A 43,634-nucleotide genomic window follows, 5' to 3' on the forward strand; every position below is an offset into this window, starting at 1 on the left:
CCTGCTCGACGACGTGCCCGACACCCACGTGCCCGCCGGCTGGCTCGACGACCCCGACCAGCTGGCCGAGGGGCTCCGCGACCACCTCGCGCGCGTCGCCGACGACGTACGCCGCCTCGACGCGGGCGCGGTCGCCCGACAGCGGGCCGAGCGGTTCCTCACCAGTCGCGGCACCCGGCTCTCGGGCGGGCTCCGTGACACGCTCGCGGTCCGCGACCTCACCGACACCACCCCGCTGGCCCGCCGGCCCGGCCACCCCTGCGTGCTGGTCGATGCCGAGGGCGCCGAGGGCCCGGTGCTGCGGGTGCTGCTCGGCGACCGCCACCTCGACGTCCCGCCCCGGCTCCGCCCGGCCCTCGAGGCGGTGCAGCGGCAGGACCGGCTCACTCCGGCCGACCTCGCCGACCACCTCGACCCCGAGAGCCGGCTCGTGCTCTGCCGCAGGCTGGTGCGGGAGGGACTGCTCCGGGTGCTCGCGTGATCATGCGATGAGCGAGACCTTCCGCTGCTCGACCGCGGGCGACCTCCGGGGCGACGAGCTGGCCGGGACCGCCTCGACGGTGCGGGCCTTCCTCCTGGTCGAGAACCCCGGCCCCTGGGGCCTCGACGCGCTGCGCGACAACCGGCTCCCGCCTGACGTCAAGAGCGGCCTCGCCGCCGCCGCCCGGGCGGCCCGGGTCCGGGTCAACCTCGTCCGCAAGCACCACCGCCCGGCCCCGCGCACCGGGTTCCGGGTGTACGCCGCCTGGGCCGGTCCCGCCGCTCCCTGGCTCGAGACGGCCGTCCTCGACTCCGCCGAGCAGCTGCTCGACCTCGACCTCGCCGGCTTGGGCGCCGGCCGCTCGCCCGGCCTGGAGCCCACCGCCGAGCAGCTGCTCTGCGTGTGCACCCACGGCCGGCACGACGCCTGCTGCGCCGAGCGCGGCCGCCCGGTCGCGGCGGCCCTCGCCGCCGCCCACCCCGACGAGGCGTGGGAGATCTCCCACATCGGGGGCGACCGGTTCGCCGGCAACGCGCTCTTCCTCCCGCACGGGCTCTACTACGGCCGGCTGGACGCGGTCACCGCCGTGGCGGTGGCCGGCAGCCACCTCACCGGTCACCTCGACCTCGACCACCTGCGCGGCCGGTCGTCCTACGCGACCCCGGTGCAGGCGGCCGAGGTCGCGCTCCGACGGCGGCTGGGCGAGACCCGGCTCGACGCCCTGCGCCTGCTCGGACAGCGGCGCGACGGTGACACCCGCGAGGTGTCCTTCGACGTCGGCGGCACGGCGTGGCAGGTCACGGTGCGCACGGTCCCGGGCGACGAGCGCCACCGGCTCACCTGCCGGGCGCTGCGCGACAACCCGGTCCCGGGGCACGACGTGCTCACGGTGAGCCGGGCCGGCGCCACGTCCTAGAGTCGCCCGCATGGACGACCAGCCCGACGCCGGGAGGCCCGCGCCGACCCCGGACACGAAGCCCGAGCCGATCGACCAGCTGGTCGAGACCCATCACTCGCTGGTCGGGCCCGGGCACGACCTGGCCTACACGGCCCGTACGGGGCGCGTCGTGCTCCGCGAGGAGGCCTACGAGGACGACGTCTTCACCGGCTGGAAGCCACGCGCCGAGATGGCGGTCACCGCCTACACCCTCAACGACGCCGACGTCGCCGAGCGTCCGGTGTGCTTCGTGTTCAACGGCGGACCCGGGTCGGCGTCGGTGTGGTTGCACCTCGGCCTGCTCGGTCCCCGGCGGGTCGACATGGGTGACGTGGGCGACCTCGCGCCCCCGCCGTACGGGCTGGTCGACAACGCCGAGACGCTGCTGCACGAGGCCGACCTGGTCTTCATCGACCCGATGTCGACCGGCCACACCCGGGCGGTCGAGGGCGGCAAGGCCAAGGAGTTCCACGGGTTCGGCAAGGACGTCGAACAGGTGGCCGAGCTCGTCCGGCTCTGGTGCACGCGCGAGGACCGCTGGATGTCGCCCAAGTACCTCATCGGCGAGTCCTACGGCACCGTACGGGCGGTCGCCGTGGCGGAGCGGCTCTGGAGCACGCACATGATGGCCTTCAACGGCCTGGTCCTCGTCTCCAGCGTGCTCGACTTCGGCTCCCAGGACTTCAGCTACCACCGCTCCGACGAGGCGTGCCAGAACTTCCTCCCGACGTACGCCGCGATCGCGCACTACCACGGTCGGCACGAGGGCCGGACGCTCGAGGAGGTGGTGGCGGAGGCCGAGGCGTTCGCGGGCGACCGCTACCGCTGGGCCCTCGGTCGCGGGTCACGGCTCGACCCCGAGGAGCGGCAGGAGGTCGTCGCGACCGTCGCCCGCCTCGCCGGGCTGTCCGAGGACTACGTCGACCGCGCGGACCTGCGGGTCGAGCACGTCCGGTTCTGCACCGAGCTGCTGCGCGACCGGGGGCTGGCGCTCGGCCGGATCGACGGCCGGTTCACCGGCCCGCTGCACTTCGGCAACGCCGAGAAGTGGGACGCCGACCCGTCGATGGACGCGATCGTCGGTCCCTATGCCGCGGCGATACACCACTACCTGCGATCGGAGCTGCGCAGCGACCTCGACCTGCCCTACGAGGTCTTCGCCAACCAGGTGAAGAAGTGGTCCTACCAGGAGTTCGAGGGCCGCCCCATCAACGTCTCCGACAAGCTCGAGCGGCTGATGCGGGCCAACCCCCACCTGCGGGTCCGGGTCGAGTACGGCTACTACGACCTCGCCACGCCGTTCGCGGCCGCGGCCGACACGGTGGCCCACCTGCGGCTCACGCCCGAGCAGCGGGCACGGGTCGAGCACGACTGGTTCGAGACCGGCCACATGCCCTACCTGCACGAGGAGTCCCGGGTCCGGGAGGCCGCCGGGATCGCCGCCTTCGTCCGCGGCTGACCGCTCGCGGGAGGGGTTGCAGCCTCTTCACATACTCGTAGTATGTCCAGATGGCGCTGGACGAGCAGGTGGACGGGCGGGTCAGCGAGCTGGCCGGTCGGATGACCGAACGACGGTTCGCCCGGATGCGGCCGTTCGGGGGTGACAGCCCGCCGCCGGTCGACGAGTCGGGCCTCCCACCGGGGCCGCGCTGGCCGCTGATCCTGCAGAGCGCCGCCCTGCTCCGGTTCCGCCACCAGTTCGTCCCGTGGGCGCACCGGAGGTACGGCGACGTGTTCACCGTCCGGATCCTCCCGAAGGGCCGGCCGCTGGTGCTGTTCACGCGGCCGGAGCACGCCAAGGAGATCTTCGCCGGCGACCCCGAGGTGTTCCACGCCGGCAAGGGCAACGCCATCCTCGGGCCGATCATGGGCGAGCACTCGCTGCTGCTCCAGGACTCCGTCGAGCACAAGCGGGCCCGCAAGCTGCTGATGCCGGCGTTCAACGGGCAGGCGCTGCGCGCCTACACCGGCCTGGTCACCGAGGTCGCGCGGGCCGAGGTGGCGACCTGGACCGACGGCGAGACGTTCCGCTCGCTGGACCGGATGAACCGCCTCACGCTCGAGGTCATCCTCCGCGTGGTCTTCGGCGTCACCGACGAGGCCCGGCTGGCCGCGCTGCGACCCCGCGTCAACCGGACCGTCGACGTCGGGCCGAGCGTGCTGCTCGGCTGGGGCTACCCGTTCCTCCAGCGGTTCGGGCGGTGGAGGAGGACGGTCGACAACGCCTACGAGCTCGACCGGCTGATGCTGGCCGAGATCCGCGAGCGGCGGGAGGCACCCGACCTCGGCGAGCGCACCGACGTGCTCTCCCAGCTGATCACGATCGAGGATCGTGGCGACGCCCAGGTCGACCGGCTGGGCGACGAGGAGCTGCGCGACCAGCTGGTGACGCTGCTGCTCGCCGGCCACGAGACCACGGCGTCCGCCCTCGCCTGGACCCTGGTCGAGCTGGGCCAGGACCCGGCCCAGCTGGAGCGCGCGAGGTCGGCCGCGCGCGACGGCGACGACGCCTGGCTGGAGGCGCTGCTCAAGGAGTCGATGCGGCTGCACCCGGTGATCCCGATGGTGGTGCGCACCCTCCAGCGCCCGGCCACGATCGGCGGCGTAGACCTGCCGGCCGGCGTCACCGTCGGGCCCTCGATCCTGATCGCCCACAGCCGCCCCGACAACCACCCGGACCCCGAGGTGTTCCGGCCCGAGCGGTTCCTCGGCCAGAACCCGCCCACCAACACCTGGATCCCCTTCGGCGGCGGGGTGCGGCGGTGCATCGGGGCCGGCTTCTCGCTGATGGAGGGCGTCGCCGTGCTGCGGGAGGTGTTGACGTCGTACGGCGTGGAGACCGTGCAGCGCGACGTCCCCAAGGTCCGCAACATCACCAGCGTCCCGCGCCACGGAGCCCGGGTGCGCGTCACGCGCTGATCCCGATGCGCGCCGGCGGATCCGGTGCCACCATCGGGAACCGTGACCTGGGGGGACCGGCTGCGCGCCGTGCGGATGGACGTCTCGCCGCTGCGCGACTCCCGCGACTTCCGGCTGCTCTTCGCCGCCGGGACCGTCTTCTACCTCGGCGGCATGGTCTCCTACGTCGCCATCCCCTTCCAGGTCTACCGGCTGACCGGCTCCAACCTCGCGGTCGGCGCGATCGGCATCGCGGAGCTGGTGCCGATCGTGGTGTTCGGGCTCTGGGGCGGGGCGCTGGCCGACCACGTGGACCGGCGTCGGCTGCTCGTCGGCTGCGGGGTGGCCCAGGTGCTGCTGACGGCCGTGCTGGCCGGGAACGCCTTCCGGGACCGGCCGAGCCTGCCGGTCGTCTTCGGGGTCGCCGTGCTGCTCGCGGCCGCCTCGGCGCTGCAGCGGCCCAGCCGCGAGGCGTTGATGCCGCGCACGGTCCGGATCGACCAGATCACCGCGGCCAACGCGCTGACCGGGTTCGGGATGCAGCTCGGGGTGCTGGTCGGGCCGATGGTCGGCGGCCTGCTGATCGCGTACGTCGGCATCGGCTGGTGCTTCGTGGTCGACGTGGTGGGGCTGGTCGTGGCCACCCTGCTGTACGTCGCGATGCGGCCCTACCCGCACCGCGAGGTGACGACGCCGCCCAGCCTGCGGGCGATCCGCGCCAGCATCGGCTACGCCGTCCGCCGGCGCGACCTGCTCGGCACCTACCTGGTCGACATCGCCGCCGTGTTGCTCGCGATGCCGATCGTGGTGTTCCCGGCGCTGGCCGAGCAGGTCTTCGCGCGGTCGGAGCTGCTCGGCCTGCTCTACTCCGCCGAGACGGTCGGCGCGATGCTGGCGACCGCCACCAGCGGCTGGACCAGCCGGGTGCACCACCACGGCCGGGCGATCGTGCTGGCCGCAGCTGCGTACGGCGCCGCGATCGCGGTCGCCGGGCTGATGCCGGACATCTGGCTGGTGGCGCTCTTCCTGATGCTCTCCGGGGTGGCCGACATGATCTCGGGGATCTTCCGGATGACCGTATGGAACCAGACGATCCCCGAGGCGATGCGCGGCCGGCTGGCCGGCATCGAGATGCTGTCCTACTCGGTCGGTCCGCTCGCGGGTCAGGTCCGGGCGGGCGTGGTGGCCGACGTCTGGTCGGTCCGCGGTTCGCTGGTCAGTGGGGGCGTCGCGTGCGTCCTGGGGGTCGCCGCGACCGCGGTGGCGCTGCGTGACTTCTGGGGGTACGACGCCCGCACCGACGAGCACGCCGTGGCCGAGCGGGAGGTACGCCGGGCGGCAGGGGAGGCGGTCGACTGACGGTCCCCGTTTGGGCTGGTGGGCGCCGTCCGTGACAATGGGCCGCGTGACGGACCGACTCGGACGCGAGGAGCGCGACGACCACCCCGTGGCCTTCGGCCTGCTGGCGCTGATCGGCGTCGCCGTCGTCGTCGGCATCGTCGCGGGTGTGGTCGCTCTGGCGGGTGCCCGGGTGGCCGGGCTCGACAGCAACGGCGGCCCCACCGGCGGCAGCGAGGAGCAGGCGTCGCTCTTCCTGCCGAAGCCGGAGTCCACCCGTCCCGACGACGGACCGCTGATCACGCTCGACCCCGGTCGGTCGTCGCCCGAGGAGAAGGACCAGCCGTCGGACCAGAAGTCCGCGTCGGACAAGAAGTCCGACAAGCCCGACAAGGGCATCACCCTCCAGGCGGCGGCGCCGTCGGTGAGCCCGATGGACAACATCGACCTCACCGGCGTCTACCCCGGCGGCGAGGGCGCCATCCTCCAGGTGCAGCGGTTCGAGGGCGGCGCCTGGCGCGACTTCCCCGTGACCGTCTCGGTGAGCGACGAGACGTACACGACGTACGTCCAGACCGGGCAGACGGGCGTCAACCGGTTCCGCGTCGTCGACACCGACACCGGCAAGGCCTCCAACGAGGTCAAGGTCACGATCCGCGGCTGAGCGGCGTCGCCCGCCGCCGGTCCCGGTCCAGCCGGACCGTCCAGTAGCCCACCCACGCGGTGCCGGCCAGCGCCAGCACGCCCACCAGGACCGACGCGGTGGCCAGGGGAGCGGCGGCCGCGACGGCGCTCACCAGCAGCGGCCCGCCCGACACCCCCAGGTCGCCGCACAGGCGCCACCCGCCGAGGTACTGCGAGCGTCCGCGCAGGGGGGCGGTGTCGGCGCCGATGGTCATCACGATCCCCGACCCGAGGCCGTTGCCGAGCGCGATCAGCACCATCACGGCCGCCACGCCGACGACGCCCGTGGTCAGTGGCAGCAGGAGGCAGGCGACCGCCACCGAGAGCACCACCGGCACGGCGACGACCGCCCGGCCGTAGCGGTCCATCACCCAGCCGCCCGGGTAGAACATCAGCATGTCGACCGCCGCGGCGAGGGCGAAGACCAGCGAGGTGGTGGAGGCCGAGAGGCCGACCTGCTCGGCCCACAGCGGCAGCAGCACGTTGCGGACCGAGCGGGAGGCGCCGAGGACGACCACGGCAAGGCCGAGGGTGAGGTAGGTCCGCCGGTGCCGGAGCAGCACCGACCGCACCGACGCGTGCCCGGCCGCCTGCTCGCGGGCCCGACCCTCGGCCCCGAGGTCGGGCATCAGCCGCGCCATCGCGGCCGCCACCAGGGCCAGGGCCGAGGCCAGCCAGAAGACGCCGGGCAGCCCCGCGACGCGGATCACGCCGGCGCCGATGAGCGGACCGACGAACACCCCGATCCGGAACGAGCCGCCCATGGCCGACAGCGCCCGGGCGCGGAACCCCTCGGGCACGGCGTCGATCATGAAGCCCTGCCGCGAGATCAGGAAGAGCGTGTACGCCGACCCGCTGACCGCGACGGCCACCGCCAGCCCGGCGACCGACCCGGTGAGTGCGCCCGCGGCCATCGCGGCCGCGTCGAGCAGGCCCGCGAGCAGCAGCGCCGTACGCTCCCCGACCCGCGCGACCGCGGCGCCGGCGGGCAGGGAGGTGAGGAGCATGCCGACGCCGAGCATCGCCACGACGAGCGCCGCGGTCCCGACGTCGGCGCCGAGCTCGCGCGCCCGCAGCGCCGCCACCGGCATCACGGCGCCGTGGCCGACCGACACCACGAGCGTCGGCCCGTAGGCCACCAGCGCGATGTCGCGCAGCCTGAACCGCTCGGAGGTGGGGGGCACCGGCGTCATCCCCGCGCCTCGCCTGACGGCGCCGTGACCCGAGGCGTCACGTGGCTCAGTCGGGGATCCTGTCGAAGGTGTCCGGGTGCGGACCGCATCGGCCGTCCTCGCCCCGGTCGAGCCCGTCGAGCGCGGCCATCTGCTGGTCGCTGAGCTCGACCTCCAGCGCGCCGAGGTTCTCGCGCATCCGCTCGGCCCGCACCGATTTGGGGAACACGATGTCACCGCGCTGCAGGTGCCAGCGGAGGGTCACCTGGGACGGTGTCGCGCCGACCTCGTCGGCCACCCGGACGACGGTCGGGTCGTCGAGCACGGCACCCCGCGCGATCGGCGACCACGCCTCCGTCGCGATCTCGTAGCCGGCGTTGGCCGCCCGCACCGTCTCGTTGCGGAAGTAGGGGTGCACCTCGACCTGGTTGACGACCGGCACGACGCCGGTCTCCTGCACGATCCGGTCGAGGTGGTCGGGCTGGAAGTTGGAGACCCCGACCGAGGTGGCGCGTCCCTCCTTGGCGAGCTCGGCGAGGGTCTGCCAGGTCGAGACGAAGTCACCGTCGTAGCGGGTCGGCAGCGGCCAGTGGATCAGGAACAGGTCGATCCGGTCGAGCCGCAGCCGCTCCAGGGTCTCCTCGAAGCTGCGGCGGGCGTCGTCGGGGCGGTGGGAGGCGTTGCTGAGCTTGGAGGTCACGTAGACCTCCTCGCGCGGCAGCCCGGCCGCCGCGAGCGCCTCGCCGACGCCGGCCTCGTTGCCGTACATCTGCGCGGTGTCGATGTGCCGGTATCCGGCCTCGAGGGCCTCCGACACGGCACGAGCGGTGTCGGCGGGCGGCACCTGGAAGACGCCGAACCCGAGCTGGGGGATGGTGGTCTGGTCGTGGAGGGTGATCGTCGGAACGGTCGCACCAGTCATACCGGGTGCATCACGACACGCCGGGCGAGTATTCCCGACCGGTCAGCCGCAGCGGGCGATCTGGCCGGGGCGCAGCACGGTCTGCTGGAGGGCGGTGCCCACCCCCGAGCCCCGGTCGCCAGCCTCCTGCCAGAGGTGGACCCGGACGCCGGCCCGGTGGCGGGTCCGCACCCAGCCGCGCGCGAGTCCCCGGTCGTCGAGCCACCCGGAGGACCAGTGCTGGCGGCGGTCGCCCCGCACGTGGATCGCCACACCGGCGCGCGCGTCCTCGGTACGGGCCGGCTTGCGGGCGCGGGTCTGGAAGGTCCAGCCCGCACCGCCGAGCCGTGGCTCCTTGCACACCCGGTGGTCGATCGTCGTGCTCGCCTCGGTCCAGCGGGCCTGCGCAGGCGCGCCGGCGAGGAGGACGCCCGCCACCGCTGTCGCGAGCGCGAGCAGCACGGCACCCAGCCGTGATCGCACGTACCCCATGTCGAACCCCCCTGACAGGCACTACCCGTCGCGCCGGACGGCCCCCACGGCCGTCGCTGTCATGGTACGGCCTCCCCGGGGCGGTGGCGAGGCCCGGCACCGGGGTGTGTCCGTGCTGTGGATGGGACGGGTCCCTCGGACACGGGCCCCGGGAACAAGCAGCCACCATCCCTTCGTTACGCTGGCACACATAAGTTGAGCCAGCAGGACTCAACTCCCGCGAACACCAGTCGACAGGACCCGGAACCGGGTCCTGCAGCATCGGAAGGACGAACAACCATGGCTCGTGCGGTCGGTATCGACCTCGGGACGACGAACTCCGTCGTCGCCGTCCTCGAAGGTGGCGAACCCACCGTCATCGCGAACGCGGAGGGCGCCCGGACCACCCCGTCGGTGGTGGCCTTCGCCAAGTCCGGCGAGGTGCTCGTCGGCGAGGTGGCCAAGCGCCAGGCGGTCACCAACGTCGACCGCACCATCCGGTCGGTCAAGCGCCACATGGGCACCGACTGGGAGGTGAAGATCGACGACAAGGACTTCACCGCCCAGCAGATCAGCGCCTTCGTGCTGCAGAAGCTCAAGCGCGACGCCGAGGCCTACCTCGGCGAGACGGTCACCGACGCGGTCATCACCGTGCCGGCGTACTTCTCCGACGCGCAGCGCCAGGCCACCAAGGAGGCCGGGGAGATCGCGGGTCTCACCGTCTCCCGCATCGTCAACGAGCCGACCGCAGCCGCGCTGGCCTACGGGCTCGACAAGGGCGACGACCAGACCATCCTCGTCTTCGACCTCGGCGGCGGCACCTTCGACGTGTCGCTGCTCGAGATCGGCGAGGGCGTCGTCGAGGTCAAGGCGACCTCCGGTGACAACCACCTCGGCGGTGACGACTGGGACGCCCGGATCGTCGACTGGATGGTCGACAAGTTCAAGATGGGCAACGGCGTCGACCTGAGCAACGACAAGATCGCCAAGCAGCGGCTCCAGGAGGCCGCCGAGAAGGCGAAGATCGAGCTGTCGAGCTCCAGCGAGACCACGGTCCACCTGCCCTACATCACCCACGGCGAGTCCGGTCCGCTGCACTTCGAGGAGAAGCTGACGCGCGCCGAGTTCCAGAAGATGACCAGCGACCTGCTCGACCGGACCAAGGCACCGTTCAAGTCGGTGCTCAAGGACGCCGGCGTCGCGATCGCCGACATCCACCACGTCGTGATGGTCGGCGGCTCCACCCGGATGCCCGCGGTCACCGAGGTGGTCAAGGAGCTGCTCAACGGCAAGGAGCCCAACAAGGGCGTCAACCCCGACGAGGTCGTCGCCGTCGGCGCCGCGCTGCAGGCCGGCGTCCTCAAGGGCGAGGTCAAGGACGTGCTGCTGCTCGACGTCACCCCGCTGTCCCTCGGCATCGAGACCAAGGGCGGCGTGATGACCAACCTGATCGAGCGCAACACCACGATCCCGACCAAGCGCTCGGAGATCTTCACCACCGCCGACGACAACCAGCCGTCGGTCGAGATCAAGGTCGCCCAGGGCGAGCGCCAGATGTGGGCCCAGAACCAGCCCCTCGGCAACTTCGACCTGACCGGCCTCCCCCCGGCTCCGCGTGGCGTGCCCAAGATCGAGGTCACCTTCGACATCGACGCCAACGGCATCGTCCACGTCTCCGCCAAGGACCAGGCGTCGGGCCGCGAGCAGTCGATGACCATCTCCGGCGGCTCGGCGCTGTCCAAGGACGAGATCGACCGGATGGTCAAGGAGGCCGAGCAGTACGCCGAGGAGGACGCCCAGCGTCGCGACGCGGTCGAGACCCGCAACCTCGCCGACTCCAAGGTCTACTCGACCGAGAAGTTCCTCGAGGAGAACTCCGAGAAGATCCCCGACGACGTCCGCACCGAGGTGCAGGCCGACATCGACGCCCTCAAGAAGACCCTCGAGCAGGAGGACGCCTCCGCCGACGAGCTCCGCGCCGGTGTCACCAAGCTCGACGAGTCCAGCCAGAAGATGGGCGCGGCGATGTACGCCGCCGCGGAGGCCGAGCAGGCCGCCGCCGGAGGCACCAGCGAGGCGACCGGCGAGGCCGACGACGACGTCGTCGACGCCGAGATCGTCGACGAGGAGACCGACGAGCCCGCCTCCGGTGAAGGCTCGGAGGGTGAGAACAAGTGACCCAGCCCGACGACGAGCGGGACGTCGTCCAGGACGGCGACTCCTTCGAGAAGGGCGCAGAGCGCCCTCCTCGGGAACCGGCCGCCGAGCCTGCCGACGAGGCAGCGCCGGAGGGTGCGGCCCCCGGGCCGCACTCCTTCGGCGCCGCCGCCGGCGAGGTGGCAGGCGACACCGAGGTCGAGGGTGACGACCTGGCCGCCGCCGACGAGGTGGCGGTCGCGCAGATGGAGGCGGCCGAGCGGCTCGCCGACCTGCAGCGGCTCCAGGCCGAGTTCGTCAACTACAAGCGGCGGGTCGAGCGGGATCGGGAGAAGCTGGCCGAGAACGCCCGCTACCAGGTGCTGGTGCCGATCATCGACGTCCTCGACACCGTCGACCGGGCGCGCGAGCACGGCGACCTCGACGAGGGCTTCCAGGCCGTGGCCGAGCAGCTCGAGCGGGTCGTCACCGGCCTCGGGCTGACCAAGTTCGGCGCGCCCGGCGAGCCCTTCGACCCGAACCTCCACGAGGCCCTCTCCCACATCGGGGAGGATCCGGAGGTGGAGGTCACGACGTGCAAGGTCGTCGCCAAGGCGGGCTACCGGATCGGCGAGCGGGTCGTGCGGGCCGCGCAGGTGCTGGTGGTCGACCCGGTCGCCGGGTGACGGGCCAGCCTGACCAGGAGTGAGGGGGTGAGCGGGTGAGCGCGGACGAGGGCGTACGCGCTGACTGGGCGACCAAGGACTTCTACCAGGTCCTCGGCGTCGCCAAGGACGCGGGCGCGGCCGAGATCAAGAAGGCCTACCGGACCCTGGCGCGCCAGAACCACCCCGACTCCAACCCCGGCGACTCCCCTGAGAGCAGAGCCAAGCACGCCAGGTTCAAGGAGGTCGCCGAGGCCTACGACGTCGTGGGCGACCCCGACAAGCGGAAGAAGTACGACGAGCTGCGCGCGGCGTACTCCTCCGGCGGATTCGGCTTCCCGCAGGGCGGCACCGGCGGCTTCGACGTCAGCGACCTCTTCGGCGACCGGGTCCGGGCCGGGGGTGGTGGCGGCCTGGGCGACATGTTCGGCGACCTGTTCGGCAGCCGCGCCCGGACCACCACGACGCAGCCGCGGCCCCGCCGCGGCAGCGACGTCGAGACCAGCGCCACGATCGGGTTCACCGACGCCCTCGAGGGCGTCACCATCTCGCTGCGGCTCACCTCGGACTCGCCGTGCCCCGCCTGCTCCGGCACCGGCGGCAAGCCCGGCACCCGGCCCCACATCTGCACTGAGTGCGAGGGTGCCGGCTTCGTCGTCGCCTCGACGGGCGGCGGGTTCACGATGAACGAGACCTGCCCCGCCTGCGGCGGCCGGCAGCTCGTCTACGACGAGCCGTGCCCCACCTGCCACGGCTCCGGTCGCGGGATGTCGGCGCGCACCATCCAGGCCCGGATCCCGGCCGGCGTCAAGGACGGTCAGAGGATCCGGCTCAAGGGCAAGGGCGGCGCCGGCGAGAACGGCGGGCCCGCGGGCGACCTGTTCGTGAGCGTCAAGGTGCGGCCGCACCGCGTGTTCGGCCGCGCGGGCGACAACCTCACGCTCACGGTCCCGGTCTCCTTCGACGAGGCCGCGCTCGGGGCCGAGGTGAAGGTCCCGACCCTCGCCGGGTCGTCGGTCACCCTCAAGCTGCCGCCGGGCACCCCCAACGGCCGCACCTTCCGGATCCGCGGCAAGGGCGCCCGCCGCAAGGACGGCACGGTCGGTGACCTGCTGGCCACCGTCGAGGTGCAGGTGCCGGCGGTGCTCGACCAGGCGACCCGCGAGGCCGTCGAGGCCTACCGCGCCGCCCACGGCGGGCAGACCTTGCGCGCCGGCCTCTTCGAGGCCGGCACATGACGACCGGTCCCGGGGAGGAGACGCTCGTGCAGCCTCCCGCCCCCGAGGTCGCGGTGTACGTCATCTCCGTCGCCGCGGAGCTCTCGGGCCTGCACCCGCAGACGCTGCGGGCCTACGAGCGGATGGGCCTGATCACGCCCGGCCGCACGGGAGGCGGCGGCCGGCGCTACTCCCACCGCGACATCGAGAGGCTGCGCTCCATCGCAGCACTCACCTCCGCCGGCGTCGGCGTCGAGGGGGTCCGGCGGCTGCTGGACCTCGAGAACCAGATCGAGGCGCTGCAGCACCGCAACGCCGAGCTGGTCGCCGAGCTCGAGGCGACCCGCGAGGCGCTGCGGATGTCCCTGCGGACCCGACCCCCCGCCGACCGGCTCCCGGTCCTCCGGCCGCCCGACCCCGGCCAGTCCGTGGTCGTCTGGCGGCGCGGCTTCTGAGGCCGACCGCACCCGGGGTCCAGGAGCGAGGCGCGCCAGCGCCGGGGCTCGAACCCCGGGAGCACGGGCTGCGCCGGCAGGCTGTGGATGAGCAGGTGTGAGCCCGGCCGAACCGATGTAGGACTGAGGCCGTGCTCGCCCTCGACCCCCAGGTTCTCGACGACGCCGCCGCCCGGATCGACTCGGTGGCGGCGTCGCTGTCGTGCCTCGACGTCGCCGGGCCGTTCCGGGTCGCGAGCGACGCGCTGCCCGGGTCGGCGACCGCGGAGGCCTGCTGGTGGGTCGCGACCGAGCTCGACGCCGCGGTCGACGCGTGGGCCGACGGCCTGGTCGCGCTGTGCGAGACCGCACGACGGGTCGCGCACGACCTGGCGGCCACCGACGCATCGGTGGCGAGCGGGTTCCGGGCAGGCCCGTCGTGACCACCCTGACGGTGTCGACGGTGACCGGGTGGCGGCCGGGCGGGCTCCTGGCCGCGGCCGACCGGCTCGCGGCCGCGGCCTCCTCGGTCGACGACGACGCCCACGCCGTACGACGCCACCTCGCTGACGCGGTCGACGACGCCGGCGGCGTCTGGGCGACCACGGCCGCGAGCCGGGCCGACCTGGAGGCCCGGCGGGGTGAGGCGCTGGGCGACGCGCTGACCACGGCGGCCTCCGAGCTGCGGTCCGGCGCGGGGGAGGTGACGGCGGCCCGCGCGGCGCTGCTCGCGACGGTCGAGCGGGTCCGGGCCGCCGGGTTCGAGGTGACCGACGACGGAGGGGTGGTCGCGCCGCCCGCGCCACAACCGCCCGACGACGTACCCCCGGCCGAGCGGCTGGGCTGGGGCGTGGCCCCCGAGCAGCTCGAGCAGGCCCGCCGCACCGAGGCCGAGCGCAGCGCCCACGGGGCCGCGGTCGGCGCCGCGCTGGCGGCCGTGGTCGAGGCCGACGAGGCCCTTGCCGCCACGGTCAGGCGGCTCGACGCCCCCCGGACCCTGCCCTCGCTGCTGGCGGCCCACGGCGCGCGCGCCGACCTGCTCGGGGGCGACCACGTCGCTGCGCTCGGCACCGCCGGGGGCGCCCTCGTGGTCGCCCGCAGCGTCAACGACGCCGTGTCGCTGGCCAGGAGCAGCCGCCGGCTCCACGACTACGCTGCGCTGGCCCGGCAACAGGCGCCGCCGGACGAGCTCGAGAAGGCCCGCCGGGTGTTCGCCCACGGCACCGCCCGCAACCCGCTCCTGAAGCTCGCGGGACGGGCGTCGCTGCCGATCACCGCCGTCTCGGGCGTCCACGACGCGGTCACCGGCGGCGGCTACGACGGGGCCCGCGGCTGGGCGACCCGCGGCTTCGGCGCCGCCGGTGCGGCCGGCGCGGTGCTGGTCGCGACCACGGCGCCCGGCCTGGTCGTCGTGGGAGGCGCCGCGGTCCTCGCCTACGGGGCCTGGACCGCGGGCAACTACCTCGTCGACCACTGGGACCAGGTCGAGGACGCCGCCTCGGAGGCGGGCGACTGGGTGGTCGACCAGGTCGCCGACGAGGCCGCTGCGGCCGCCGATGCCGTCGGCTGGGCCGGCGACCGGCTCGCGGCCGCGGGGTCGGGCGCCCTCGACGCGCTCGGGGAGGTGTTCTGAGGTGCCCGCTGCTGACGCGGTCCCGGTCGGGTCGCTCAGCGATGCCGAGCTCGCGGTCCTGGCGCGACCCCGCAGCCGGGTCGGACCCCGGCCGGTGATGCCGGTCTGGTCCCGGCTCGACGGTGACGGGCGCGCGTCGGCCGCGCGCGACGCCCGGGCGTCGCTGGCGGCCCGGCGGTTGCTCGACCCCGGGGCCCGCTCCCGCGACGAGCTGCGGCGCGACCTGCGGTCCGTGGTCGTGCTGCGGGAGACCGCGACCGCGGTCGTCGCCGTCGCGCGTTCCACGCCTCACGGGCGAGACCACTGGTACGCCCACGTCACCGGTGGGGTCGTCCTGCTGGAGCAGGTCTCCCTCGACGGCCGCCACCGCTTCGCGCTCACCGCCGCGGCCACGCTCCCCACCCTCGTGGTCGCGGCGGTGCTCCATCCAGCGGCCGTCGCGGCGACCACGCCCACGCCCGACCAGCAGACCGAGTGGCTGCGGGCCGACGTCGAGCTGCGGCACGGGCGCCGGTCCCGGCGCTCGTCGTGGCTGTCCGGCCCCGGAGGCACCTGGCAGGGCCCCGACGGCGGGCAGCCTGCCCGGGCGGTGCCTCCCGACCAGGCTGCCGGACTGCTGACATCCCTGCTGACATCCCTGCTGACATCCGTGGTCACGCCCCTCGGGGAGGCCGGGGTCGACGGTGGCGGGTGAGCGGGTGCCGCTGCCGGCGTTGCCACCGGGTCGGGGCCGGGCCGAGCGCACCTTCCGACTGACCGTCGCGGCCATGGCGGGCGGATGCCTCTGGGCGGCCGCCGACGCGGTCGCCGACGACCCCGGGGCCCTGCCGTGGGCGGTCGGCCTCCTCGCGCTCCTGGCGCTGGTCCCGCTCGGCTTCTGGCTCGACGAGGCGTGGCTCGACACGAGCAGCGGCCGACTGTGCCGACGCCGGGGCGGAGTGGTGCCGGTCGAGATCCCGTGGGACGAGGTCGAGGAGCTCGGGCTCCACGACCCGGGGTTCGGCATCGTGGTGCTGCGGATCCGGGGGCGCCACCGCCGGTGGTCGACCCTCCTGCCGGTGGTCGCCTGCGACCGGCGCGGGCTGCGCAGCCTGCCGGTGCCGGTCCTCTGGCAGCTCGCCGACGAGATCCGTCGCTGGGCCCCGCCGCGCCACCACCCGGTGGCCGACCAGCTCGACGCCCAGGCCGACCACCTGCAGCACACCGGCCGGATCGGCGACTCGCCGGTGCTGCGCGACTACTGCGTGCGGCTCCCGCCGTCCTGAGCGGGAGCGTCACGCCAGTGGCCGGGCCGCGTGAGGTGGGCCGGGACGGTCGTGGCGGCGTCTCCCCGGGCGGTGTTGAGCTGGGCCTGGCTGAGGAACCACGCGTCGGCCAGCCGCGCCGACCGCACATCGGCGTCGCGCAGGTCGGCCCCGAGCAGGTCTGCGTGCGAGAGGTCGCACCCCCGCAGGTCGGCGCCGATCAGCAGCGCCCCGCGGAGGTCGGCGCGCAACAGGTCCTGGTCGCGCAGGTCGGCGCCGGCGAGGTCGTCCGGCATCGGACGGCCGGGTCCGTGCAGCCGGACCGTGGCCTCGCGCAGCGCCGGACTCACCCGACGGCGGACCTCGTCGAGGTCGGCCCGGAGCAGTGAGTGCGGGTCGGCGTGGGTCAGCGCCACGATCTCCGCGCGCATCTCGGCGGCGTCCTCGGCCGGTGAGCGTCGTAGCACCTCGGTGAGGTGGGCCAGCATCTCGTGGAGCTGCCGCATGACCGACAGCACGGCCGCCATCTCGCCGAGGTCGTCGTGGTCGCGCCACGAGACCCCGCCGTAGGTCACCTGCGAGACCTGCTGCCCCGCGCCGAAGCAGTCGAACGCCGCGCATCCCGGCCACCCCTCCTCGCGCAGCGAGTCGTGGATCTCGCACCGGTCCCGGGGACTCAGGTGGTGGCAGGGCTCGCCGCCCTGCTTGCTGACCGCGAACCCGCTGTCCCGGTGGAACGGGAGCAGCACGCAGCACAGGCCGAAGCATCGGTCGCAGTCGGCGACCAGCTCGAGCTCACGCACCGATCCATGGTCCCACCCGCGGCGCTACCCTCGGGTAGCCCCGCGCGGGGTCGACGGTCAAGGAGGTGAGGGCGTCGAGCGAGTGGCTCGCCGAGGTCGACTGGCTCGTCTTCTGGTCGATCCCCGTCTTCACCGCCGTCGTGGGCTGGCTGATCAACTGGACGGGCCTGGTCATGCTCTTCCGCCCGGTCCGCTTCCACGGCGTCACCGTCCCGGGCCTGCGCGAGCTGTCCTCGGTGCTCCCGCGCAAGGTCCAGGAGGTGCCGGGCGTGATGCAGGGCGGGCTGGGGTGGCAGGGCATCATCCCGGCCCGCGCCGCCAAGATGGGCTCGATCGCGGTCGACAAGGCGATCTCCAAGCTCGGCACGCCAGCGGAGTTCTACCGGGAGCTGGAGCCGGACCGGATCGCCGAGCACATCGTCGAACTGTTCAGCCCCGAGCTGCCCGACCTGATCGACCAGGTGATGGTCGCCGAGCACCCAACGCTGTGGCGCGACCTCCCACCCGCGGGCCGGCGCGCCGTCGTCGCCCGGGTCCGCGAGCAGCTCCCGGGCGTCGTCCGCAGCATCACCACCGAGATCGGGCGCCACATCGACCAGCTGCTCGACCCCAAGATCATGGTGATCGAGCACTTCCGCGAGAACCCCGCCCTGGTGGTCCGGATCTTCCGCGACTTCGGGCAGCGCGAGCTCAACCTGATGGTGTGGTTCGGCGCGATCTTCGGCTTCCTGCTCGGCATCCCGGTCGCGGTCCTCGACGTGACCTTCCACCAGGCGTGGCTGCTCCCGGTGCTCGGCGTGGTCGTCGGCTGGCTCACCAACGCGCTCGGGATGTGGCTGATCTTCGAGCCGCCCGAGCCGCGCCGGATCTGGGGCGTCCGGGTGCACGGGCTGTTCCCGCGTCGCCAGCGCGAGGCCGCCGAGGTGTACGCCGACATCATCGCCGACGACGTGATCACGCTCGAGAACATCGGCGAGTTCCTGCTCAACGGGCCGCGCGGCGACCGCACCCGGCAGATGCTGGCCGTCGCGCTCGAACCCGCCATCGACCAGGCCGCCGGGGTCGCCCGCCCGGCCGTGCGGGCCGCGCTCGGTCCCCGGCGGTACGACGCGATCCGGGCCGCCATCGCGCGGGAGGGCGTCGAGCACACGATGACCCCGTTCCGGGACCGCGACTTCAGCCGCGAGCAGGCCGACAGGATCCGGGTCCTGGTCAGCACCCGCACCCAGGAGCTCCCCCCGCGCGACTTCGTCGAGATGATGCGGGCGGCGATCAAGGAGGACGAGTGGATGCTCTACGCACACGGCGCGATCATGGGCTTCGGCGGTGGAGTGCTGCACCTGTGGATCTTCGGAGTGGGGAGCTGATGAATCAGCCCACGACGTCCCACCCTCCGGTCGCTGCGCTTCCTCCGTGCACGACGACGCGGGGACCGCGACCATGAACGCACTGGTGGACCCGACCCCCGGCGAGCCCGACGACGACGCACCCGGTCTGCCGGGGCCGGGCGCGGCGCTGTCCGCGGTGCCGGGTCTCGCCCGGATCGCGGCCGCCACCTGGCTGCACGCGACCCGGTGGGGCGTGCTGGCCTCGTGGCGCCTGAGCCGCCGCCTGGCGGCCGCGGTCCGCGACCCGCAGCAGGCCGCCTCGCTCGCCCGCGAGCTCGGGGTCACCGTCACCACGGTCACCGACCTCGGCCGCGCCGTCGCCGCCGGCGTACCGCTGCAGCAGGCGGTCGCCGACGCGCTCACCACCGAGCAGGAGCAGCGGGCCGAGCCGGACCCCGTCCGCTCCGAGCAGGCGTCGCTGCGCGAGCAGGGAACGGCCCTGCTCGACCGGTCCCGCGACGTGTGGCACGAGCAGGACCAGCACCCGGCGTACGCCCGCATCCTCGGCGACCTCGCGCCCGACGAGGCGCGGGTGCTGCTGCTCCTGGTGCGCTCCGGGCCGCAGCCCAGCGTCGACGTCCGCTCCGGCGGACCGGTGGGCCGGGTGCACAGCCAGCTGATCGCGCCGGGCCTGACCATGATCGGGGCCCGCGCGGGGTGCCGCTACGTCGACCGGGTCCCGGCCTACCTGGACAACCTGCACCGCCTCGGGCTGGTGTGGTTCTCCCGCGAGCAGCTCACCGACCCCGAGGAGTACCAGGTGCTGGAGGCGCAGCCCGACGTGCTCGAGGCGCTGCACTCGCAGCGGTTCACCAAGGTGGTACGCCGCAGCATCCACCTCACGCCGTTCGGCGAGGGGTTCTGTCGTGCGGTGCTACTGCCGGCCGACGACGCGTCCGCCCACCCGTCCCACGTCGCGCCGGACGACGGTGAGGGCGAGGGTCACGGGTACTCGCCGGTGAGCGGGTAGGGCCGCACCACCCGGACCGCGCCGGCGCGGGCGACCTTGTGCAGGTGGAGGTTGACGCTGCGCGGCGAGACACCCTTCTCGATGAAGCCGATCGCCCCGGCCCCGATCGCGGCCTCGGTCATGTGGGTGGAGTTGATGGCCGAGACGACCACGAACTTCGCCGGGCGGTGCGCCTCGCGCAGCTGCGGCAGCAGCTCGATGCCGCCGATGTCGGGCATGTGCAGGTCGAGCAGCACCACGTCGGGCTGGCCGGTGCGCACCGCCTCGACCGCGGACGGGCCGTCACCACCCTCGCCCACGATGTCGAAGCCGCCGACCTCGAGGCCCATCCGCAGGAAGTCGCGGGCGTCCGGGTCGTCGTCGACGATCACCACGCGCACCGGGACGGGGGTCTCGGTCGGCTCCTCGGGCTCGGGCTCGGGGAGGACCTCCTCGGGAGCCGGTGCGGCCTGCGCCTGCTCACGCTTCCCGAACAGCCTGCGGATCGCCATGGGCCACCCCCCTTTCGGGCGTCATGCTAGCCCGGTGGGGCGCCCCGAGGGGCGAGGCGCTCGAGGTTTCGGTGGCCGTGACTGGACCAGGTGAAGTTGAGTGGAACAGACTCAACTCTTCGGTCGTTGACACCATCGAGAGCCGTCAACCATGCGCAGGAAGGGAGAGCAGTGAGCGAGTTCGGAGCCGAGAAGTTCACGACGCGGAGCCGGGAGGCCATCGAGGCCGCCCAGCTGGCCGCGACCACGGCCGGCAACACCCAGACCGAGCCGGTGCACCTGCTCCTGGCCCTGCTGCGCCAGGAGGAGGGCACCGCCCGCACCCTGGTCACCAAGGCCGGCGTCGACGCGGCCACGCTCACCGCGCGCACCGAGCAGGAGGCGCGGGCGCTGCCCAGCGCGAGCGGCTCGACGGTGCAGCAGCCCGCCGCGTCGCCCGCCCTCACCCGGGTGCTCGCCGCGGCCCTCGACCTCGCCGCGTCCATGAAGGACGACTACGTCGCCACCGAGCACCTCCTGATCGCGCTGGCCACCGTCGAGTCCTCCGCCCAGCGGCTGCTCACCGACGCCGGGCTCAGCGCCGACGGGCTCCGCGAGGGGCTGACCGCGGTCCGCGGCAACCGGCGGGTCACCAGCCAGGACGCCGAGTCGACGTACGAGGCCCTCGAGAAGTACTCCGTCGACCTCACCCAGGCGGCCGAGGACGGCCGGCTCGACCCCGTCATCGGGCGCGACGCCGAGATCCGCCGGGTGGTGCAGGTGCTGTCGCGGCGGACCAAGAACAACCCGGTGCTGATCGGCGAACCCGGCGTCGGCAAGACCGCCGTCGTCGAGGGGCTGGCCCAGCGGGTGGTCGACGGCGACGTGCCCGACTCGCTCAAGGGGCGCCGGGTGCTCGCACTCGACCTGGCCGCGATGGTGGCCGGCGCGAAGTACCGGGGCGAGTTCGAGGAGCGGCTCAAGGCCGTGCTCGAGGAGATCAAGGACGCCGGCGGCCAGGTGATCACCTTCATCGACGAGCTCCACACCGTGGTCGGGGCCGGCGCCGGCGGCGACTCCGCGATGGACGCCGGCAACATGCTCAAGCCGATGCTGGCCCGCGGCGAGCTGCACATGATCGGGGCCACCACCCTCGACGAGTACCGCGAGCGCATCGAGAAGGACCCCGCGCTGGAGCGCCGCTTCCAGCAGGTCTTCGTCGGCGAGCCGAGCGTCGAGGACACCGTCCAGATCCTGCGGGGGATCCAGGAGAAGTACGAGGCCCACCACGGCGTCCGGATCACCGACGCCGCCCTGGTCGCCGCCGCCACGCTGTCCGACCGCTACATCACCGGCCGGCAGCTGCCCGACAAGGCGATCGACCTGATCGACGAGGCGGCCTCGCGGCTGCGGATGGAGCACGAGTCGTCCCCGGAGGAGATCGACCAGCTCCGGCGCCAGGTCGACCGGCTCAAGATGGAGGAGTTCGCGCTCGAGAAGGAGCACGACGACGCCTCGAAGGAACGGCTCGAGGCGCTGCGTCGCGACCTCGCCGACAAGGAGGAGTCGCTGCGCGGGCTCGAGGCGCGCTGGGAGCGGGAGAAGGACCAGCTCCAGGGCGAGGGCGAGCTGCGCCGCGAGCTCGACGGCCTCAAGATCGAGGCCGAGAAGCTGCTCCGCGAGGGGGACCTCGCGGGGGCCAGCGAGATCCAGTACGGCCGGATTCCCGCTCTCGAGAAGCAGATCGCGGAGGTGCAGGCCGCCGAACGGGTCGACCTCGAGCCGCTGGTCGGCGAGGAGGTCGGCGCCGAGCAGATCGCCGACGTCGTCGAGGCGTGGACCGGCATCCCGACCGGCAAGATGCTCCAGGGCGAGACCACGAAGCTGCTCGAGATGGAGTCGGTGCTGGGGGAGCGGCTGATCGGGCAGAAGGCCGCCGTCGAGGCGGTCTCCGACGCCGTACGCCGGTCGCGGGCCGGCATCTCCGACCCGAACCGGCCGACCGGCTCGTTCCTCTTCCTGGGCCCGACCGGCACCGGCAAGACCGAGCTGGCCAAGGCGCTCGCCGACTTCCTGTTCGACGACGAGCGGGCGATCGTCCGGATCGACATGAGCGAGTACTCCGAGAAGCACTCGGTCTCGCGGCTGGTCGGCGCCCCTCCCGGCTACGTCGGTTACGACGAGGGCGGCCAGCTGACCGAGGCGGTGCGCCGGCGCCCGTACTCCGTGGTGCTGCTCGACGAGGTCGAGAAGGCGCACCCGGAGGTCTTCGACATCCTGCTGCAGGTGCTCGACGACGGCCGGCTCACCGACGGCCAGGGTCGGACCGTCGACTTCCGCAACACGCTGCTGATCCTCACCAGCAACCTGGGCTCGCACTTCCTGGTCGACCCGACCCTCGACCCGGAGAAGAAGCGGGAGTCGGTGATGGCGGTGGTGCGGTCGTCGTTCAAGCCGGAGTTCCTCAACCGGCTCGACGAGACGGTGATCTTCGACGCGCTGTCCAAGGACGACCTGGCCCGGATCGTCGACCTCCAGCTGGCGCTGCTCGAGAAGCGGCTCGCGGTCCGGCGGATCGCGATCTCCGTGACCGACGCGGCCAAGGAGTGGCTCGCCGACACCGGCTACGACCCGGCGTACGGCGCCCGCCCGCTGCGGCGGCTGATCCAGACCGCGATCGGCGACCCACTGGCCCGCCGGCTGCTCTCCGGCGACGTCGTCGACGGCGGCTCGGTCACCGTCGACGTCGCGGACGGCCAGCTGGTCCTGCGGTGACCCGGCTGCTGCTGCTCGCCGACACCCACGTGCCGAGGCGGGCCCGCGGCCTCCCGGCGCAGGTGTGGCAGGAGGTCGAGGCGGCCGACGTGGTGGTGCACGCGGGTGACTGGGTCGACGTGGCGCTGCTCGACGAGCTCGAGCAGCGGTCGCGCCGGTTGGTCGCGGTCTTCGGCAACAACGATCACGGCGAGCTGCGCGAACGGCTGCCGGAGGTGGCCCGGACCGAGATCGACGGCGTCCGGCTCGGCGTGGTCCACGAGACCGGCGCGGCCGCGGGGCGCGAGGAGCGCTGCAGGGCGGCCTACCCCGACCTCGACGTGCTCGTCTTCGGCCACAGCCGCATCCCGTGGGACACCACCACGGCCACAGGACTGCGGCTGCTCAACCCCGGCTCGCCCACCGACCGCCGGCGACAACCCTTCTGCACCTACCTGACGGTGACCGTGGACGGCGGCGGGGCGCTGCACGACCTCACGCTCCACGAGCTCCCGCCCCGGGCCTCGGCTACCGGCCTGGAGGGCAAAGGTCGGTCGCGAGGATCCCCATGATCACGTCGTCCCGCCACGCGCCGCCGACGTGCGCCGCCTCGCGCTCGCGGCCCTCCTCGACGAAGCCGCAGCGGGCGTAGCAGCGGATCGCGCGCTCGTTGTGGGCGAACACCTTGAGGCCGATCCTGTGCAGGCCGACCTCCTCGAACCCGAACCGGACCACCTCCTGCGTCACCTCCTGGCCGAGCCCACGCCCCCAGCAGCGACGGTCGAGGAGGCCGATGCCGAGCTGAGCCTTCGCATCGTCCTCACGCAGCGAGTGCAGGCTGGTGGTGCCGACGAACCGGCCCTCGTGCTCGATCGCCCACAGGAGCGGGTTCGGGTCGCCGGCGAGGTCGTCGTACCACTCCTGCGACTCCTCCTCCGACACCGGCGCCGGCTCGGAGAACTCGGGCCGGACGCCGAACATCTGCAGGATCTCCGGGTCATTCCCGAGCGCCCGCCGCTCGTCGACGTCGGACGGCCGGAGTGGGCGCAGCACGACCCGCTCGGTGCGCAGCACGGGTGTCTCGGCCGGCACCCGCACGCGTGGTGGCATCCTCACAGCTCCCGCGCGATCCGGATCAGCCGGTCGAGGACCCGCTCGCCGGAGGTGCGCAGGCCGTTGTGCTCGTGCTCGTTCGTGATCCAGGGGTGCACCCGCGGGAGCAGCGAGGCGGTGCGCAGCGACAGCTCGCGGTCGACGAACGCGTCGTCGTGGTAGACGCACGCCGCGACCGGGACGTCGGCACCACGCAGCGCGTCCTCGTCGTACAGCCGCGGCCACGGGTGCTCGGCCAGCACGTCGGCGAGCTCGGCGTACTGCTGCAGCGCCCCGCGGTCCGCGAAGTGCCACGGGAAGAGGTGTTCGCCGGTCAGCAGCGTCTCGTCCTCCTCGTAGGCCGCCGGGCGGACCCGCTGGGCCGACCACCGGGTGGGGTAGCCGTCGGCGCAGCTCGACTCGTGGAGGAAGGTGTAGATCGGGTTGCGCGCGCCGAACGGGAGCATCGCCGCGGTGTCGTGGGCGAACGCCGGCGAGGTGGGGTCGAGCTCGAGCAGGTGGTGGAGCTTCTGGTCGCCCCCGTCCATGCCGAGCTTGCTGCCGAGGGTGCGGAACAGGCGCGGGGTCAGCGGGTCGCCGTCCGGCAGCGTGAGCTCGCCCGCCGCGGCGAGGTCGAGCACCGCCCGCACCCGGTCCCTGTTGCCGGGGAAGCGCGCGTAGAACCGCTCCGACTTGTCCAGCATCGTCGTGAACGTCGCGGAGTAGATCGCGTCCGGCGACACCCCCACCCCCGGGAGGCCGCCCGTGACGAGCACCGAGGCCAGGCTCCCGGCGGCGAGCGTGAGGTAGGTGGTCGAGGTGAACCCGCCGAAGGACTGGCCGAGCAGCGACCAGCGCTCCACCCCGAGGTGCTCGCGCAGCAGCTCGCAGTCGCGCACGATCGCGTCGGCCCGGAACTGGGTGAGGTACGCCGCCTTGGCCGCCACGTCGTCCCCGGGGACCTGGTCGAGCCGTCCCACCGGCGTCGACCGCCCGGTGCCGCGCTGGTCGAGCAGCAGCAGCCGGAAGTCCCGGAGCGCCCGCCCGATCCACGCCGCCTGCTCGAAGCGGTTGGGCCGCGGGCTCTCCGAGCCGGGCCCGCCCTGGAGGAAGACCAGCCACGGCAGGTCGTCGCCGCCGTGACGCGCCAGCTCGCGCGCGTACAGCGTCAGGGTCGGGCCGCTCGGGTCGTCGTGGTCGACGGGGACCTCGATCAGGTGGTCGCGGGTCGGCATGCGCGCATCGTCTCAGGCGTGACGGCGGTCGCGCCCACGCCGGGTCGCCTCCTGAGCGTCCTGCGTCCGAGGTTCGTGGGCGAGTCTGGAGGTTGGCGGGGGATGTTTCGCCCACGAACCTCCGGTTTCCCCGGCCGGCCGGGGAAACCGCGCCCGTCCGACCCTTCACCGGCAAGCGCTCAGCCGAGCAGGAGGGCGACGGCCAGCACCACGGGGAGCGAGGCGAGCGTGGTGACCAGGATGCTCTCCCGCGCGACGTCCTCACCGACCCGGTAGCGGGTGGCGTGCAGGAAGATGTTCTGGGCGGTCGGCAGCGCCGCGGTGACCACGACGCCCAGCAGCAGCTGGTCGGACAGGTCGAGGGCCACGCCGAGCAGCCACGCCAGGACCGGCATCACGGCGAGCTTGAGCACCGAGACGAGCACGACCTCGCGGGTGTGGCCCGTCCGTCCGACGGCGGGGCTGAGGCGGAGGGCGGCTCCGTACGACAGCAGCATCATCGGGATCGCCGCGCCCGCCAGCAGCTCCAGCGGCGACGCGACCAGCGTGGGCAACTCCCAGCCGGTCACGGCCAGCACGACGCCGAGGAGGGCTGCGACGGTCAGCGGGTTCGTCGTCAGCCGTCGGAGCAGGGCGGACGACCCCGCGCCCCGACCGGTGATCCGGTCGAGCACCACGAGCGCCGCCGGCTGCACCACCAGCATCTGGATGAGCAGGGTCGGGACCACGATGGTGATGTCGCCGACCACGTACGCCGCGATGGCGAGGCCGAGATTGCCGGCGTTCACGTAGGACGACGACAGCGACCCGATCAGCACCGACCCGGCGTCGAGCCGCCACCGCAGCCGCGCGACCAGCGCGTAGAGCACGAAGCAGGTCGTGAGCGCGCCCCCCGAGGCCGCCAGGTTGGTCACGGCCCCGGACACCTCGACGTCGCTGATCGTCACGACCATCAGCGCCGGCGAGGCGACGAAGAACGCGATCTCGCCCAGCGTCCGCTGCGACCGCGCGTCGAGCACCCCGGTGTGGGCGAGCGCCGTCCCGCACGCGATCACGACGAGGATCGTCGTGAACCCGAGAAGCAGCTGCATGCGTTCTCCCGCCTGTCCTGCGTCGACCGTGGGCTCGCCCGCTCATCCTGCCCAGCGTGGTGGCGGGGCCGAGTGCCGGTGCCGGGTGGTGAGACCGGAGAGCGCGCGATATTCGGTGTCGCCCCGCCGGGCCGGGCGTCGACAATGCGGGCATGAGCACCTCGGACGCTGAGACTGGAGACCAGGCAATGCGCTGGACGGAGGCCACCGTCTTCCCCGACATGTGGGTCGACCCGGACGACGACCCGCGGGAGACGGAGGTCGACCTCGGCGACGAGCGCGGGATGCTGCTCGACTACCTGCGCTACTACCGGCTCACCATCGAGATGAAGTGCGCCGGCCTCGACGACGACCAGCTGGCCCGGCGTTCGGTGTCACCCTCCACGATGTCGCTGCTCGGGCTCGTGCGGCACGTCACGGAGGACGAACGCCACGTGCGGCGGGTGATGGCCGGCGAGGACGCGCCCAAGCTCTACTGCACCGACGAGGACCGGGACGGCGACTGGAACGGGGCGGTGGGCGAGCCCGCGGTCGTCGACGAGGCGTGGCGGCAGTGGCGCGCCGAGATGGCGGCCACCGACCGGTTCATCGAGTCCGTCACCGACCTCGACACCTTCAACGCGGGGGTCTCCGACCTCGGGCCGGACGGCGGCGACCTGACGATGCGCGACATGCTGATCGCGCACATCGTCGAGTACGCGCGGCACTGCGGCCACGCCGACCTGCTCCGCGAGCGCATCGACGGCCGCGTCGGCCAGTAGCGCTCAGGCGAGGGCGAGCGTCATGAAGACGCTGTTCGGGTCGTCGACGTAGGACCCGAACGGCGGGCACGGCACGAACCCCGCCTGCGTGTAGAACCTCCGCGCCGGCTCGAAGAACGCCATGCTGCCGGTCTCCAGCGAGACCCGGCGGATCCCGCGCTCCCGCGCATCGGCGAGCACGTGGGCGAGCAGCCCGCGGGCGATCCCCCGACCTCGCAGCCGCGGGTCGGTCCGCATGCTCTTGAGCTCCTCGTGACGACCCTCGAGCGTCGCGAGCGCCGCCGTACCGACGATCCCGTCGGGGTCGCGCGACACCCACATCCGCACCCCGGGCGCCTGGAGTCCGCCCAGGTCGAGGGCGTGGCGGCTCTCTGCGGGAGCGGTCGGCTCCAGGTCGTCGAGGTGGTCCTGCAGGAAGCGGCCGAGCGTCGGGTCGGCGAAGTCGGCCCGATCGATGGTCAGTGTCACGGGGTCATGGTGCGACACCCGGATTTCGGGGATGTTTCAGGTGTAGAGCTCGCGATCGAAGACCCTCATGTCCGCCGGGTGAACCTGACCGATCCGTCGGGGAGTCGTCGGTGGTCGTGGCCGGGGTCGTGGATGCGTCGGTGGTGGAAGCCGCAGAGCGGGACCATGTCGGCGAGGTCCGTGCGGCCGTCGCGGCTCCAGGGCGTGCGGTGGTGGAGCTCGCACCACGCGTAGGGGACCTCGCAGCGGTCGGCGGCACAGCTGGTGTGGCGGGTGGCTCCGGCCACCCGTTGGGCCTCGGTGAACAGCCGTGAGCTTCGCCCGAGGTCGAGCGGGAGGCTGGCGCCGTCGAGGACGGCGGGCACGATGCCGGCCTGGCAGGCGAGGCGACGGGCTTGGGCGGCGGAGACCAGGTCGCCGGTGTCGAGACCGGCCGCCTTCAGTCGGCCGCGCAGGGTCTCGAGGTCGAGGGTGACCACGACGGTGGCGGCGACCTTGCTGTGGAGGTGGTCGGTGGGCAGGTGTTCGAGGAGCTGTGCGAACGCGGCGCCGCGCTGGTGAGCCCAGTCGGTCGTGTGCCCGACCCGGCTCCGACGGGGTGCGGTCATGGCCTCGAGGATCTTCCTGAGGATCGAACCGGCCAGCAGCGGGACGGTGAAGTGGCCGGACAGGGTGCCGTCGCCGTTGTCGTGGAGGGTGAGCCGCGTCCTGTCGCGAGCGGCGCCCTCTTCGTCGCGGACCTGCCGCTCCTCGTGGGCGTCCACGACACTCGTGTCGTCCTCGACCGCGGCCAGCGCCCGACGGGCGAGTCGGCGCAGCTGGGCGGGGTCGACCCGCCGGGCCTTCTCGACCAGCGAGGCCTCCACGGTGGCGACCTGGTCGGTCGACAGGTTGCGGGGGAGTCGGGAGGTGGCGTGAGCGATCACCGAGGCGTGCTCGGTGGACACGGATCCCTCGGCCAGGGCGGCGGAGGTGGCGGGCAGGTGGTCGTCGAGGTCGGTGGCCAGCTTCACCGCCCGGGCCGCGGTGGCGGTGCCGGACCGGGTCTGCTTCGACAGCCATGCTCCGGTCGACGCGCAGCCCGCCTCCCGGGCGACCTGGGACCGCTCGGCGGCGGCGACGAGCCGCAGCTCCAGGGCGTGCAGCCGCGACCGCGCCCGGGCCGCCTCCGCGACCACGCCGGCGTAGTCACCCGGCGCCACACCGTCCACGTCCACTCCGTCCAGCGCCTCGTGCACCGCCGCCACGGCCGCGGCCGGGTGGCCGGGCGTGGGGTGGAGGTCGAGGACCGTTGACATGCCGTCAGTCTATTCGAACAAACGTTCGATCACCAGTGCCGAATTGACCTTGTGGACAGAGCTCAGGTGGATCGTGAGCTCGCCGGGACCCGATGGTCGCCGACCGGTGCAGCGGGCGACGTTGCCTCTGGAGCATCCCCCTCCGATGAACGGCTCCGAGGAGCCGGAACAGGGTTAGCCTGAAGGTGCTGGTGCGGGTCGCAACGGGAGGGACGATGCGCGTCACAGCACGACCTTCGCGGTCCACGAAGGAGGTCGAGATCGACCTCGGGACGCCCGAGCCGAGAGCCGCGGATGTGGCTGAGGCCCCGATGGCGGCTCGGGCGCACCACGCGAAGGCGCCCCTCGTCGGCACGGGGCTCGTGCTGCTCGTCGCCGTTACCGCGTTCCTGCTCGCCACCCGAGTCCTGGGAGGGTCGGACGACGGGGTGGACGCCGCCCCGGAGCCGACGGAGACCCCGGGTCTGAGTGGGTCGGCAACCCCGACGCCGACCGGTGAGCCGCCCACCTCCGAGCCTGCAACGCCCTCGCCCGGGCCGGAACCCTCCACCGGGGACGACGCGCCCGAGGGCTGGACATCGGCGACGGTCGTGCTGGCCGTGGGCGCAGTCGTGGCTCTCGCGCTGGTGGCCGTCCTGGTGTGGATACGGAGGTCGCGCTCGCGGGCTCCACGCCGGGGCACCCTGCGCCTTCCGGAGGGCGAGCCAACGGGCTCGGCGTCGCTGGATCAGCCGCGTGCCTCGCTCGGGAGTCCGGACGTCCTCGTCCTGACCGAGTCGGCGAGCGAGGGCGACGTCCGGCTCCGCGAACGGGTCAAGGACCACGAGCAGGCCGTGTTCGCCAACCTGCAGCTGGCATGCAGCTTCTACCCCACCGACGAGTGGGTCTTCAGCAACGCCAGGCTCACCGTGGTGCTGGCTCGCCAGGACGGACTCGCCGCGCCGGCGCCGATCGCCTACTCCCTGCGGCCCCTGTCCGACCGCGACGGCAGCGCGCGTGAGCAGAGCGTGGAGATCGGCGCCGACATGAAGTTCGTCAGCCTGAAGGGAGGCGAGAAGTCCACGGCGCCAGGGCAGGAGTTCGTACGCGGATACGGCCTGCAGGAGTCGATCTCGTTCTGGGACTTCACCGCGACCCACAGCCAGCCGCTCGAGGGTTCGTTCCTGCTCTGGCTCATCGCCCGTGCGCCCCGGGAGTCGGACCTGAAGGTGACCTCGACGCTGCAGGTGTGGTTGGCGCCCCGGCAGGGCCGGTCGCGGGCGGAGGGGCCTGACGTTGCGGGCACCGGCGAGGTGTCGCTCCTGCTCGGACTCAAGGACGGTCCGCCGTACCGGGCCCGGCTGGGGGCCTCGTCGCCGGAGGGCGTCGACCCGTGGCTGGTGGAGGTCCGCTGAGCAGACCCGTCGGGTTCAGCTGGGCGGTGTCGCGCACGGAACCGTGGCGACGTGCCACCAGGTGCGGTACCGCCACTGCCGGTACTCCTCCCCCGTCCAGCGCAGGGTGCGGGTCATGTGCACGTAGGTCTCCGCGTTGGCGAGCAGTGCGCAGGTCGGGATCACCCACTGGAGGTCGACGGCCGGGTCGAGCAGACCGTCGGCGGCCAGCTTCTCCCAGAACGCCCGGCCCTGGCGCAGCGTGTCCTCGCGGGCGGCCTGGGCGGCGTCCGCGATCAGCGGCTCCTCGCCCTCGGCCTGGATCGCGACCGCGAGCACGGGCGCGATCCGGTCCATCAGCTCGGCGGCTCCGGCGGCCTCGGCGGCGAGGCGTTCGTCCAGGGTGGGCGCGTTCATCACCACCTCGACCCAGTCGCGGTCGGCCAGGGGGATCCGTTGTGTGTCGCCGACGACGGCGACGTCGACGACCCGCTTGAGGAGCTCGGCCTTGGTGGCGAACCGGACGTAGATCGTGCGTTCGGCGACGCCGGCGGCCCGGGCCACGTCGGTGAGCGTGGTACCGCGGTAGCCGTGCGCGACGAACAGCTCCCGGGCCGCGGCGACGATCCTCTGCTCGGTCCGCTCCGCGCGAGTGGACGGGGCCACGGGGGTCTTGACATCGGGGGTCACGAGTTGCAGTCTAACTGCAACATCGGATTTTGCAGTCGCACTGCAAGTCAGGGGAGGGGCCATGGAGCAGGCACCGCTACTCGCGGGAGTGCACCACCTCAAGCTGCCCGTGTCGGACCTCCGGCGGTCGCAGCGGTGGTACGAGAGTCGCCTCGGCTACCGCCTCGCCGAGGAGTTCCGCACCGACGGCGAGGTGACCGGCATCGGGATGGAGCACCCGAACGGCGGCCCGCCGATCGGCTTCGTGCTCGCCCCCGAGAAGGCCCGCGCGGCCGCCGGTTTCGACTACTTCTCGATCGGCGTGCCCGACAAGGCGTCGATCAAGGCGCTCGCCGCCCGCCTCGACGAGCTCGGCGAGGAGCACGCCGGCGTGCACTTCGCGAGCTTCGGCTGGATCCTCCCGCTGCTCCACGACCCGGACGGCCACGAGGTCCGGTTCTACACCCACCAGCACCACACCGAGCTCGACCCCGACGACGTCGTGGTCATCGACGACCCGATCGCGACCGCCCAGAGGCGGGCCGCCGAGCTCGGCGAGGAGTGACCCTCAGGGCGTCCGACGCGCCGACTCGCGGGCGGCGTACGCCGCGGCCTCGGCGCGAGATCGCAGTCCCAGCTTGTGCAGGATGCTGCTGACGTGGTGGCCGACGGTGCGCGGGCTGAGGAAGAGTCGAGCACCGATCTCCGGGTTGGTGAGACCCTGGGCGACCAGGCCGAGCACGTCCCGCTCCCGCTCCGAGAGCGGTGCCCCTCCCCGCGCCCCGGGTGGTGGGACGACGCCGAGCGAACGCAACAGGGCGGCCGCTCCAGCGGCCTCGCGCCGGGCACCCAGCGACTCGTGCCGCCGGTGGGCGGAGCGTGCCCGTGCGGCCGCGGCCCCGGGGTCGACCGAGACGAGCAGCCGGGCCAGGTCGAGCTCGACGCGAGCCGCGTCGTACGGGAGCTCGAGCCGGGCGAAGGTGTCGAGGGCGAGCCCGAGCTGTCGACGCGCGGTCTCCGTGTCGCCGGCGGCTGTGGCCACCAGCCCGGCCGCACGCGCGAGCAGCCCGACCGTGCGCGGGAACGTGGCCAGCTCCCAGGCGGACGCCTCGGGCGCCACCAACCGGGCCGCTTCCTCGGTGCGGCCGGCGGCGAGCTCGGCTTCCGCGAGCACCGCCACCAGCAGCGGGTCGGCGAGCCCGTCCGCCCGCGCGGCGAGCTCTCCCGACAGTACTGAGCGCGCCTCCTCCGGCCGACCGAGGTCGAGCAGGCAGCGCGCCTGCGTCACGAGCCCGTACGGCGTGTGGTCCGCGTCGTCCAGCAGGACCAGCGCGGCCTCCGGTTCGCCTTGGCAGCGCCGGAGCTCGGCGAGGGCCGTGATCGCCTCGAGCCTCGGCCCACGGCCGGTGTCGGCCGACATCGCCAGCGCGGCGGCCAGCTCCTGCTCTGCTTCCTCCCAGCGGCCGGTGGCGACCAGGACGCTCCCGTAGTGGGCGCGGCACCGGGCCTGGAGGAACGGGCAGCCGTAGGTCTCGGTGAACCGGTCGGCCGCCCGGCACCACTGGGTGGCGCGCCGCAGGTCGTCGACCAGGCTGCACGCAGCGAGCATGTTGCAGCCGGACCACACCGCGACCTCGAGCATGCCGCGCGGCTCCCCGAACGCCTCGGCCAGCGCTTCGTCCAGCAGGGCCAGGCCGCTGTCGACCTCGCCGCTGGCCACGTGCCAGAGGCCGAGGTCCGCCCGCGCCATGGTGGCCAGGTCGCGGTCGGAGAGCCTCGCCGCGGTGTCGGCGGCCGACTCGATGAGACGCCGGCCCTCGACCGGGTCGCTCGCCACGTAGCCCGAGACGAGGGTGACCCATCCGGCCACCACGTCGGAGTCGCCGCGCCGGGCGAGCGTGCGGGCGCGGGCGAGCCAGCCGTCGGCCGCGGCGTCGTTGTCGAAGTTGCTGAGGTACCAGAGCGAGACGTGGACCGCGAGCATCGCCGCGTCCGCGAACCGCCCCTCCTCCTCGTACGCCGCGACCGCGCGCTCCCCGTGGTCGAGAGCGGTCCGCACCTCGCCCAGCCACCAGCACGCCCGCGCGAGTCCGTGGCGGGCCTCGGCGGACTCCCTGACCCCCAGCACCGCGACGTACCCCTCCCGGGCCGCGGACCAGTCGCCAGCGTCGGCCCGGGCCACCGCCTCGCGCAGGCCGGACTCGGTCATCCCGCCATCCTGAACCTCCGGCGGCGCACTGGATAGGTCAACCGACCGATGCTCCGAAGCGTGGCGACGGTGACACTGGCGTGGACCCGGAGGTGACCCGATGACCGAGACGTTCGACCTCAGCCTCGAGCAGGCCCACGCCTACGAGGACCTGTTCGTCCCCGCGCTCTTCGCGCAGTGGGTGCCGACCCTCCTCCGACATGCCGGCGTCGGCCCCGGTCTGCGGGTGGTCGACGTGGCCTGCGGAACCGGCGTGGTCGCGCGCGCCGCGAGCGAGGTGGTCGGGCCGGGCGGCCAGGTCAGCGGGGTCGACCTCAACCCCGCGATGGTCCAGGTCGCCCGCGAGTGCGTACCCGGCCTCGACTGGCGGGTCGGCGACGCCGGCGACCTGCCGTACGGCGACGCATCGTTCGACGCCTCCCTGTGCCAGTCGGCGCTGTTCTTCTTCCCGGACCCGGCTGCGGCCTGCCGCGAGATGGTCAGGGTCGTCCGACCCGGCGGCACGGTCGCCCTCCAGACGTACGCCGAGCTGGCCGACCAGCCGGGCTACGGACCGTTCGTCGACGCCGTCGTCCGCCACGCCGGCGACGGCGCCCGGCGGCTGCTCGGCACGTACTGGTCGAGGGGCGACGTCGCGCAGTTCCGGGCACTGCTCGACGAGGCAGGGGCCGAGCCCACGAGCAGCGAGTCCGTGCTCGGCGAGGTCTCGTTCCCGTCGGTCGAGGCCCTGGTGCAGACCGAGGTCGGCGCGACGCCGCTCGCCGACCGCATCGACCCGGCGGCGTACGTCGCACTGGCCCGGGACGTCCGCGACGTGCTCGCCGACTTCGTGGACGAGCAGGGGGCCGTCACCATGCCGGTGCGAGCGGTGTTCGTCGCGGGACGCAAGCGGTAGCTGCTCAGCGACCCAGCACGTCCCGCTCGCCGGGATCCCGCGCCGGGTCCTCGGCCGGCAACGCGTCGTACGCCCAGTCCGAGCGCTTCCACTCCGGCACGGGCGTGAGGCAGTCGTCGCGGGGGACGAAGCGGGACCGGCGGACCAGCTGGTAGCGGTGGATGTAGCGCGGGCAGTTGGGGTAGACGGCGCGCGCCCGGACCCGCACCACGAACTGCGCCTCCGGCCACGTCGACCGCAGCGGGTCGGCGAGGTCGATCGACGCCTCGCCCTCGAGCCGCATCCGGTGGCCCTTCTCGAGGTCGATGAACAGCATCCCGACGTGCGGGTTGACCAGGACGTTGCCGGTGGAGAGGTACATGCCGTTGCCGTCGTAGTTCGGGAACGCGAGCGTGTGCTCGTCGAGCACGTGCACGAAGCCGGGCTCGCCGCCCTTGTAGGAGCAGGTCGGCCGCCCCTCGGCGTCGGCGGTCGCGAGGAAGAACATGTCGCGTGCCTCGATGAACGTGCGGTCGGAGTCGCTGATGGTGTCGCTGACGAGCAGGTCGTCGATCCGGTCGGCCAGCGCGCGGGTGTCGTAACGGTCCTGCAGCGACCGGCTGCCGTCGTGGAATCCCGACGCCATGGTTCCTCCTCGGCTCGGCCACCAGTGTGCTCCCGGCCGCGCCCGCCGTCGACCGGTACCGGATCGTCCGGGATCCGCCGTACGGTGCCGTCATGACCGACGGGCTCACGATCCGCCCGCTCTCGCCCGAGACGTGGGACGCGTTCGCGGCCCTGGTCGAGCGGCACAACGGGATCTTCGGCGGGTGCTGGTGCATCTACTTCCACCCGGACAGCCCCGAGCGCGGCCAGGGTTACGACGGCAACCGCGCGCTCAAGTGCAGGTACGTCGAGGAGGGCCGCGCCCACGCGGCCCTGGTCTTCGACGGCGACCGAGCCGTGGCGTGGTGCGAGTTCGGCACGCCGGAGGAGCTGCCCAACATCCACCACCGCAAGCACTACGAGGCCGGGCTCGACCAGCTGCCCGACTACCGGCTCACGTGCATCTTCATCGACAAGGAGTACCGCCGGCGTGGGATCTCCCTCCTGGCGCTGCAGGGCGCGCTCGACCTGATCGCCGAGGCCGGCGGCGGGATCGTCGAGGGCTACCCGCAGGACCTGTCCGACGGGCGGCGGGTCAACAACTCGTTCCTCTACAACGGCACCCGCGCCCTCTACGAGCGGGCCGGCTTCACCTACGACCGGCCCAAGGGCAAGGGCCACACCGTGATGCGGCGGACCGTCGACCCGGCCTGAGCCCCCCGCTGGGTGACAAACTCCCCACAAAATCCTTCCGCCCATGGCGTGACGCCGGTGGTGGTGCCACCGTGGGCAGGTGGCGCCAGGGGGGATCCTGGACGACGCGATCGGGCGTGCCGCCCTCGTCGAGCACGTGGGGAAGTCGGGTGCTGCCCTCGAGCGGGTGACGCTCGCCGACGGGCGCACCGTCGTGGTCAAGCGGGTCACGCCCGAGACCGACCTGACGCTGGCGATCTTCGACCAGGCGTACGCCCACGAGTACCTGCTGTGGCGATCCGGCGGCTTCGAGCGGCTCCCCGACGGCGTCGGTCACGCCGTCGTCGACGGCTGGACCGAGGGCGACGACACCACGGTCATCGTGATGCGCGACCTCGGCGACGCGGTCCTGTCCTGGGAGGACCGGCTCGACGCGGCGCGGTGCCGCTGGGTGCTCGACCGGGTCGCCGCGCTGCACCTCGCCTACCTCGGCGACCCGCCGACGGCGGTCGCGCCGCTGGCCCCGATGCTCGACATGTTCGCGCCCCGGAGGATCGCCGGCCTGGCCCGCGGCGGCAGTGACTTGTTCGCCGCGGCGATGCGCGGCTGGGAGTACTTCGCCGACCCGTCGCTGGTGCCGCGCGACGTGTCGTCCGCGATCTTCGAGCTGCACGGCGACATGCGGCCACTCGCAGCCGGCCTGCTCGCCGGCCCGGTCACCCTGGCGCACGGCGACCTCGCCACGGTCAACATGGCCTTCGACGGCGACCGGCTGGTGCTGCTCGACTGGGCGATGCCGGTGGCCGCGCCGGGCGCGGTCGACGTCGCCCGTTTCCTGGTCGGCTGCGCCCACGTGGTCGACGTACGCCCGGACGAGGTGCTCGCGCACTACCGCAGCGCGGCCGGGCCGGCGTACGACGCCCGCTCGATGCGGCTCGCCCTGGTCTCGGCGCTGTGCTGGCTGGGGTGGAACAAGACGCTCGACATCGTGGAGAGCGATGACGAGGACGTGCGCCAGCGTGAGCGCGCGAGCCTCGCGTGGTGGATCGGGCAGGCACGGGAGGCGATCGAGGAAGGAGCTTGGTGATGGACCCGGAGATCGTGTACCGCCGTACCGTCGACGGCTGGACTGCCCGCGTCGACGCCGTCGGCCCGGACCAGTGGGCGCTGCCCACCCCGTGCGCCGACTGGGACGTGCGCACCCTCGTCAACCACGTCGTCGGCGAGGACCTGTGGACCGAACCGCTGATGCGCGGCTCGACCATCGAGGAGGTCGGCGACCTCTTCGACGGCGACCAGCTCGGCGACGACCCGCGCGCCGCCGCCCGCGCCGCCGCCGCCACCGCCCTGAACGCCGTGGCCGAGACGCTGCCGACCGCCGGCAAGGTGAACCTCTCCTACGGCGAGGAGGACATGGCCGAGTACGTCGCCCAGCTCACCGCCGACCACCTGATCCACGGCTGGGACCTCGCCGCCGCCACCGGCGGCGACACCTCCCTCGACGAGGACCTGGTCGCCGCCGTCGCCGCGTGGTTCGCCGAGCGCGAGGAGCTGTACCGCGCGGCCGGCGTCATCGGCCCCCGCGTCGACGTCTCCGGCGACGCCCAGACCCAGCTCCTCGCCCGCTTCGGTCGTAGCTCGCGCTGGGGCTGACGACCGGCCCCACGTCCCCCACCCCACGTCAGCCAGGGCGTCACGATCCGTCGGCCAGGTGGCCGAATCGGCGTCGTCCGGTATCAGGTCGTGGGCCACGGGACTCCTCCAAGGAGCGGCACCAGTCGAGCGGCCTGGTCGCTGGCATCGAGACCGACACCGGCTGTCGCGCACGACCGGTGTCGAGGGGGTTGGGCATGAATCACCACTACGGCTACGTGAGTGAGCGGTTGATCACGGAGGGGCTGTTCCCGCAGCGGCGAGCGCGGCGCCGCGAACGCGGACCCGGGGGCGCCGCGCCGGTGCCGACCGTGGACGGCCTCGACGTGGAGGCGATCCGCACGCACTTCGACTTCCCGGCAACCGGGCGGGTCGTCACCAACAACGCGGCCACCACGCAGACCCCGGTGGAGCTGGTCGACCTCTACCGCAGGCTCGCTCCCTGGTACGAGGGGGTCCACCGTGGGCAGTCGACGGCGTCGCAGCGCATGACCGAGCGGTTCGAGGAGTCCTACGACACGATCGCGACCTGGATCAACGCTCCGAGCCGACGCACGATCGCCACCTACCGGGCCACCACCGAGGCGATCAACGCCGTCATGTACTCCCTGCTCACCGAGTTCCGCGACGGCGACAACGTGGTCACGACGCTCATGGAGCACAACTCCAACTTCGTGCCCTGGTACGCCCTGGCGCGCGAGGTGCTGCCGAAGTTCGGCCGGTCGGTGGAGTGCCGGGTGGCGCGCTTCGACCACGACACCGGCGAGCTCGACCTGGATCACCTGGCAGGGCTCGTCGACTCCCGCACGAAGCTGGTCTGCGTGAGCGGCGCCTCCAACTTCCTCGGGACCAAGCCGCCACTGGACCGGATCCGGGCGATCGCCGACGCCGCCGGGTACCTGCAACCGTCGGGTCAGCGCGGGTCACTGCTGCTGGTCGATGCCGCTCAGCTGGCGCCGACGACGCTCATCGACGTGCAGGAGCTGGGCGTGGACTACCTCGCCTTCTCCTTCCACAAGATGTTGGCGCCGTTCGGGGTGGGCGTTCTCTACGCCCGCGAACCACTGCTCGAACGGTCGCTGCCGTTCCTGTACGGCGGTGACATGGTCGCCGACGGACAGGTGAGACCGGACCGGGTGGAGTACGGCGGGCTGCCGTGGAAGTTCGCCGCCGGCACGCCGAACGTGCTGGGGGTGGTCGCGTCCGCGCAGGCGCTGCGCCTCCTGGCCGACCTCGTGCTCGACGACGGCTCCCCACGGTTCGAGGGCTGCTCGCCGCTCCCCCGCGAGGACGTGGTGAGGACCATGAGCCGGGTCAACAGCCACGTCGCGAGCCTCACCGACCGGGCGCTCGCAGGGACGGACGGCATCCCGGGGCTGCGCAGCTACGGACCGCCCACGGGCGCGGCGCGGTCCCCGTTGCTGGCCTTCACCGTCAGAGGGACCGACCCTCGCGCGCTGGCGACGGCCCTCGACCGGGAAGGCGTCGAGGCCCGCGCCGGCTGCCACTGCGCCAGCCTCGCCCACTGGGACCTCGGCCTGGATCCCGGCACGTGTCGTCTGAGCTTCGCGGCGTACACCAACGAGCGGGACGTCGACCGCGCCGTGGACGCGCTCGCGGCCGTCGTCCGGCGAGGTTAGGTCCAGCGACCAGCGCGCAGGAGCACTAGATTGGTGGTCTCGAGCAGCTGAGTTCGCAGCCAACGCTCGCGGAGCACGGAGCCCCGGATGCCGGTGAAGCTCAACCACACGATCGTCTACTGCACCGACCAGCAGACCTCGTCCCGGTTCCTGTCCGAGGTCCTGGGGGTCGGGCCCCCGACGACCTACGGGCCGTTCTCCGTGGTGACGGTGGCCAACGACATCTCCCTCGACTTCCTCGAGGAAGGCCCGGTGCACCCCCAGCACTACGCGTTCCTGGTCGACGAGGACGAGTTCGACCAGATCCACCGCCGGATCCTGGACCGCGGGATCCCGTACTGGGCCGACCCAGGTCGGCGCCGGGCGCAGCAGGTGAACACCAACGACGGAGGCCGCGGTCTGTACTGGCTGGACCCGGACGGCCACGTCCTCGAGATCCTCACCGTCCCGTACGGCGGCTGGCCGGAGCCGGCAGGCCCGTAACCGGTCAGGACCCGCACCGAGGGTTCGTCAGAACGAGTTCTGGTCCGGGTGGTCACCCGAGGTCGGTCGTGATGCCCTCCGGGCAGTGGGGCAGACGCGCCTCGCTCGACCTCGAACCGGCAGGAGGCCCGTCATGTCCCGCGAACGCCATCCCCTACCGCTGACGCCCACCCCGCCCTCGTGGGGATTCAGGCACGGCAACCGCAGCCTCGCCGTGTGCCAGTGGAAGTGCGGCAACGAGTGCGACCTCCAGCCGCCCAACCGGAGTGCCAACCCCACGTTCGAGCAGGTCGTCGAGCGCGCGCTCTCCCGCAGGTCGGTCCTGCAGGGAGGCCTGGCGGGTGGCGCCCTGGTCATCGGCTCCGCCCTCGCGCGCCCGGCCCGCGCCGCGTCGTCGGCGACGTCGGGGGCCGTCGGAGGTGGGTTCGAACCGGTCCTCCCGAACAAGCTGGACGCCGTGGTCATCCCGGACGGCTTCCGGCAGGACCTCGTCATCCGCTGGGGAGACGCGGTGACCCCCGACGCTCCGGTCTTCGACATCATGCACCAGACCCCCGAGGCTGCGGCCCGGCAGTGGGGCTACAACAACGACTACCTGTGCGTGCTCCAGACGAGCGCCACCCGCGGGCTGCTGGTCTGCAACCACGAGTTCACCAGTCCCGAGCTGATGTTCCCGGTCGGGTCGCACGCCTCCGCGACCATGAAGCGCGTGCAGATCGAGTGCCACGGCATGTCCGTCATCGAGGTGCGGCGCCACACGGCCGCGACCGGGAGGTGGACGCCGGTGCCGGTCAAGCGGACCATCCGCAACCGTCGGATCACCGGGACCACCCCGTTCCGGGTCGTGGGCCCGGCGGCCGGGGACCCGCGGCTCCGGACGGCTGCCGACCCCGACGGAGCCACCGTCCTGGGCACCCTCAACAACTGCGCCGGCGGGACGACGCCCTGGGGGACGGTGCTGAGCGGCGAGGAGAACTTCAACCAGTACTTCGATCGCTCGGGGACCCTCGACAGCCGGTACACCGCGTCGTACGCCCGTTACACGATCACGGGCGCGGGGACCCGGGGCTGGAGCGAGGTCGACCCCCGCTTCGACCTCACGACCGAGCCGCACGAGCCGTTCCGGTTCGGCTGGATCGTGGAGGTCGACCCGTACGACCCGACGTCCACGCCGCGCAAGCACACGATGCTCGGGCGTCTGAAGCACGAGGGCGCCAACGTGGCGCTCACCACGAGCGGTCGCGTGGTGGCGTACATGGGGGACGACCAGATCAACGAGTACCTCTACAAGTTCGTCACGCGGGACACCGTCCGGCGCGGCGGCAGCCCCGCCGCGCGGAAGCACAACCTCGGGCTCCTCGAGCACGGGACCCTGTACGTCGCGCGGTTCTCCGGCGACCAGCCGGAGGCCTGCGATCCCGGGGTGCCGCGGGAGCACGACGGGACCGGCGAGTGGATCCCGCTCACCTCCGACACGCAGTCGTACGTGGCCGGGATGTCGGTGGCCGACGTGCTGATCGACACCCGCATCGCGGGCGATCTGGCCGGTGCGACCAAGATGGACCGCCCGGAGGACGTCGAGCCGAACCCCGTCAACGGGAAGGTCTACGCGGCCCTCACCAAGAGCCCGGTCCGGGGTGTCTCGGTCCCGGTCGACGCCGCGAACCCGGTCGGCAGCAGCCTGATCAAGGACTCGCTCGCCACGCCACCGAGGCAGGTCACCGGCAACCGCAACGGCTACGTGCTGGAGCTGACCGAGGACGACGATCGGAGCGACGCGCTGACGTTCGCGTGGTCGCTCATGCTCGTCTGCGGCCTCCCCGAGGACTGCGAGTCCTACTTCGCCGGGTATCCCAAGGAGGAGGTCAGCCCGATCAGCTGCCCCGACAACGTCGCGTTCGACCATGAGGGCAACCTGTGGTTGTCCACCGACGGCAACGTGCTGGGGTCGAACGACGGGATCTTCCGGGTGCCCGTGAGCGGGCCGGAGCGCGGCTTCGTCAAGCAGTTCCTCACCGTCCCGCCCGGTGCGGAGGCGTCCGGGCCGCTCGTGAGCAAGGACGGTCGCACGGTGTGGACGACGGTGCAGCACCCGGGAGCCGGAGGGACGTACGCCGCGCCGATCAGCACCTGGCCGCACACAGATCCCTTCGCGCGCCCGTCGGTCGTCGTGACCTACGAAGGGTGAGCCCGTGTGGCGCCTCGGGTCGGCCGGAACGGGTGACTGACGTGCGCGATCCTTGACCCGGCATATCCCCGGCGGAAGCATGAGTTCCGACATGATCGGAACAACGCCGGGTCGGAGCGGTACTGGCGATCCTGGCCCGGCGGCTTGGGGTCGCGATGGCGGGGGACGGAGGGAGCCGCCGGGTCGCCCTGGAGTACTCCCTCCTCGGGGGCCCGCAGGTCACGGCCGCCCTCGCGCCCGGCGAGGCGTGGTCGTTCGGCCGGGACGAGCGTTGCACTGAGACCCTGCTCCTCCCGACCCTGAGCCGGGTGGCGTTCACGATCCGCTGTCCCGAACCCGGGGTGTGCCGCGTCAGCTCCCGGCAGAGCGGCCTGGGGCGGGTGCTCGTCGACTCAGACGACGACCGCGAGCGCCACATCGTGGCCCTCGGGTCCGGACCGGTGCACCTGTTCGGGGGCAACTACACGGTCAAGGTGGAGCTCCCGCCGATCGTGCTGAGGATGTCCGTCGCGATCGGGGCCCAGCGGCTGACGGACCGGGCGGCCCCGTCGCTCGCGGTGTCGCCGACCGCGGCCGCCGAACGCACCCAGGTCCCCTGGTCGCCGGAGGATCCCGGGCCGGACGCCCACCCCTGGATCACGGTCGCCGCGCTCGCGGTCGCCGTGCACCGCTATCCGGAGCTGGTCGGAGAGAAGCGCCCGAGCGAGGCCCTGCGCCGGCTCTGCGGGCTGTGGTGCGGCCACACCAGCCTGTACTGGGTGAACGAGCGGCTCAAGGAGGCCGTCGAGGCAGCAGACCTGGTCGTGCCGGAAGGTGGTGAACGCCTGGCCCTCACGGTCTCCCACTACGGACAGGTGTTCCCCCACGCCACCATCCGTCGGCTGCGCGACGCAGTGCTGGCACGTCTGGATGCGCCGTGAGCTGGTTCCCGCAGGTGGGTGACACCGTCGGGCGCTTTCGGATCACCCGGGTGCTCGGACACGGCGGGATGGGCGTCGTCTTCGCCGCTGTTCCCGACGACCTGGAGCGCGAGGTCGCGGTGAAGGCGCTCGCCCCGCACGCGGCGGCGGATCCCCGACTGCGGGAGCGGTTCGGCCGGGAGGCTGCGACGCTGGCCCGGCTCGACTCGCCCCACATCGTCTACATCCTCGAGCACGGCGAGCAGGACGGCTGCCCCTATCTCGTCACCCAGCTGGTTCCCGATGGTGACCTGCGCCGTCACCTCGAGCAGCACGGTCCGCTCCCGGCGAGCCGCGCAGCCGACGTGGTGGCACAGGTCGCCGCCGCCCTGGAGGAGGCGCACGCGCACGGGGTCGTCCACCGCGACCTCAAGTCAGCGAACGTGCTGCTGCGGATCCTGCCCGACGGTGAGCTCCACGCGTTCCTCTGTGACTTCGGCATCGCGAAGGGCGACAGAGACGAGACGACCTCGGCGAGCGGGGTGCTCGGGACGCTGGAGTACCTGGCCCCGGAGCGACAGTCCGGGGCGCCGGCCAGTGTGGCGACGGACATCTACTCGCTCGGCTGCCTGCTGTGGGCCGCCCTGACCGGCGCGCCGCCGTACCGGGGGAGCGACGTCGACATCGCGACGGCGCACCTGCGCGCGCCCGTCCCGCAGCTCCCCGGTGGTGACGCGGGGAGCCTCCGCGCCAACGCCATCGTGGCGCGCGCCATGGCCAAGAAGCCCGAGGACCGGTACGGATCCGCGCGCGAGATGCGGGAGGACCTGACGGCGCTGAGGGCGCTGGCGACCGAGCAGGAGCTCCTGGTCGCTCCGTCGCGGACGTCGCGCACACGCCGTCGTGCCGCCGTCGTGGCGCTCGTCGGCGTCGCGGGTGTCGCCGTCGCCGCGACGATCGCCTCGCTGACCCTGGCCCTGGGCGACGGTGGACCGGACGCCAGCACGGCCGTGCCGACAGAGCGCCCGTCGTCCTCGGCCCCCGCGGCCGCGACTCAGCCCCGACGGGTGCGGTGCTGGGACGGGCGGGTGACGAGACAGACGGAGAACTGCTCCACCCCCACGGGCCGTGAGGGTCTCGAGTGGGTCTACCCGGGCTTCGACCGGGGCGCTTGCCGGCGAACGTGGCGCCCGCTGTCGCCGGAGAAGGAGCTGGGCTACTTCTGCCCCTTCACGAGCGCCAACCCCCGCGAGGGGATCCGCTACAGCGAGTGGAGCTCGGCAGGCGCTGCCCGCGACATCATCTCCCGTGACTTCGCCCCCTGGCCGGAGCAGGAGGTGGAGGTGGAGGACGACACCTGGTCGGTCTGGATCCGCGAGAGCAGGGACGAGGCGGGCTGGTTCTCGACGGCGCTGGCCTATCGGGTCTGGCCGTTCTCCGCCGAGGTCGTGTCGAACACACCACGGGCGACCAAGCTGGCCTGCAACTTCGTGGAGCAGCGCGCGCCCACCACCTTCGAGCTCATCCAGTCGCTCTGCGCCGCCCCTGGGCTGGACGGTGCCCTCGGGTGGGAGGACGCGGACCGGTCGTGACCACAGGCCCGCCGGTGCACCAGCGTGGGCACGGCCCTGCAGGGGTGCGGGGGTTTCGAGGCTCGGGCCTGGGCGGCCCTCGCACCTCAACCTCCGACGCTTGATGACGCCGGTCACCGGTGGTTGAGGAGGTCGCGTGTGGGCTCAACCTTGAGTGCAACGCCTTGACATGATCGAGGTGTTGCAGATGGCTCGTCCTCCGTGGCCGTGTGAG

The 43,634-nt window shown here is 73.0% G+C and carries 43 protein-coding genes (1 of these 43 cut by a window edge); 30 read left to right on the top strand and 13 right to left on the bottom strand.

The genetic code is table 11. The features are described from left to right. The 6 genes in view from ACQ1X7_RS11310 to ACQ1X7_RS11335 are tightly spaced (at most 50 nt apart) and all read left to right on the top strand, a layout consistent with a single transcriptional unit that may run on beyond the window. A protein-coding gene (locus ACQ1X7_RS11310; protein ID WP_432478291.1) for a cupin domain-containing protein crosses the window boundary here: on the top strand, window positions 1-481 show its final stretch. The gene continues 560 nt to the left of window position 1, outside the view; the window shows 481 of its 1,041 coding nt (coding positions 561-1,041); its start codon lies off the left edge, out of view; its stop codon occupies window positions 479-481. Window positions 482-488: 7 nt separating this feature from the next. Then, window positions 489-1,397, top strand: a complete 909-nt coding sequence (locus ACQ1X7_RS11315; RefSeq protein ID WP_432478292.1) for a sucrase ferredoxin — start codon at window positions 489-491, stop codon at window positions 1,395-1,397. 10 nt (window positions 1,398-1,407) lie between these two features. Next, entirely contained in the window at window positions 1,408-2,877 is a 1,470-nt protein-coding gene (locus ACQ1X7_RS11320) for a S10 family peptidase (protein ID WP_432478293.1), read from the top strand. Window positions 2,878-2,927: 50 nt separating this feature from the next. Beyond that, a complete protein-coding gene (locus ACQ1X7_RS11325; RefSeq protein ID WP_432478294.1) occupies window positions 2,928-4,337 on the top strand; it encodes a cytochrome P450 in 1,410 nt (469 codons plus the stop codon). A gap of 42 nt (window positions 4,338-4,379) precedes the next feature. Continuing rightward, window positions 4,380-5,675, top strand: a complete 1,296-nt coding sequence (locus ACQ1X7_RS11330) for an MFS transporter (protein ID WP_432478295.1) — start codon at window positions 4,380-4,382, stop codon at window positions 5,673-5,675. A 46-nt stretch (window positions 5,676-5,721) separates the two neighbouring features. After that, the gene (locus ACQ1X7_RS11335; RefSeq protein WP_432478296.1) at window positions 5,722-6,318 is read left to right on the top strand and encodes a hypothetical protein; all 597 of its coding nucleotides are present in this window, start codon (window positions 5,722-5,724) and stop codon (window positions 6,316-6,318) included. Here the strand turns inward: ACQ1X7_RS11335 and ACQ1X7_RS11340 are convergent. From ACQ1X7_RS11340 to ACQ1X7_RS11350, 3 genes are read right to left on the bottom strand one after another with little or no spacing between them, the layout of a single operon-like run. Further along, entirely contained in the window at window positions 6,302-7,522 is a 1,221-nt protein-coding gene (locus tag ACQ1X7_RS11340; protein ID WP_432478297.1) for an MFS transporter, read from the bottom strand. The genes ACQ1X7_RS11335 and ACQ1X7_RS11340 overlap by 17 nt on opposite strands. A gap of 55 nt (window positions 7,523-7,577) precedes the next feature. After that, a complete protein-coding gene (locus ACQ1X7_RS11345; protein WP_432478298.1) occupies window positions 7,578-8,432 on the bottom strand; it encodes an aldo/keto reductase in 855 nt (284 codons plus the stop codon). 42 nt (window positions 8,433-8,474) lie between these two features. Beyond that, window positions 8,475-8,903, bottom strand: a complete 429-nt coding sequence (locus tag ACQ1X7_RS11350; RefSeq protein ID WP_432478299.1) for a hypothetical protein — start codon at window positions 8,901-8,903, stop codon at window positions 8,475-8,477. 279 nt (window positions 8,904-9,182) lie between these two features. On the opposite strand from ACQ1X7_RS11350, the gene dnaK reads away from it, so the two are divergent. From dnaK to ACQ1X7_RS11390, 8 genes are all read left to right on the top strand, one after another. Next, a complete protein-coding gene (gene dnaK, locus ACQ1X7_RS11355; protein ID WP_432478300.1) occupies window positions 9,183-11,060 on the top strand; it encodes a molecular chaperone DnaK in 1,878 nt (625 codons plus the stop codon). Continuing rightward, window positions 11,057-11,704, top strand: coding sequence for a nucleotide exchange factor GrpE (gene grpE, locus ACQ1X7_RS11360; protein WP_432478301.1), 648 nt, complete (start codon window positions 11,057-11,059; stop codon window positions 11,702-11,704). Before dnaK ends, grpE begins: the two co-directional genes overlap by 4 nt. A 35-nt stretch (window positions 11,705-11,739) precedes the next feature. After that, window positions 11,740-12,921, top strand: coding sequence for a molecular chaperone DnaJ (gene dnaJ / locus ACQ1X7_RS11365; RefSeq protein ID WP_432478302.1), 1,182 nt, complete (start codon window positions 11,740-11,742; stop codon window positions 12,919-12,921). A 26-nt stretch (window positions 12,922-12,947) separates the two neighbouring features. Beyond that, on the top strand, window positions 12,948-13,355 hold the full coding sequence (locus ACQ1X7_RS11370) for a heat shock protein transcriptional repressor HspR (RefSeq protein ID WP_432478303.1): 408 nt from the start codon (window positions 12,948-12,950) through the stop codon (window positions 13,353-13,355). A gap of 131 nt (window positions 13,356-13,486) precedes the next feature. Next, window positions 13,487-13,777: a hypothetical protein gene (locus ACQ1X7_RS11375; protein ID WP_432478304.1), complete on the top strand. Its 291-nt coding sequence runs from the start codon at window positions 13,487-13,489 to the stop codon at window positions 13,775-13,777. Next, window positions 13,774-14,967 (top strand): hypothetical protein, encoded by a 1,194-nt coding sequence (locus ACQ1X7_RS11380; protein ID WP_432478305.1) that lies wholly within the window; start codon window positions 13,774-13,776, stop codon window positions 14,965-14,967. Before ACQ1X7_RS11375 ends, ACQ1X7_RS11380 begins: the two co-directional genes overlap by 4 nt. 1 nt (window position 14,968) lies before the next feature. After that, window positions 14,969-15,661: a hypothetical protein gene (locus tag ACQ1X7_RS11385; protein WP_432478306.1), complete on the top strand. Its 693-nt coding sequence runs from the start codon at window positions 14,969-14,971 to the stop codon at window positions 15,659-15,661. Further along, complete coding sequence (locus ACQ1X7_RS11390) at window positions 15,651-16,232, top strand: hypothetical protein (protein WP_432478307.1); 582 nt, start codon at window positions 15,651-15,653, stop codon at window positions 16,230-16,232. The genes ACQ1X7_RS11385 and ACQ1X7_RS11390 overlap by 11 nt, the downstream gene beginning before the upstream one ends. Here the strand turns inward: ACQ1X7_RS11390 and ACQ1X7_RS11395 are convergent. Then, window positions 16,205-17,014, bottom strand: coding sequence for a pentapeptide repeat-containing protein (locus ACQ1X7_RS11395; RefSeq protein ID WP_432478308.1), 810 nt, complete (start codon window positions 17,012-17,014; stop codon window positions 16,205-16,207). The genes ACQ1X7_RS11390 and ACQ1X7_RS11395 overlap by 28 nt on opposite strands. 65 nt (window positions 17,015-17,079) lie before the next feature. On the opposite strand from ACQ1X7_RS11395, the gene ACQ1X7_RS11400 reads away from it, so the two are divergent. Together ACQ1X7_RS11400 and ACQ1X7_RS11405 are read left to right on the top strand one after the other, a co-directional pair. Continuing rightward, the gene (locus ACQ1X7_RS11400; RefSeq protein WP_432478309.1) at window positions 17,080-18,381 is read left to right on the top strand and encodes a hypothetical protein; all 1,302 of its coding nucleotides are present in this window, start codon (window positions 17,080-17,082) and stop codon (window positions 18,379-18,381) included. A gap of 46 nt (window positions 18,382-18,427) precedes the next feature. Further along, window positions 18,428-19,372, top strand: coding sequence for an Abi-alpha family protein (locus tag ACQ1X7_RS11405; protein ID WP_432478310.1), 945 nt, complete (start codon window positions 18,428-18,430; stop codon window positions 19,370-19,372). On the opposite strand, the gene ACQ1X7_RS11410 is transcribed toward ACQ1X7_RS11405, so the two are convergent. Then, window positions 19,345-19,863, bottom strand: a complete 519-nt coding sequence (locus ACQ1X7_RS11410; RefSeq protein WP_432478311.1) for a response regulator transcription factor — start codon at window positions 19,861-19,863, stop codon at window positions 19,345-19,347. The two genes, ACQ1X7_RS11405 and ACQ1X7_RS11410, sit on opposite strands and share 28 nt — an antisense overlap. A gap of 171 nt (window positions 19,864-20,034) precedes the next feature. On the opposite strand from ACQ1X7_RS11410, the gene clpB reads away from it, so the two are divergent. Beyond that, on the top strand, window positions 20,035-22,617 hold the full coding sequence (clpB, locus tag ACQ1X7_RS11415) for an ATP-dependent chaperone ClpB (protein WP_432478312.1): 2,583 nt from the start codon (window positions 20,035-20,037) through the stop codon (window positions 22,615-22,617). Continuing rightward, on the top strand, window positions 22,614-23,168 hold the full coding sequence (locus tag ACQ1X7_RS11420) for a metallophosphoesterase family protein (protein WP_432478313.1): 555 nt from the start codon (window positions 22,614-22,616) through the stop codon (window positions 23,166-23,168). Before clpB ends, ACQ1X7_RS11420 begins: the two co-directional genes overlap by 4 nt. Here the strand turns inward: ACQ1X7_RS11420 and ACQ1X7_RS11425 are convergent. From ACQ1X7_RS11425 to ACQ1X7_RS11435, 3 genes are all read right to left on the bottom strand, one after another. Then, entirely contained in the window at window positions 23,125-23,694 is a 570-nt protein-coding gene (locus ACQ1X7_RS11425; protein WP_432478314.1) for a GNAT family N-acetyltransferase, read from the bottom strand. The two genes, ACQ1X7_RS11420 and ACQ1X7_RS11425, sit on opposite strands and share 44 nt — an antisense overlap. Before the next feature lie 14 nt (window positions 23,695-23,708). Beyond that, entirely contained in the window at window positions 23,709-24,923 is a 1,215-nt protein-coding gene (locus tag ACQ1X7_RS11430) for an alpha/beta fold hydrolase (RefSeq protein WP_432478315.1), read from the bottom strand. A gap of 179 nt (window positions 24,924-25,102) precedes the next feature. After that, entirely contained in the window at window positions 25,103-26,014 is a 912-nt protein-coding gene (locus ACQ1X7_RS11435; protein WP_432478316.1) for an AEC family transporter, read from the bottom strand. 152 nt (window positions 26,015-26,166) lie between these two features. On the opposite strand from ACQ1X7_RS11435, the gene ACQ1X7_RS11440 reads away from it, so the two are divergent. Continuing rightward, window positions 26,167-26,775, top strand: a complete 609-nt coding sequence (locus ACQ1X7_RS11440; protein WP_432478317.1) for a DinB family protein — start codon at window positions 26,167-26,169, stop codon at window positions 26,773-26,775. A gap of 3 nt (window positions 26,776-26,778) precedes the next feature. Here ACQ1X7_RS11440 and ACQ1X7_RS11445 read toward each other — a convergent pair whose 3' ends face one another. Together ACQ1X7_RS11445 and ACQ1X7_RS11450 are read right to left on the bottom strand one after the other, a co-directional pair. Beyond that, window positions 26,779-27,243 (bottom strand): GNAT family N-acetyltransferase, encoded by a 465-nt coding sequence (locus tag ACQ1X7_RS11445; protein ID WP_432478318.1) that lies wholly within the window; start codon window positions 27,241-27,243, stop codon window positions 26,779-26,781. A gap of 65 nt (window positions 27,244-27,308) precedes the next feature. Beyond that, entirely contained in the window at window positions 27,309-28,541 is a 1,233-nt protein-coding gene (locus tag ACQ1X7_RS11450) for a DUF222 domain-containing protein (protein WP_432478319.1), read from the bottom strand. 599 nt (window positions 28,542-29,140) lie between these two features. Between ACQ1X7_RS11450 and ACQ1X7_RS11455 the strand changes: the two genes are divergently transcribed. Further along, window positions 29,141-29,935, top strand: a complete 795-nt coding sequence (locus ACQ1X7_RS11455) for a hypothetical protein (RefSeq protein WP_432478320.1) — start codon at window positions 29,141-29,143, stop codon at window positions 29,933-29,935. Between the two features lie 15 nt (window positions 29,936-29,950). Here the strand turns inward: ACQ1X7_RS11455 and ACQ1X7_RS11460 are convergent, their stop codons facing one another. Next, window positions 29,951-30,604: a TetR/AcrR family transcriptional regulator gene (locus ACQ1X7_RS11460; protein ID WP_432478321.1), complete on the bottom strand. Its 654-nt coding sequence runs from the start codon at window positions 30,602-30,604 to the stop codon at window positions 29,951-29,953. A 61-nt stretch (window positions 30,605-30,665) separates the two neighbouring features. Here ACQ1X7_RS11460 and ACQ1X7_RS11465 point away from each other — a divergent pair, with 61 nt between their 5' ends. Continuing rightward, on the top strand, window positions 30,666-31,148 hold the full coding sequence (locus ACQ1X7_RS11465; protein ID WP_432478322.1) for a VOC family protein: 483 nt from the start codon (window positions 30,666-30,668) through the stop codon (window positions 31,146-31,148). A 3-nt stretch (window positions 31,149-31,151) separates the two neighbouring features. Here ACQ1X7_RS11465 and ACQ1X7_RS11470 read toward each other — a convergent pair whose 3' ends face one another. After that, window positions 31,152-32,792, bottom strand: a complete 1,641-nt coding sequence (locus tag ACQ1X7_RS11470) for a helix-turn-helix transcriptional regulator (RefSeq protein ID WP_432478323.1) — start codon at window positions 32,790-32,792, stop codon at window positions 31,152-31,154. Window positions 32,793-32,892: 100 nt separating this feature from the next. Here ACQ1X7_RS11470 and ACQ1X7_RS11475 point away from each other — a divergent pair, with 100 nt between their 5' ends. After that, window positions 32,893-33,687 (top strand): class I SAM-dependent methyltransferase, encoded by a 795-nt coding sequence (locus tag ACQ1X7_RS11475; protein WP_432478324.1) that lies wholly within the window; start codon window positions 32,893-32,895, stop codon window positions 33,685-33,687. A 4-nt stretch (window positions 33,688-33,691) separates the two neighbouring features. Here ACQ1X7_RS11475 and ACQ1X7_RS11480 read toward each other — a convergent pair whose 3' ends face one another. Then, the gene (locus ACQ1X7_RS11480; protein WP_432478325.1) at window positions 33,692-34,312 is read right to left on the bottom strand and encodes a pyridoxamine 5'-phosphate oxidase family protein; all 621 of its coding nucleotides are present in this window, start codon (window positions 34,310-34,312) and stop codon (window positions 33,692-33,694) included. A 92-nt stretch (window positions 34,313-34,404) separates the two neighbouring features. On the opposite strand from ACQ1X7_RS11480, the gene ACQ1X7_RS11485 reads away from it, so the two are divergent. The 8 genes from ACQ1X7_RS11485 (at window position 34,405) to ACQ1X7_RS11520 (ending at window position 43,420) form a co-directional block, all read left to right on the top strand. Next, the gene (locus tag ACQ1X7_RS11485; protein WP_432478326.1) at window positions 34,405-34,986 is read left to right on the top strand and encodes a GNAT family N-acetyltransferase; all 582 of its coding nucleotides are present in this window, start codon (window positions 34,405-34,407) and stop codon (window positions 34,984-34,986) included. A gap of 79 nt (window positions 34,987-35,065) precedes the next feature. Continuing rightward, window positions 35,066-36,052 carry a hypothetical protein gene (locus ACQ1X7_RS11490; protein WP_432478327.1) on the top strand — a complete coding sequence of 329 codons (987 nt, stop codon included), beginning with the start codon at window positions 35,066-35,068 and terminating at the stop codon, window positions 36,050-36,052. Then, on the top strand, window positions 36,052-36,618 hold the full coding sequence (locus ACQ1X7_RS11495; protein ID WP_432478328.1) for a TIGR03086 family metal-binding protein: 567 nt from the start codon (window positions 36,052-36,054) through the stop codon (window positions 36,616-36,618). Before ACQ1X7_RS11490 ends, ACQ1X7_RS11495 begins: the two co-directional genes overlap by 1 nt. Before the next feature lie 197 nt (window positions 36,619-36,815). Continuing rightward, the gene (locus ACQ1X7_RS11500) at window positions 36,816-38,258 is read left to right on the top strand and encodes an aminotransferase class V-fold PLP-dependent enzyme (RefSeq protein WP_432478329.1); all 1,443 of its coding nucleotides are present in this window, start codon (window positions 36,816-36,818) and stop codon (window positions 38,256-38,258) included. An 87-nt stretch (window positions 38,259-38,345) separates the two neighbouring features. Then, complete coding sequence (locus ACQ1X7_RS11505) at window positions 38,346-38,741, top strand: VOC family protein (RefSeq protein WP_432478330.1); 396 nt, start codon at window positions 38,346-38,348, stop codon at window positions 38,739-38,741. Between the two features lie 133 nt (window positions 38,742-38,874). Beyond that, the gene (locus ACQ1X7_RS11510; protein WP_432478331.1) at window positions 38,875-40,929 is read left to right on the top strand and encodes a PhoX family protein; all 2,055 of its coding nucleotides are present in this window, start codon (window positions 38,875-38,877) and stop codon (window positions 40,927-40,929) included. Window positions 40,930-41,084: 155 nt separating this feature from the next. Next, window positions 41,085-41,849: a hypothetical protein gene (locus ACQ1X7_RS11515; protein ID WP_432478332.1), complete on the top strand. Its 765-nt coding sequence runs from the start codon at window positions 41,085-41,087 to the stop codon at window positions 41,847-41,849. After that, window positions 41,846-43,420: a serine/threonine-protein kinase gene (locus tag ACQ1X7_RS11520; RefSeq protein ID WP_432478333.1), complete on the top strand. Its 1,575-nt coding sequence runs from the start codon at window positions 41,846-41,848 to the stop codon at window positions 43,418-43,420. Before ACQ1X7_RS11515 ends, ACQ1X7_RS11520 begins: the two co-directional genes overlap by 4 nt. The last annotated feature ends 214 nt before the right edge of the window (window positions 43,421-43,634 follow it).

The sequence above is a fragment of the Nocardioides sp. GXQ0305 genome, assembly GCF_050880345.1.
Taxonomy (GTDB): Bacteria; Actinomycetota; Actinomycetes; order Propionibacteriales; family Nocardioidaceae; genus Nocardioides.

What these genes read in the sequence shown, in the direction of transcription:
- ACQ1X7_RS11315 (WP_432478292.1), top strand. Translation starts at nt 489, where the DNA reads ATGAGCGAGACCTTCCGCTGCTCGACCGCGGGCGACCTCCGGGGCGAC.
- ACQ1X7_RS11345 (WP_432478298.1), bottom strand. Translation starts at nt 8,432, where the DNA reads ATGACTGGTGCGACCGTTCCGACGATCACCCTCCACGACCAGACCACC.
- ACQ1X7_RS11320 (WP_432478293.1), top strand. Translation starts at nt 1,408, where the DNA reads ATGGACGACCAGCCCGACGCCGGGAGGCCCGCGCCGACCCCGGACACG.
- ACQ1X7_RS11435 (WP_432478316.1), bottom strand. Translation starts at nt 26,014, where the DNA reads ATGCAGCTGCTTCTCGGGTTCACGACGATCCTCGTCGTGATCGCGTGC.
- ACQ1X7_RS11480 (WP_432478325.1), bottom strand. Translation starts at nt 34,312, where the DNA reads ATGGCGTCGGGATTCCACGACGGCAGCCGGTCGCTGCAGGACCGTTAC.
- ACQ1X7_RS11500 (WP_432478329.1), top strand. Translation starts at nt 36,816, where the DNA reads ATGAATCACCACTACGGCTACGTGAGTGAGCGGTTGATCACGGAGGGG.
- ACQ1X7_RS11325 (WP_432478294.1), top strand. Translation starts at nt 2,928, where the DNA reads ATGGCGCTGGACGAGCAGGTGGACGGGCGGGTCAGCGAGCTGGCCGGT.
- ACQ1X7_RS11350 (WP_432478299.1), bottom strand. Translation starts at nt 8,903, where the DNA reads ATGGGGTACGTGCGATCACGGCTGGGTGCCGTGCTGCTCGCGCTCGCG.
- ACQ1X7_RS11495 (WP_432478328.1), top strand. Translation starts at nt 36,052, where the DNA reads ATGGACCCGGAGATCGTGTACCGCCGTACCGTCGACGGCTGGACTGCC.
- ACQ1X7_RS11515 (WP_432478332.1), top strand. Translation starts at nt 41,085, where the DNA reads ATGGCGGGGGACGGAGGGAGCCGCCGGGTCGCCCTGGAGTACTCCCTC.
- ACQ1X7_RS11505 (WP_432478330.1), top strand. Translation starts at nt 38,346, where the DNA reads ATGCCGGTGAAGCTCAACCACACGATCGTCTACTGCACCGACCAGCAG.
- ACQ1X7_RS11475 (WP_432478324.1), top strand. Translation starts at nt 32,893, where the DNA reads ATGACCGAGACGTTCGACCTCAGCCTCGAGCAGGCCCACGCCTACGAG.
- ACQ1X7_RS11470 (WP_432478323.1), bottom strand. Translation starts at nt 32,792, where the DNA reads ATGACCGAGTCCGGCCTGCGCGAGGCGGTGGCCCGGGCCGACGCTGGC.
- ACQ1X7_RS11485 (WP_432478326.1), top strand. Translation starts at nt 34,405, where the DNA reads ATGACCGACGGGCTCACGATCCGCCCGCTCTCGCCCGAGACGTGGGAC.
- ACQ1X7_RS11465 (WP_432478322.1), top strand. Translation starts at nt 30,666, where the DNA reads ATGGAGCAGGCACCGCTACTCGCGGGAGTGCACCACCTCAAGCTGCCC.
- ACQ1X7_RS11440 (WP_432478317.1), top strand. Translation starts at nt 26,167, where the DNA reads ATGAGCACCTCGGACGCTGAGACTGGAGACCAGGCAATGCGCTGGACG.
- ACQ1X7_RS11450 (WP_432478319.1), bottom strand. Translation starts at nt 28,541, where the DNA reads ATGTCAACGGTCCTCGACCTCCACCCCACGCCCGGCCACCCGGCCGCG.
- dnaK (WP_432478300.1), top strand. Translation starts at nt 9,183, where the DNA reads ATGGCTCGTGCGGTCGGTATCGACCTCGGGACGACGAACTCCGTCGTC.
- ACQ1X7_RS11510 (WP_432478331.1), top strand. Translation starts at nt 38,875, where the DNA reads ATGTCCCGCGAACGCCATCCCCTACCGCTGACGCCCACCCCGCCCTCG.
- ACQ1X7_RS11430 (WP_432478315.1), bottom strand. Translation starts at nt 24,923, where the DNA reads ATGCCGACCCGCGACCACCTGATCGAGGTCCCCGTCGACCACGACGAC.
- ACQ1X7_RS11410 (WP_432478311.1), bottom strand. Translation starts at nt 19,863, where the DNA reads ATGGCGATCCGCAGGCTGTTCGGGAAGCGTGAGCAGGCGCAGGCCGCA.